The organism is Embleya sp. NPDC008237 (genome assembly GCF_042956465.1).
Lineage (GTDB): Bacteria > Actinomycetota > Actinomycetes > Streptomycetales > Streptomycetaceae > Embleya.
This window is the reverse complement of the sequence record NZ_JBIBGL010000001.1, coordinates 221,742-279,412: the sequence shown is the minus strand read 5'-3', so window position 1 is coordinate 279,412 and position 57,671 is coordinate 221,742. Positions and strand designations below refer to the sequence as shown.

At 70.8% G+C, this 57,671-nt stretch carries 45 protein-coding genes, 1 pseudogene and 1 riboswitch (1 of these 47 only partly in view); of the genes and pseudogenes, 14 read left to right on the top strand and 32 right to left on the bottom strand.

Going from position 1 to position 57,671, the window contains the following annotated elements:
* From ilvN to ACFZBU_RS01075, 5 genes and pseudogenes are all read right to left on the bottom strand, one after another.
* On the bottom strand, nucleotides 1-373 hold the 5' portion of the coding sequence (ilvN, locus tag ACFZBU_RS01095) for an acetolactate synthase small subunit (protein WP_391581341.1). Its footprint begins 155 nt before the window's first position; the window shows 373 of its 528 coding nt (coding positions 1-373); the start codon lies at nucleotides 371-373; the stop codon falls past the left edge of the window.
* Nucleotides 374-415: 42 nt separating this feature from the next.
* A pseudogene (locus ACFZBU_RS01090) lies at nucleotides 416-2,188 on the bottom strand (acetolactate synthase large subunit); the annotation flags it as partial.
* A gap of 275 nt (nucleotides 2,189-2,463) precedes the next feature.
* Nucleotides 2,464-5,217 carry a putative bifunctional diguanylate cyclase/phosphodiesterase gene (locus ACFZBU_RS01085; protein ID WP_391581340.1) on the bottom strand — a complete coding sequence of 918 codons (2,754 nt, stop codon included), beginning with the start codon at nucleotides 5,215-5,217 and terminating at the stop codon, nucleotides 2,464-2,466.
* Between the two features lie 580 nt (nucleotides 5,218-5,797).
* A complete protein-coding gene (locus ACFZBU_RS01080; protein ID WP_391581339.1) occupies nucleotides 5,798-7,369 on the bottom strand; it encodes a DUF2079 domain-containing protein in 1,572 nt (523 codons plus the stop codon).
* Nucleotides 7,370-7,425: 56 nt separating this feature from the next.
* Nucleotides 7,426-8,397, bottom strand: a complete 972-nt coding sequence (locus tag ACFZBU_RS01075) for a 2-hydroxyacid dehydrogenase (protein WP_391581338.1) — start codon at nucleotides 8,395-8,397, stop codon at nucleotides 7,426-7,428.
* Between the two features lie 91 nt (nucleotides 8,398-8,488).
* Between ACFZBU_RS01075 and ACFZBU_RS01070 the strand changes: the two genes are divergently transcribed.
* Nucleotides 8,489-9,649, top strand: coding sequence for a PQQ-dependent sugar dehydrogenase (locus ACFZBU_RS01070; protein ID WP_391581337.1), 1,161 nt, complete (start codon nucleotides 8,489-8,491; stop codon nucleotides 9,647-9,649).
* A gap of 82 nt (nucleotides 9,650-9,731) precedes the next feature.
* A complete protein-coding gene (locus tag ACFZBU_RS01065) occupies nucleotides 9,732-11,564 on the top strand; it encodes a hypothetical protein (RefSeq protein WP_391581336.1) in 1,833 nt (610 codons plus the stop codon).
* Between the two features lie 206 nt (nucleotides 11,565-11,770).
* Here ACFZBU_RS01065 and ACFZBU_RS01060 read toward each other — a convergent pair whose 3' ends face one another.
* From ACFZBU_RS01060 to gatC, 6 genes are all read right to left on the bottom strand, one after another.
* Nucleotides 11,771-14,716, bottom strand: coding sequence for a helix-turn-helix transcriptional regulator (locus ACFZBU_RS01060; RefSeq protein WP_391581335.1), 2,946 nt, complete (start codon nucleotides 14,714-14,716; stop codon nucleotides 11,771-11,773).
* Nucleotides 14,717-14,817: 101 nt separating this feature from the next.
* Complete coding sequence (locus ACFZBU_RS01055; protein WP_391581334.1) at nucleotides 14,818-15,042, bottom strand: hypothetical protein; 225 nt, start codon at nucleotides 15,040-15,042, stop codon at nucleotides 14,818-14,820.
* Between the two features lie 377 nt (nucleotides 15,043-15,419).
* Complete coding sequence (gatB, locus tag ACFZBU_RS01050) at nucleotides 15,420-16,904, bottom strand: Asp-tRNA(Asn)/Glu-tRNA(Gln) amidotransferase subunit GatB (protein WP_391581778.1); 1,485 nt, start codon at nucleotides 16,902-16,904, stop codon at nucleotides 15,420-15,422.
* Between the two features lie 14 nt (nucleotides 16,905-16,918).
* Nucleotides 16,919-17,155: a hypothetical protein gene (locus tag ACFZBU_RS01045; protein WP_020556325.1), complete on the bottom strand. Its 237-nt coding sequence runs from the start codon at nucleotides 17,153-17,155 to the stop codon at nucleotides 16,919-16,921.
* A gap of 17 nt (nucleotides 17,156-17,172) precedes the next feature.
* Nucleotides 17,173-18,666 carry an Asp-tRNA(Asn)/Glu-tRNA(Gln) amidotransferase subunit GatA gene (gene gatA / locus ACFZBU_RS01040; RefSeq protein WP_391581333.1) on the bottom strand — a complete coding sequence of 498 codons (1,494 nt, stop codon included), beginning with the start codon at nucleotides 18,664-18,666 and terminating at the stop codon, nucleotides 17,173-17,175.
* Nucleotides 18,667-18,671: 5 nt separating this feature from the next.
* On the bottom strand, nucleotides 18,672-18,968 hold the full coding sequence (gatC, locus tag ACFZBU_RS01035) for an Asp-tRNA(Asn)/Glu-tRNA(Gln) amidotransferase subunit GatC (RefSeq protein WP_355535084.1): 297 nt from the start codon (nucleotides 18,966-18,968) through the stop codon (nucleotides 18,672-18,674).
* Between the two features lie 360 nt (nucleotides 18,969-19,328).
* Here gatC and ACFZBU_RS01030 point away from each other — a divergent pair, with 360 nt between their 5' ends.
* A complete protein-coding gene (locus tag ACFZBU_RS01030; protein ID WP_391581332.1) occupies nucleotides 19,329-20,249 on the top strand; it encodes an alpha/beta fold hydrolase in 921 nt (306 codons plus the stop codon).
* Between the two features lie 208 nt (nucleotides 20,250-20,457).
* Here the strand turns inward: ACFZBU_RS01030 and ACFZBU_RS01025 are convergent, their stop codons facing one another.
* The gene (locus ACFZBU_RS01025) at nucleotides 20,458-22,029 is read right to left on the bottom strand and encodes a penicillin-binding transpeptidase domain-containing protein (RefSeq protein ID WP_391581331.1); all 1,572 of its coding nucleotides are present in this window, start codon (nucleotides 22,027-22,029) and stop codon (nucleotides 20,458-20,460) included.
* Between the two features lie 293 nt (nucleotides 22,030-22,322).
* Here ACFZBU_RS01025 and ACFZBU_RS01020 point away from each other — a divergent pair, with 293 nt between their 5' ends.
* Complete coding sequence (locus ACFZBU_RS01020) at nucleotides 22,323-23,270, top strand: LysR family transcriptional regulator (protein WP_391581330.1); 948 nt, start codon at nucleotides 22,323-22,325, stop codon at nucleotides 23,268-23,270.
* Complete coding sequence (locus ACFZBU_RS01015; protein ID WP_391581329.1) at nucleotides 23,267-24,199, top strand: serine hydrolase; 933 nt, start codon at nucleotides 23,267-23,269, stop codon at nucleotides 24,197-24,199. Before ACFZBU_RS01020 ends, ACFZBU_RS01015 begins: the two co-directional genes overlap by 4 nt.
* A 48-nt stretch (nucleotides 24,200-24,247) precedes the next feature.
* Here ACFZBU_RS01015 and ACFZBU_RS01010 read toward each other — a convergent pair whose 3' ends face one another.
* Genes ACFZBU_RS01010 through ACFZBU_RS01000 form a run of 3 tightly spaced genes read right to left on the bottom strand, consistent with a single transcriptional unit; the run spans nucleotide 24,248 to nucleotide 25,646 of the window.
* A complete protein-coding gene (locus ACFZBU_RS01010; protein WP_391581328.1) occupies nucleotides 24,248-24,526 on the bottom strand; it encodes a type II toxin-antitoxin system RelE/ParE family toxin in 279 nt (92 codons plus the stop codon).
* A gap of 6 nt (nucleotides 24,527-24,532) precedes the next feature.
* Nucleotides 24,533-24,814 (bottom strand): type II toxin-antitoxin system Phd/YefM family antitoxin, encoded by a 282-nt coding sequence (locus tag ACFZBU_RS01005; protein WP_391581327.1) that lies wholly within the window; start codon nucleotides 24,812-24,814, stop codon nucleotides 24,533-24,535.
* 55 nt (nucleotides 24,815-24,869) lie between these two features.
* Nucleotides 24,870-25,646 (bottom strand): TetR/AcrR family transcriptional regulator, encoded by a 777-nt coding sequence (locus ACFZBU_RS01000; RefSeq protein WP_391581326.1) that lies wholly within the window; start codon nucleotides 25,644-25,646, stop codon nucleotides 24,870-24,872.
* A gap of 159 nt (nucleotides 25,647-25,805) precedes the next feature.
* Here ACFZBU_RS01000 and ACFZBU_RS00995 point away from each other — a divergent pair, with 159 nt between their 5' ends.
* The 5 genes from ACFZBU_RS00995 (at nucleotide 25,806) to ACFZBU_RS00975 (ending at nucleotide 33,625) form a co-directional block, all read left to right on the top strand.
* Complete coding sequence (locus tag ACFZBU_RS00995; RefSeq protein ID WP_391581325.1) at nucleotides 25,806-26,399, top strand: NADPH-dependent FMN reductase; 594 nt, start codon at nucleotides 25,806-25,808, stop codon at nucleotides 26,397-26,399.
* A gap of 48 nt (nucleotides 26,400-26,447) precedes the next feature.
* Nucleotides 26,448-28,028 carry an MDR family MFS transporter gene (locus tag ACFZBU_RS00990; protein ID WP_391581324.1) on the top strand — a complete coding sequence of 527 codons (1,581 nt, stop codon included), beginning with the start codon at nucleotides 26,448-26,450 and terminating at the stop codon, nucleotides 28,026-28,028.
* Nucleotides 28,029-28,098: 70 nt separating this feature from the next.
* Nucleotides 28,099-29,103 carry a methionine synthase gene (locus tag ACFZBU_RS00985; RefSeq protein WP_391581777.1) on the top strand — a complete coding sequence of 335 codons (1,005 nt, stop codon included), beginning with the start codon at nucleotides 28,099-28,101 and terminating at the stop codon, nucleotides 29,101-29,103.
* An 83-nt stretch (nucleotides 29,104-29,186) separates the two neighbouring features.
* Nucleotides 29,187-31,385 (top strand): NAD-dependent DNA ligase LigA, encoded by a 2,199-nt coding sequence (ligA, locus tag ACFZBU_RS00980; RefSeq protein ID WP_391581323.1) that lies wholly within the window; start codon nucleotides 29,187-29,189, stop codon nucleotides 31,383-31,385.
* Between the two features lie 131 nt (nucleotides 31,386-31,516).
* The gene (locus ACFZBU_RS00975) at nucleotides 31,517-33,625 is read left to right on the top strand and encodes a putative bifunctional diguanylate cyclase/phosphodiesterase (RefSeq protein ID WP_391581322.1); all 2,109 of its coding nucleotides are present in this window, start codon (nucleotides 31,517-31,519) and stop codon (nucleotides 33,623-33,625) included.
* A gap of 150 nt (nucleotides 33,626-33,775) precedes the next feature.
* On the opposite strand, the gene ACFZBU_RS00970 is transcribed toward ACFZBU_RS00975, so the two are convergent.
* Complete coding sequence (locus ACFZBU_RS00970) at nucleotides 33,776-35,632, bottom strand: endo-1,3-alpha-glucanase family glycosylhydrolase (RefSeq protein WP_391581321.1); 1,857 nt, start codon at nucleotides 35,630-35,632, stop codon at nucleotides 33,776-33,778.
* A 415-nt stretch (nucleotides 35,633-36,047) separates the two neighbouring features.
* On the opposite strand from ACFZBU_RS00970, the gene ACFZBU_RS00965 reads away from it, so the two are divergent.
* The gene (locus ACFZBU_RS00965) at nucleotides 36,048-37,238 is read left to right on the top strand and encodes an amidohydrolase family protein (RefSeq protein WP_391581320.1); all 1,191 of its coding nucleotides are present in this window, start codon (nucleotides 36,048-36,050) and stop codon (nucleotides 37,236-37,238) included.
* A 24-nt stretch (nucleotides 37,239-37,262) separates the two neighbouring features.
* On the opposite strand, the gene ACFZBU_RS00960 is transcribed toward ACFZBU_RS00965, so the two are convergent.
* From ACFZBU_RS00960 to ACFZBU_RS00885, 16 genes are all read right to left on the bottom strand, one after another.
* Nucleotides 37,263-38,453, bottom strand: coding sequence for a DUF2330 domain-containing protein (locus tag ACFZBU_RS00960; protein WP_391581319.1), 1,191 nt, complete (start codon nucleotides 38,451-38,453; stop codon nucleotides 37,263-37,265).
* A 388-nt stretch (nucleotides 38,454-38,841) separates the two neighbouring features.
* Complete coding sequence (locus tag ACFZBU_RS00955) at nucleotides 38,842-39,498, bottom strand: hypothetical protein (RefSeq protein WP_391581318.1); 657 nt, start codon at nucleotides 39,496-39,498, stop codon at nucleotides 38,842-38,844.
* Entirely contained in the window at nucleotides 39,491-40,474 is a 984-nt protein-coding gene (locus tag ACFZBU_RS00950) for a DUF6973 domain-containing protein (RefSeq protein WP_391581317.1), read from the bottom strand. The genes ACFZBU_RS00955 and ACFZBU_RS00950 overlap by 8 nt, the downstream gene beginning before the upstream one ends.
* A 113-nt stretch (nucleotides 40,475-40,587) precedes the next feature.
* Nucleotides 40,588-40,923 carry a hypothetical protein gene (locus tag ACFZBU_RS00945; protein ID WP_391581316.1) on the bottom strand — a complete coding sequence of 112 codons (336 nt, stop codon included), beginning with the start codon at nucleotides 40,921-40,923 and terminating at the stop codon, nucleotides 40,588-40,590.
* Nucleotides 40,924-41,154: 231 nt separating this feature from the next.
* The gene (gene mnmA, locus ACFZBU_RS00940; RefSeq protein ID WP_391581315.1) at nucleotides 41,155-42,267 is read right to left on the bottom strand and encodes a tRNA 2-thiouridine(34) synthase MnmA; all 1,113 of its coding nucleotides are present in this window, start codon (nucleotides 42,265-42,267) and stop codon (nucleotides 41,155-41,157) included.
* 185 nt (nucleotides 42,268-42,452) lie between these two features.
* Complete coding sequence (locus ACFZBU_RS00935; RefSeq protein WP_391581314.1) at nucleotides 42,453-43,640, bottom strand: cysteine desulfurase family protein; 1,188 nt, start codon at nucleotides 43,638-43,640, stop codon at nucleotides 42,453-42,455.
* 13 nt (nucleotides 43,641-43,653) lie between these two features.
* Nucleotides 43,654-43,896 carry a hypothetical protein gene (locus tag ACFZBU_RS00930; RefSeq protein WP_391581313.1) on the bottom strand — a complete coding sequence of 81 codons (243 nt, stop codon included), beginning with the start codon at nucleotides 43,894-43,896 and terminating at the stop codon, nucleotides 43,654-43,656.
* A 118-nt stretch (nucleotides 43,897-44,014) separates the two neighbouring features.
* Nucleotides 44,015-44,689 carry a trimeric intracellular cation channel family protein gene (locus ACFZBU_RS00925; protein ID WP_391581312.1) on the bottom strand — a complete coding sequence of 225 codons (675 nt, stop codon included), beginning with the start codon at nucleotides 44,687-44,689 and terminating at the stop codon, nucleotides 44,015-44,017.
* Between the two features lie 36 nt (nucleotides 44,690-44,725).
* The gene (locus ACFZBU_RS00920) at nucleotides 44,726-46,084 is read right to left on the bottom strand and encodes an ABC transporter ATP-binding protein (protein WP_391581311.1); all 1,359 of its coding nucleotides are present in this window, start codon (nucleotides 46,082-46,084) and stop codon (nucleotides 44,726-44,728) included.
* Nucleotides 46,085-46,227: 143 nt separating this feature from the next.
* Nucleotides 46,228-47,328, bottom strand: a complete 1,101-nt coding sequence (locus ACFZBU_RS00915) for an ABC transporter ATP-binding protein (RefSeq protein WP_391581310.1) — start codon at nucleotides 47,326-47,328, stop codon at nucleotides 46,228-46,230.
* Nucleotides 47,328-48,335, bottom strand: a complete 1,008-nt coding sequence (locus tag ACFZBU_RS00910) for an ABC transporter permease (protein WP_391581309.1) — start codon at nucleotides 48,333-48,335, stop codon at nucleotides 47,328-47,330. Before ACFZBU_RS00910 ends, ACFZBU_RS00915 begins: the two co-directional genes overlap by 1 nt.
* Before the next feature lie 102 nt (nucleotides 48,336-48,437).
* Nucleotides 48,438-50,207 (bottom strand): ABC transporter substrate-binding protein, encoded by a 1,770-nt coding sequence (locus ACFZBU_RS00905; protein WP_391581308.1) that lies wholly within the window; start codon nucleotides 50,205-50,207, stop codon nucleotides 48,438-48,440.
* 37 nt (nucleotides 50,208-50,244) lie between these two features.
* A complete protein-coding gene (locus ACFZBU_RS00900) occupies nucleotides 50,245-51,240 on the bottom strand; it encodes an ABC transporter permease (protein WP_391581307.1) in 996 nt (331 codons plus the stop codon).
* 309 nt (nucleotides 51,241-51,549) lie between these two features.
* Nucleotides 51,550-52,278: an enhanced serine sensitivity protein SseB C-terminal domain-containing protein gene (locus ACFZBU_RS00895; protein WP_391581306.1), complete on the bottom strand. Its 729-nt coding sequence runs from the start codon at nucleotides 52,276-52,278 to the stop codon at nucleotides 51,550-51,552.
* Between the two features lie 187 nt (nucleotides 52,279-52,465).
* On the bottom strand, nucleotides 52,466-53,182 hold the full coding sequence (locus ACFZBU_RS00890) for an enhanced serine sensitivity protein SseB (protein WP_391581305.1): 717 nt from the start codon (nucleotides 53,180-53,182) through the stop codon (nucleotides 52,466-52,468).
* Between the two features lie 29 nt (nucleotides 53,183-53,211).
* Nucleotides 53,212-53,943: an AAA family ATPase gene (locus ACFZBU_RS00885; protein WP_391581304.1), complete on the bottom strand. Its 732-nt coding sequence runs from the start codon at nucleotides 53,941-53,943 to the stop codon at nucleotides 53,212-53,214.
* A gap of 214 nt (nucleotides 53,944-54,157) precedes the next feature.
* Nucleotides 54,158-54,251, top strand: a riboswitch (glycine riboswitch).
* A gap of 375 nt (nucleotides 54,252-54,626) precedes the next feature.
* Between ACFZBU_RS00885 and gcvT the strand changes: the two genes are divergently transcribed.
* The 3 genes from gcvT (at nucleotide 54,627) to glyA (ending at nucleotide 57,532) form a co-directional block, all read left to right on the top strand.
* Nucleotides 54,627-55,727, top strand: a complete 1,101-nt coding sequence (gene gcvT, locus ACFZBU_RS00880; protein ID WP_391581303.1) for a glycine cleavage system aminomethyltransferase GcvT — start codon at nucleotides 54,627-54,629, stop codon at nucleotides 55,725-55,727.
* A 129-nt stretch (nucleotides 55,728-55,856) separates the two neighbouring features.
* Nucleotides 55,857-56,231, top strand: coding sequence for a glycine cleavage system protein GcvH (gene gcvH / locus ACFZBU_RS00875; protein WP_391581302.1), 375 nt, complete (start codon nucleotides 55,857-55,859; stop codon nucleotides 56,229-56,231).
* A complete protein-coding gene (gene glyA / locus ACFZBU_RS00870; protein WP_391581301.1) occupies nucleotides 56,228-57,532 on the top strand; it encodes a serine hydroxymethyltransferase in 1,305 nt (434 codons plus the stop codon). The genes gcvH and glyA overlap by 4 nt, the downstream gene beginning before the upstream one ends.
* Nucleotides 57,533-57,671: the final 139 nt, after the last annotated feature.

Below are 57,671 nucleotides of genomic sequence, written 5' to 3'. Positions count from 1 at the left end.
CGATGGTGACCGCCTCCGGCGAGACGTCGACCGTCTTGGCGCGGAAGAGCTGGACGATCTCGACCACCTGGGACCGCGTCTCGTGATCGGCGCGCACCTTGACCAGCAGCAGTTGGCGCTGCACCGACGCGGGCGGGTCGAGCTCGACGATCTTGAGCACGTTGACCAGCTTGTTCAGCTGCTTGGTCACCTGCTCCAGCGGCAGTTCCTCGACCACGCTGACCACGATGGTGATCCGCGAGATGTCCGGATGCTCGGTGGTGCCGACGGCGAGCGAGTCGATGTTGAAGCCCCGACGCGAGAACAGCGCGGTGATCCGGGCGAGGACACCGGGCTTGTTCTCGACGAGGACCGAGAGGGTGTGCTTGGACATGATCGCTGGACTCCTATGCCTTCCTGATGCCCTGTCGGCCTGTCAGTCGTCCGAGTCGCCGAAGTCGGGACGCACGTCGCGCGCGGCCATCACCTCGTCGTTGGACGAGCCCGCCGCGACCATCGGCCACACCATCGCGTCCTGGTGCACGACGAAGTCGATGACCACGGGCGCGTCGTTGATCGACATCGCCTTGTGGATGATCTCGTCCAGCTGGTCCGGGCTCTCGCAGCGCAGCCCGACGCAGCCCATCGCCTCGGCGAGCTTGACGAAGTCCGGCAGCCGGCGGCTCTGCAGATCGGTGTTGGAGTAGCGCTCGTTGTAGAAGAGCGTCTGCCACTGGCGGACCATGCCCAGGGTGCCGTTGTTGATGATGGCGACCTTGATCGGGATGTCGTTGACCGCGCAGGTGACCAGTTCCTGATTGGTCATCTGGAAACAGCCGTCGCCGTCGATCGCCCACACCGTGGTGTCCGGCATGCCGGCCTTGGCGCCCATCGCGGCCGGCACCGAGTAGCCCATCGTCCCGGCGCCGCCGGAGTTGAGCCAGGTGTAGGGCTTCTCGTAGCGGATGAACTGCGAGGCCCACATCTGGTGCTGACCGACGCCGGAGGCGAAGATCGTGTCCGGGCCCGAGATCGCGCCGAGCCGCTCGATCACCAGCTGCGGAGACAGCGAGCCGTCCGCCGGCACGTCGTAGCCCAGCGGGTAGGTGTCGCGCCAGCGGTTGAGCGCGGTCCACCACTCCTGGTAGTCGCCGAACCGGCCGGCCTCGTGCTCGGCCTGGACCGCGACCACCAGGTCGGCGATCACCTCGCGGGCGTCGCCGACGATCGGCACGTCCGCGATGCGGTTCTTGGAGATCTCGGCGGGGTCGATGTCCGCGTGCACGATCTTGGCGTGCGGCGCGAAGGTGTCCAGCTTGCCGGTGACCCGGTCGTCGAAGCGGGCGCCCAGCGCGAAGATCAGGTCCGACTTCTGCAGCGCGGTGACCGCGGCCACCGTGCCGTGCATGCCCGGCATGCCCAGGTGTTGCGGGTGGCTGTCCGGGAACGCGCCGAGCGCCATCAGCGTGGTGACCACGGGAGCGCCGGTCAGCTCGGCGAGGATCTTCAGCTCGGCCGACGCGTGCGCCTTGAGCACCCCGCCGCCGACGTACAGGACCGGACGCTTGGCCTCGCTGAGCAGCCGGGCGGCCTCGCGGATCTGCTTCGCGTGCGGCCGGGTGACGGGGCGGTAGCCGGGCAGTTCGGGGGTGCCGTTCCAGATGAACTCGGTGGTCGCCTGGAGCGCGTCCTTGGAGATGTCCACCAGGACCGGGCCGGGCCGGCCGGTGGCGGCGATGTGGAACGCCGCGGCGATCGTGGGCGCGATCTCGGCCGGGTCGGTGACCAGGAAGTTGTGCTTGGTGATCGGCATCGTGATGCCGCAGATGTCCGCCTCCTGGAAGGCGTCCGTGCCGATCGCGGCACTGGCCACCTGACCGGTGATCGCGACGATCGGCACCGAGTCCATGTGCGCGTCGGCGATCGGCGTCACCAGGTTGGTCGCCCCCGGGCCGGACGTGGCCATGCACACCCCGACCTTGCCGGTGGCCTGCGCGTATCCCTCCGCGGCGTGACCCGCGCCCTGCTCGTGCCGGACGAGGATGTGGCGCACCTTCGTCGAGTCCATCATCGGATCGTAGGCGGGAAGAATCGCGCCCCCGGGAATGCCGAAGACCGTGTCCACCCCTGCGGCTTCCAGGGAGCGGATCAGCGCTTGGGCTCCTGTCACCTGATCGGTCATGCTTTCGTCTCTTCTCGATCTGAAGTCGGCATATCGAGTGGGGCGCGAGGCCCGGACCCGTCGGACTGCAACAAAAAACCCCCCGTGCCGTTAGGCAAGCGGAGGGGGCGCGCGAACCGACTCGGTGGTCAGTGCACGCGCTTCTCAAGTACGAGGATGCGGGTCTGCATGCCCGCGACTCTCCCTCCGCGCCCGTGTACGTGTCAAGCCGACTCTTCACGCGTCTCAGTATTCGGGATCCTTTGTCCAGGACTGACGGGCCGTCATGGTTTCGGCCGGCCCTCGGATCGGCGTGCGACCCGTCACATCTGCGGTCTGGGCACCTGGACCGGCACGGCCGGGCGGGCCTCCGGGAGCGGCTCGGGCCGCGGGCCGCGGACCGCGCTGTTGCCCAGCGGCATCTGACCGAGCACGTCGAAGATCGCGTCCCCGGACACCGCCGGATGGAACCAACTGCCCTGCCCGCGCTGACATCCCATCTCCCGGAGTATGTCCACCTGCGCGTGGCTGTCGATGCCGGCCGCCACCAGGGTCAGCCCGGAATCCAACCCGAGCCGGACGATGGTCGAAGTGAGCACGGTCAGATGTGGACACGTGCCGACCTCGGCCACGAACGAACGGTCGATCTTGAGCGCGTCCACCGGCAGCCGGCGCAGGTACGTGAGCGAGGAGTGCCCGGTGCCGAAGTCGTCCAGCGACAACCGCACGCCCAGTCGGCGCAGCACCGCGATCCGGCCGAGCAGCAGTTCGTCGCCGTCCGGCAGCACGTTGTCGGTGATCTCCAGGGTGAGCGCCGCGGCGGGCAGGTCGGCCCTGTGCAGCGTCTCCTCCAGCACGTCCAGGAAGCCCGGCCCGGTGAGCTGGCGTGCGGCCAGGCCGACCGTGACCCCGATGTCGTGGCCGGCCGCGCGCCAGGTCGCGGCGGCCAGCGCGCTCTCCTCCAGCAGCCTGCGGCCCACCGGCGAGAGGCGGCCCTCGGCGCCCGCGGTCAGCCGCACGTGGTCCACCCGGCCGGGTACCACGCCGTCCTCGGCCCGGCACAGCGCGGCCTCCACGTCGCGCACCCGGCCCGTGTCCAGGTCCACCACCGGCTGGTACGAGACGGCCAGGCGCCCGTCCCGGTCCATCCGGCGCAGGCCCGCGGCCCGGGCCGCGCGGCGCTCCACGTCCGCGTCCATGTCCGGGGTGTAGACCTCGACCCGGCCCTTGCCGCCGTCCTTGGCCCGATACATCGCGGCGTCCGCGTGCCGCATCAGCTCGGCCGGGGCGATCCCGGGCGCGGAGAAGGCGATGCCGATGCTGGCCGCGACCCGCACCTCGCCGTCCGCGATCCGGTACGGCGCGGACAGCGTGGTCAACAACCGCTCGGCGATCTCCCGGATCGCGCGCGGGCTGGGGTCGCCGACCAGGAGTGCGGCGAACTCGTCGCCGCCGAACCGGGCCACCGTGTCGCCGATCCGGACCGCGTGTTCGAGCCGGCGCGCCGCCTGCACGAGCAGTTCGTCGCCCGCGGTGTGCCCGTAGTTGTCGTTGACCGCCTTGAACCCGTCCAGGTCCACGAACAACACCGCGATCGTGGGGGTGATCCCGCGCCGCTGGGCCAGCGCGTGCTGGATCCGGTCCTCGAACAGGGCCCGATTGGGCAGGTCGGTGAGCCGATCGTGGAAGGCGTCGTGCTCCAGCTGGGTCTGCAGCTTGATCCGGTCGGTGACGTCACGGCTGTTGAAGATCAGCCCGTCGCCGTAGCGGTTGACCGCGGATTCGGTGTGCAGCCACGTGCCGCCCGCCGAGCGGATCCGGCACTCCACCCGCACCATCGCGGTGTCCGCCCCGCCCGCCGGCACCGCACCGTCCAAGAACGCGCGTAGCTCGCGTTGTACACGTGCGCTCTCCTCGGGATGGATGAGCAGTTCCAGCCGGGTGCCGACCAACTCCTCCGGCTCGAAGCCGTACACCCGGCGCACCGCGTGGCTGACGTACTGGAGCACGCCGTCGCCGGCCGCGATCATGATCACATCGCTGGAGCCCTGCACCAGGGACCGGAAGTGGCTTTCCTTGGCGGACAGTTCCTGGGCCATGAAGACGTTGTCGACGAGCGTGATGCCCTGCCGCAGCACCAGCGTGACCAGTACGGTCGCGCCGACCCCGAGCACCACCTTGTCCGGGGCGTGCCCGGCCACCGCGCCGCCGAGCACGCCCGCGGTACACACGGCGGCGGCGATGTAGGGGGTGAGCGCGGACAACATCGAGATGGTGCGGTGCCGCGGTCGCTCGTGCGCCTCGACCCGCTCGCCGGTCCACGGCGCGATGGCCAGCAGCAGACTGCCCGCGAACCAGCCCGCGTCCAGCAGGCCGCCGGAGCGATATCCGCTGTTCAACCCGGGTGTGGTCCACAACGCGTCGCTCATCACGGTGACCGCGAGGCCGACCAGCGCCAGATTCAGTGCCGCGCGATCTCCCGAACCGGCCCGAAAACGCAAGCCGAGGACCATGCTGATCATCAGGATGTCGAGCACCGGGTAGGCGAGGGTGAGCACGATCTTGATGATGTCCGAGCGGTCCCCGTTGGTATTGCGGGCCAGCGCGAGACTCCACCCGAGCGTGAACAGCGAGCCCGCGATCAGCCAGCCGTCCAGCGCCATGCAGGTCCACGCCGCGATGCCCCGCGGACGCTGGGCCACCAGGACCAGGCCGACGATGGTGGGCGGCGCGAACAGCAGGAAGATCACGTCGGTGGGACCGGGCGTGGGCACCGGGACGTCGAGGACGACCTCGTACCAGCCCCAGATCCCGTTGCCGAGCGAGACCATCGTGGCCGAGAAGGCGAACAGCGCCCAGGACAACCGGGCCCGTCCGGATTCGTGCACGGATTTGAGCGCGCACGAGACAGCCGCCACGGCGGCCGCGGCCGCCAGGCCGAAGTCGCCCATCGCAAGCGACAGCGTCGGATTGCCCCAGCCCTGGAGCGCACCGAACGCATACACGAGACACAGCGGCACGATCAGGTACTTCAGCTGCCGCTGGGTAGGGGTGTCGGCCAAGATCAGCAGCCGCACCGGGTCGTCATGGCTCGGCCACTCCGGCAGTGGTCCCCCGGCATTTCGCACTCCCCTCTGCCCGAAGTCGCCTTCACGACGCTTCATGGCACTGCACCGGCCCTCACACCCCAGCCGTGAGGCGGGGCGGTCGGCGCCGGCGCGACGGGGGTGCAACACCCGACCGTGCACGTCTCTCAACGCCCCACGACTCGGACGATACACCAACCCGTCACTGTGAGCTTGTCTTACTCAACACAGAGTAACTAATGATGCCCGGCATGGGAGTCCCTTCCCGCGCATTTGTGACAAACTCCCGACACGGGGCGGAAAAAGGGGCCCTGATCAGGGCAAATCTGGGAGTTTCAGCGGTCGTCGGGCAGCCTCACGGCAGGCTCGGAGGCATTCGGGAGCCCCGCCGGGGCCTCGGCGGGGGCACTCGGGAGACTCGGCGAGGCCGGCCGGGCGGCACCCGGCGACGCATGCCCGACCCGGCCGCGGCGAGCGGAAGGGACCCGAAGAACTCGGACGGCCGAGCGCGCAAGCGGCGCGGAGGGGAGCGGGCGGGTCGCTCGGGAGGAGCTGCGGACGGGCGTCCGGATCAGTCGCGCTTGAGCAGGACCGCGCCCGGTTCGCGGGCGACCTCGGTGAAGCCCTGCCCGATCAGATGCGCGATCCAGTAGCGGGCCCAGTCCTTGTTGTCGCCCCACACCTCGATCGCCGCGTAACCGGGACCGGGCAGGATGGTCGGGAAGTCGGTCACCCGTCCCGCCCGCGCGACCAGTTGCGGCGAGAAGCTCATCGTGGCCGACACCGTCGCGTCGTCCGGGACCCGGTCGAGCACCTTGTGCGCCGAGTGCACCCGGTCCTGGACCATCCAGGTGCGCTTGTGCAGCAGGTCCATCAGCGGGAAGTCGCGCGCGAACGCCAGCGACACCGCGAGCGGGACGATGGCGGCCTTGGCCGCGTACCGCCGCAACCAGTCCACCCGCGACGCGCGCAACCTGACCACGCCGTCCACGAAGGCCGCGAACACGATCGGCATCAGCACCGCGCTGTAGTGGAAGTAGGTGCCCCAGTAGAACTCGTTGCTGGAGGTGAACCGCCACAACATCGTCGGCACGATCATCGCCAGGATCGGCGAGCGCAGCGCGATGAACCCGGTGGGCAGCAGCAGGGTGAACAGCGTCATCCACTTCGCACTGGGCAACACCATCGACTTGGGCAGTTCGACGACCAGCTCGGCGATCGGCACCTGGCTCAGCGACGTCTTGGGATCCGCGTTGCCGGAGCGCTGGGACGAGTCGAGGTTGCCCCAGAACGCGTACGTGTCGTTCGGGTTCATCGCCGGCAGCAGCACGAAGATCGCCAGCGCGAACGCGGAGACCCCGATCAGCACGTGCACGGCGGCCGGTTTCCAGCGGCGCACCAGCACCAGCGGCACGGCCGCGGCGGCCAGCGTGAGTCCGAGGTCCTCCTTGACCAGGATCAGCGGCAACCACCAGGCCAGCGCCTGCGGATACCGGCCGAGCAGGAATCGGTCGAGGCCGAAGGCCAGCAGCGGTACCGCGAACGCGATCTCGTGGAAGTCGAACGAGACGGCCGACTGGATGCCCCAGGACAGCCCGTACGCGATGCCGAGCCCGGCGGCGCCGAGCGTGCCGAACGCGCGTGCGGCGATCCGGGTGATCGGCACCACCGAGGCGGCGATCAGGAATGCCTGGGCGACCAGCAGGGTGCTCGGGCCGGGAAAGATCCGGTAGATCGGGCCGAGCAGCGCCAGGATCGGGTGGAAGTGCTCGCCGAGCACGTTGAAGTCGGGTCCCCGGATGTCCGACACCGGCGCCTCGAAGTTCGAGTACGCCTTGACCACCTGTTCGAACAGGCCCAGGTCGTAGGCGTGCGTCTCCATCCGGCGATGCCGCAGTAGGGAGTGCGCGGCGTAGATCAGGAAGAAGCATGCGGCGAGCAGGTACGGCAGCGCGCCGGGGCCGATCCGTCGTCGGGCCCGTTCGACCACTGTGCGCAGTTTGCGGTCGTGTTCACCCGTTCGGGGGGCGACCACCGCCGGTTCGGCGACCCTCGAGGCGGCCGGGGCGCCGACCGTGTCGGCGCTGCCCGACGCCTCGAACCGCTCGTGAACAGCGCCGTGCGCCGTCCCCCTGTCTTCCATGTCTCTCCGTCCGGGTCGGCGTGCGCGGGCACACCGTACCGGTGTCGGCCCTGTCCTCAAGCAGAGCGCGACCGGGCGGTTTTGGTTGCTCGATCACGCACGATGTTTGCCGGAGTCACTCCTTCGGACCAGCGTGCGAGCTGCTCGCGAATCAGTCGCAGGGCGCGCGGCAGGAAGGCGGACGAGCTGCCGCCGACGTGCGGGCTGATCAACACACCGGGCGCGAAGCGCAGCGGGTGGTCGGCCGGCAGCGGCTCGGGATCGGTGACGTCCAGCGCCGCGCGCAGCCGGCCCGCGCGCAGTTCGGCGAGCAGTGCGTCGGTGTCCACGACCGGTCCGCGTGCGACGTTGACCACGAGCGCGCCGTCCGGCAGCCGGGCCAGGAAGTCGGCGTCGACGAGGCCGCGGGTGTCCTCGGTGAGCGGGACGGTGAGGATCACCACATCCGTGTGCGGGAGCAACCCGGGCAGGTCGGCCATCGCCCGAATCGGTCCGTGCGGCCCGGAACGGGCGCTGCGGGCGACCCGGACCACGTCCACCTCGAAGCCTTGGAGCCGGCGGTCCACCGCCTCGCCGATCGCCCCGTATCCGACGATCAGCACCCGCTTGTCGGCCAGCGCGGGATAGAACCCGGACCGCCACTCCCCCGCGTCCTGGCCGCGTACGAACGTCGGGATGTCGCGCAGCGCGGCGAGGGTGAGGGCGAGCGCGAGTTCGGCGGTGCTCGTCTCGTGGATGCCGCGGCCGTTGCACAGCACCACGCCGGGCGGCAGGTAGGGCAGTACGTGTTCGTAGCCGGCGGTCAGGGTCTGGATCACCCGGAGTCGGGGCATCTCCGCGATCCGGGTCAACGGCACGCGGTCGAACGTGTAGGGCAGGACGTAGAACTCCACGTCGGCGGCGGTGTCGGGAACCGGGCCGCCGAAGCCGTCGTAGACGTCGACGATCGAGCCGTCGCCGAGTCCGCCGGGGAGCGGAGCGAGTTGCTCCAGGGCGTACGGGACCCAGATCCTGCCTTCGGTGACCATGACAGGAACTCTAAATGTCGTGCCGGGCTCCGCTCTCGCGGGCTCGGACACGGCCTAAGGTCGAGAGATCTCCGAAAGGTGGTGTTCCCCGGTGCGCGCACGCCGTCCGAAGCCCCGTTGGCCCTCCCTGGTGCTTGCCGTCGCGGTGGTCGCCGGACTCGCCGCGTGCAGTTCCGACGACGACTCGTCATCCGGCAAGGCCACGCCTCGGCCCACCGCGCCGGTGGCCGCGACGCAGCCGCCGAACGTGCCGGCGGGGCCGACCGCGACCGGGGTCGTCGAGCCGGTCGTCGCCGGCGAGATCGCCCGGGACCTGAACACCCCCTGGGGCGTGGCGCTGCTGCCGGATCGGGACGCGCTGGTGTCCTCGCGCGATACGGGCACGATCACCCGCCTCGGCCCGGGCACCGTGCCGCCGGTGGTGGTCGGCACGGTGCCGGGTTCGGTGCATCGCGGGGAGGGGGGCCTGCTCGGGATCGCGGTGTCGCCGACGTTCGCGACCGACCACTTCCTGTACGCGTACCTCACCACGGCGCAGGACAACCGGATCGTGCGGATGACCTATGTGCCGGGGCAACCGCTGGGACAACCCGAGGTGCTGCTCGCCGGGATCCCGGCGGGCTCGAACCACAACGGCGGCCGGATCGCGTTCGGCCCGGACGGCATGTTGTACGCGGGCACCGGCGAGGCCGGGCAGAAGCCGTCGGCCCAGGACAGGTCCTCGCTCGGCGGCAAGATCCTGCGGCTCACCCCCGATGGCCGCCCGGCGCCCGGCAACCCGTTCCCGAACTCCCCGGTGTGGAGCCTGGGCCACCGCAACGTCCAGGGCCTGGCGTGGGATTCGACGGGGCGGTTGTGGGCGAGCGAGTTCGGCCAGGACACCTGGGACGAGCTGAACCTGATCCGCTCCGGCGCCAACTACGGCTGGCCGGCGGTCGAAGGCAGCAGCGACAACCCCGAGTACATGAACCCGGTCGCCCAGTGGGCCACCGACGACGCCTCGCCGAGCGGCATCGCGATCCTGGGCGACGTGGTGTACCTGGCCGGCCTCAAGGGCGAACGCCTGTGGCAGGCCCCGATCGTCGGCTCCACCGTGAGCGAACCCAGGGCCCTGTTCCAGGGCCGGTACGGCCGGCTGCGCGCGGTCGTGACCGTCGGCTCGGGCGAACTGTGGCTGGTCACCAACAACACCGACGGCCGGGGAACGCCGCGCAAGGGGGACGACCGGATCCTGCGCCTGGTATCTGGCTGAGTTCCGGCGCGGGCGCCGGTTCCCGTCCGGTTCGGACGACGTCCGAGGCGGACGTTAGCGTGGGGCCCGAGGGAGGGGATTCATGAACAAGGGCCTGCTGTTGGTGCTCAGCGAGCTTTCCGATGCCGACGTGGAGCGCGTGTTCGTACGGTTGGCGGGATTGCGCGGGATCCACGCGACGGTCGCGGACGAGATGCGCATGTCGGACGCCTTGGTCGAGGCGCTCGCCGTCCACGGCGGTGCCGGGGCCCTCGTTCGGGCCGCCGCCAATCCGCGACTGACGCCGAGTCAGCTGTGCTTGTTGATCGAGGCCGGCGGCGACCCGGTGGTGGCCGGGGCCTTTCCCCCGGACGCGGACGCCCCGGACGCGGACACGGGGGATGCGGGAGCCGGGGATGCGGAAGCCGGGGCCACTCCTCCCGAGGGTGCCGCCGGCGAGGCGGACCACGACCTCGATCGAGGGCGACGGGAGCTGCGCCGGCCGGGAGTCGCCGCCGAACGGGCGCTCGCGCTGCTGCGCGCGCACCCCGTGCTGGCGCACACCGCCCGCCGGGGCGGACCCGCAGGCGTGCTGCACACCCCGGATGCGCCGGTGACCCGGACCGAGGCGCTCGACCAGGTGGGTCCCGCGCTGCGGGCCGGGGTGCTCGCGCCGCGCGAGATCCTGGTCCGGATGCGGCCTGCGCGCGTCGCCGCCCAGGTGCTCGCGGTGGTCTCTCGGGAACACTCCTACGTCACCGGCGAGGTGACGATCCACGAGTTGCTCAGACCCGGCATCGTGACCACCCTCGGCGCGAATCCGGCCGCATGGGCGCACCTGGCCCGCACACTCGGCCGCTTCACCGGCACGCTGCCGGAGTTGTTCGCCGCCGCCTCGGCGCACCGGGGCGAGACCGCGATCGAGGTGCCCGCCGCCGTCCGGCCGTCCGTGGTCTTCCTGCTCCGCCGGCTGAACACCGACGAACTGACCGCCCTCATCCCGCATCTCGACCACGCGGCGGCCGCCGCGCTGCTCCCGGGCAACGTGCCGCCGCTGCCCAACGTCGCGGAGGCGGCGCTGCGTTGCGGACACCCCGCGCTGCTCGAAGCGCTCGCCCAACACCAGAGCATCGGGCGGCACTACGCCGGCCGACTCAAGGATCTCGGCGACGACCACCTGGACGGCCTCCTGGTGGACAACCGCTCCGGCGTCACCGCCGAGTTGCGGCGCGAGATCTACGCCGGCCGGCGGGCCGACCGGCCCCGCGTCCCGATGCACCCGGACCTGCGGGCCAAGTTGATCGCGGAACCCCCCTTCGGGAGCGAGCCCGAGGCGTACGCGCTGTCCGGCGACCCGGCGCTGGTGGACCACGCGCTGCCGCAGTGCGAGGCGCGCAAGCTGCGCCGGATCGACTGGATCGACATCCTGCTGAGCCTGTGGGAGCGGGCCGATCCGAGCGTGACCGGCGACATCCTCGACCGGCACGGCGCGCTGTTCCCGGACCGGATCCGCAGCACGGCCCGGGCCGCGTTGGCCGCCGACGACCCCACGCCGCTGCGCGAGTTGCGGGCCCGCTGGGATCGGGGACCGCGCGCCGAACCGCCCATACCCGAACATCGCCGGCCGCCCATCGACCGCATCCGCGACACGCCCCTGGAACAGTGGCACTCCTGGCTCACCGCCGCGGTCACCGCGGGCGAGTTGGACACCGAGGAGGTCGTCCGGCACGCGCGGCCGGCCCGGCACGCGTTCGAGGCGCTGGTCTCGATCGACGCCTATCGGTGGGCCCCGGGCAACCCGCGTCCGGCGCTCGCCCGACTCGCGAAGCGCATCGGCGCGAATCCGGAGGCGTGGGTCGTCCTCGCCGGGCTGGCCGCCGACTTCGAGGGCACCCTCGGCGAACTCGCCGACCTGTCCTGCGCCGCGGCGGGGTAGCGCGCTCCGGCCTAGGCCGTGTCCGGCGGATCCTGGTGGGGCCGCGCCGCCTGGCATCCGCCCTTCGGGCTCCTCGCTGCGCTCGTCTCGCCGCACCGGAGAAACAGCCGAAGGGAACCACCATGCGGCCGCTTCTCCGGCACGCCGAGCCACGGCACCCGACGACGCGACCTCATCCACCAGGATCCACCGGACACGGCCTGGGGTCAGCCGTCGACCAGGTGCAACCGGTGGGCCACCGCTGCGGCTTCGCCGCGACCGGTCACCTCCAGTTTGGCCAGGATGTTGGACACGTGGACGCTGGCGGTCTTGACGCTGATGTACAGCTCCTCGGCGATCTGTCGGTTGCTGCGGCCGTCGGCGACCAGCCGCAGCACGTCGATCTCGCGCGGCGTCAGGGTCGGCAGTGGCGTGCCGGTGTCGCCCTGGGCGGTGGGGGCCATCCGGGCGCGGCGGGTGAGCAGGTCGATGAGTTCGCGCAGGGTCTTGGCGTCCAGGAGGACGGCCACCTCCGCGGCGGCGGCCAGCGGAGCCGCGGCGGCGTCGCGGTCGCCGGCGGCCAGGAGCGTCTCCGCGTGCCGGAATCGGGCCCAGGCCGTGCGGTACGGCTGCTCGGTCAGCTCCCAGGCGCAGACGACCCGCCCCCACAGCTCGGCGTCGTCGGTGCCGGCCGCCCGGGCCAGCTCGGCCTTGACCAGCGATTCGTACGCCGCGTCCAGCGCGCAGTCCACCGAGAGCGAGTCGGCCATGGCCGCGATCCGGTCGGCGATGTCCTGGCGGGTCTTCAGCTCGGACTCGCGCGGACGCACGGTCGAGGTGCGCGCGTCCGCCTCGTTCGCCGCCGCGTCCGCCAGCAGTTGCCACATGTAGCGCTGGTGGCCCGGCGGGCAGCCGACCCCCTCCAGGGCCGCGATCAGTGCCTCGCGGGACTCGTCCAGCCGGCCCTGCGCCTCGGCCACCCGGATCTCGGCACGCGCCAGCGGGATCCCGTACTGCGCCTCGACGTAGCGCGAGCCGGCGGCCAGTCGGGAGCGCTTGAGATGCGCGGTCGCGCCGCGCACGTCGCCGCGGGCCAGGCACAGGTCGACCAGTTGCAGTTCCAGGTGGCGGGTGGTCTGCGGCCCGGGGTCCAGGTCGAGGGTCTTCTCCACCAGCGTCTCCAGGTCGGCCCAGTCGCCGGCCGAGAGCAGCGACTCGGCGAGGTTGCCCAGCGCGAACGAGCCCGAGGTGCGGGTGAGTCCGCGCTCGGCGGCGATGTCCATCGCGCGCCGCGCGGCCACCGCGCTCTCCCGGTGTCGGCCCAGGCCCTCCAGCAAGGACGCCTTGTTGCTCAGGATGTGCACCAGGCTGTCCGGCTCGCTGCTGCTGATCGCGTTCTCCTCGGCCAGCGCGAGTTGCGCCATCCCCTCCTCGATCCGGCCGATCTGCACCAGGCCGCACGCCAGCGTCTTGCGCGCCTCCGCCTCGATGTCGGGGCTGTCCACGGTGCGCGCGCGCTCCAGCGCGAGCAGGGCCTCGGCGATCGCCTCGTCGCCCTCGCCGTCGAGCATGCGGTCCCGGGCGATGTGCGCGAGTACCCGGGCCTGTTCCATCGACGGCGGCAGGCCCTCCAGGATCTGCTGTGCCCGGCGCAGCTCCGGCATGCCCGACGAGCGGCACAGGTTGCGCAGGCTGCGGGCCTTCTCCCGCCACAGGAAGGCGGCCAACTCGGGTTCGGCGACCGGGTCCACCAGTTCGATCGCGCGCTTGCAGAAGTGGATGGCCAACTCGCGCTCGCTGCCCAGTCGGGCCGCGGTGACCGCCTCCATGTAGATGTCGAGCAGCCGGCGACCGCTCAGCTGCTCCGGATCGGGCACCTGCTCCCACAGCAGCAGCGCTCGCTCCAGCAGCCTGGTGCGCTCGTCGAAGGCATACCGCTCGCGTGCCGCCTCGGCTGCGGCGAGCACCGCCGGCAGCGCCTTGACCGCCTTGCCGGCGTGGAACCAGTAGGTCGCGATCCGACCGCGCAGCTCGTCGGCCGCGACCAGGTCCGGGCAACGTTCGAGCGCCTCGGCGAAGGTGGCGTAGAGCCGGACCCGCTCACCCGGCATCAGGTCCTCGCGGATCGCCGTGCGCACCAGCGCGTGGCGGAACTGGAACTCCTCGCCGACCGGCACCAGCACGTGCGCGGACACCGCCGTGCGCAGCGCCTCCTCCAGGCGATCCGGGTCCAGCCAGGAGACCTCGGTGAGCAGCCGGTGGCCGACGGTGACCCCGCCTATCGCCGCCAGTCGGATCACCTTCTGGGTGTCCTCGGACAACTCCTCGATCCGGATCAGCAGCAGATCGCGCAACGTGTCCGAGATACCGGTGAGTTGGCCGTCCCGGATGCTGCACGCGAGTTCCTCGACGAAGAACGCGTTCCCCTCGGACTTCTGAAAGATCTGACGGATCAGCCGGCGCGGCGGGTCCTCGCGCAGGATGCCGCGCAACTGGTCGCCCACCTGGGACCGGGTGAGTCGGGCCAGGTCGATCCGGGAGACGTTGTGCACCCGATCCAGCTCGGCCAGGAAGGATCGCAGCGGATGCCGCCGGCCGACCGCGTCCGCCCGATACGTTCCGACGATCAGGATCCGGCCGGTGCGCAGCAGCCGGAACAGGAAGCCGAGCAGCTCGCGGGTGGACGAGTCGGCCCAGTGCAGGTCCTCGATCGCGATCACGAGTGTGCGGTCGCCGCCGAGCCGCTCCAGCAGGCCGAGCATCAGCTCGAACAGTCGGACCCGGTCGAACTCGCCGTCGCGCGCGATCGTGCCCGGCGCCAGGTCGGGCAGCAGCCACGCGAGGTCGCGCTCGCGCCCGGCGACCGCCTCGGCCAGCTCGGGGCCCACGCGGCGGGACAGGGTGCGCAGCGCCGCCGAGATCGGCGCGAACGGCAGACTCTCCGCGCCCAGCTCCAGACAGCCGCCGACGGCGGTCACCGCGCCCTGTGCCTCGGCCCGCTCCAGGAACTCCTGGAGCAGGCGTGTCTTGCCGACGCCGGCCTCGCCCCCGACGAGCACGACGCCCGGCGTGCCCTCGTCGGCGTCGCGCAAAGCCGTGAGGAACCGCGCCATTTCCAATGACCGGCCTACGAACACGGGAGAAACAGAAGTACTCGCCACAGTGCCGAGCATGTCATGTTCCTTCGCTTCGCAGCCGGGGTTTTCACCCCCGGCGAAACCCGTTTGTGCAGGTCAACCAAGGGGTTTCGGCGAGCGTGGCGGGCATCACGTGCTCACCGCGCGTGCTGGTGCAGGCCGGATACCCGCCACCCGATCAGGCCGCGATCGGAACTGAGCCCCCCGGCGCCTTGGCCGGTTCGCCGCTCCTCGCGCCGGGCCGCCCGGGCCGCCTTGGCCGCGGCCCGGCCCGCCCGCAGCGCCTCGCGGACCACCCGGTCCTGGTCGGCGGTCGCCCGCAGCTCGCGCTCACGGGCCCGAAACAGTTCGTACTCCAACATGGTGTCGACCTCCTGGTCACCCGAGCCGGTCGCTCCGGCTCGTGGTACGAGCCTCGCGTCCCAGGGGGCCTGCGGGCATCGGTCGGATGCCGCATCCGTGGTGCTCGACTCGTCCCGGATCGATCTAAGGCGCCTCGGGAGAACCCGATAAGGGGGTCGAACAGACCTGAGGAGAACCCCGGTCGAACATCGCGTCGTGCCGGTTCGTGGGCGTATACCGGGCCTATGCCGGGCCTACGTAAGGGTCCGCAGGACTGTGTAAGGCTGCGAAGGGCTTACCCGTGGCCCGCGTCCGACCCGTGCGCGGCCGAGACGACGAAGGGCCCTCGGTCGCATCGCGACCGAGGGCCCCACTCGGTTCCACCGAGCGGTCCTCGTCAGGACACGCCCAGGCGCTCCAGGATCAGCTCGCGCACCCGGGCCGCGTCGGCCTGCCCGCGCGTGGTCTTCATGACCGCGCCGACCAGGGCCCCGACCGCCTGCACCTTGCCGCCGCGGATCTTGTCGGCGATGCCCGCGTTGGCCGCGATCGCCTCGTCCACGGCCGCGCCGAGCGCGGAGTCGTCGGAGACGACCTTGAGCCCGCGCGCCTCGACCACCGCGTCCGGCTCGCCCTCGCCGGCGAGCACGCCGTCGATCACCTGGCGGGCCAGCTTGTCGTTCAGCTCGCCGCTCTTGACCAGCGCCGACACCCGGGCGACCTGGGCCGCCGTGATCGGCAGCGTGGCCACCTCGACGCCGCGCTCGTTGGCCCGCCGGGACAGCTCGCCCAGCCACCACTTGCGCGCCGCGTCCGCGTCGGCCCCGGCATCGATCGTGGCCAGGATCACGTCGAGCACGCCGGCGTTGACCATCGACTGCATCTCGAAGTCGTTGACGCCCCACTCGGCCCGGAGCCGGGCACGCCGCAGCGACGGCAGCTCGGGCAGCGTGGCGCGCAGTTCCTCGACCCACTCGCGCGCGGGCGCGACGGGCACCAGGTCGGGCTCCGGGAAGTAGCGGTAGTCCTCGGCCTCTTCCTTGATCCGGCCGGCGGTGGTGCTGCCGTCCTCCTCGTGGAAGTGCCGGGTCTCCTGCACGATGGTGCCGCCGTCGGTCAGGACGGTGGCGTGCCGCTGGATCTCGAACCGGATGGCCCGCTCGACCGAACGCAGCGAGTTGACGTTCTTGGTCTCGCTGCGGGTGCCGAACTTCTCCCGGCCCTTGGGACGCAGCGACAGGTTCGCGTCGCAGCGCATCTGGCCGAGTTCCATCCGGGCCTCGGACACCCCGAGTGCGCGGATCAGCTCGCGCAGCTCGGCCACGTACGCCTTCGCCACCAGCGGGGCCAGTTCGCCCGCGCCCTCGATCGGCTTGGTGACGATCTCGATCAGCGGGATGCCGCACCGGTTGTAGTCGAGCAGCGAGTAGTCCGCGCCGTGGATGCGACCGGTCGCGCCGCCCATGTGCAGCGACTTGCCGGTGTCCTCCTCCATGTGCGCGCGCTCGATCTCCACCCGCCAGGTCTTGCCCTCGACCTGGACGTCGAGGTACCCGTCGAACGCGATCGGCTCGTCGTACTGCGAGGTCTGGAAGTTCTTCGGCATGTCCGGATAGAAGTAGTTCTTCCGGGCGAAGCGGCACCACTCGGCGATGTTGCAGTTGAGCGCGAGGCCGATCCGGATCGCCGACTCGACCGCGATCGCGTTGACCACGGGCAGTGCGCCGGGCATGCCCAGACAGGTCGGGCAGACCTGGCTGTTGGGCTCCGCGCCGAACTCGGTCGAGCAGCCGCAGAACATCTTGGTCGCGGTGCCCAGCTCGACGTGGACCTCCAGGCCCATCACCGGGTCGTAGGTCTCCAGCGCGTCCTCGTAGGACATCAGGCTGGTGGTACTCACAGGACGTCGGCCTCCGTCAGCTCTTCCTCGACCTCGCGCATCGCCCGGATCAGCAGCGCGAAGCCGGTGACCACGGCGGCGGCGCTGATCACCGCGTCGGCCAGCTCCAGCTTGTCGTTCTTGCCGCGGGCCTCCTTGATCTGCTTGAGCACACCGATCGCGCCGAACAACTGCATGCCGACGCTGAAGACCTTGGCGACGTTGCTCTTGGGGGCTTTCTTCTTCTTGGCCATATCGACTCCTCGAAAAGTCAGAGCGCGGGTGCGCGGTCGAGCAGCGGGGCACCCCAGCGGGACAGGTAGGCGGCCTCGACGGCGGCACCCACCCGGTACAGCCGGTCGTCGGCCATGGCCGGCGCGATGATTTGCAGGCCGACCGGCAGGCCGTCCTCGTCCGCGAGGCCGCACGGCAGCGACATCGCGGCGTTGCCCGCGAGGTTGGACGGGATGGTGCACAGGTCCGCGAGGTACATCGCCATCGGGTCGTCCGCGCGCTCCCCGATCGGGAAGGAGGTGGTCGGCGTGGTCGGCGAGACCAGCACGTCCACCTGCCCGAAGGCGGCCTCGAAGTCGCGGGTGATGAGCGTGCGGACCTTCTGGGCCTGGCCGTAGTACGCGTCGTAGTAGCCCGAGGACAGCGCGTAGGTGCCGAGCATGATCCGGCGCTTGACCTCGGCGCCGAAGCCTGCCTCGCGGGTCAGCGACATGACCTCCTCGGCCGAGTGCTCGCCGTCGTCGCCGACCCGCAGCCCGTAGCGCATCGCGTCGAAGCGGGCGAGGTTGGACGACGCCTCCGAGGGCGCGATCAGGTAGTACGCCGGCATCGCGTAGGTGAAGTTCGGGCAGGAGATCTCGACGATCTCGGCGCCCAGCTCGCGCAGCAACTCGACCGCCTCGGCGAACCGTGCCAGCACGCCCGCCTGGTAGCCCTCGCCGCCGAACTCCTTGACCACACCGATCCGCAGGCCCTTGACGCTGCCGCTGCGCGCGGCCTCGACCACGTTCGGCACCGGGGCGTCGATCGAGGTCGAGTCGAGCGGGTCGTGCCCGGCGATCGCCTCGTGCAGGAGTGCGGCGTCGAGCACCGTACGGGCGCACGGGCCGCCCTGGTCGAGCGAGGACGAGAAGGCGACCAGGCCGTAGCGGGAGACGCCGCCGTAGGTGGGCTTGACGCCGACCGTGCCGGTGAGCGCGGCGGGCTGGCGGATCGAGCCGCCGGTGTCGGTGCCGATCGCCAGCGGTGCCTGGAAGGACGCGATGGCGGCGGCCGAGCCGCCGCCGGAGCCGCCCGGGACCCGGCTCGGGTCCCACGGGTTGCCGGTCGGGCCGTAGGCGGAGTTCTCGGTCGAGGACCCCATGGCGAACTCGTCCATGTTGGTCTTGCCGAGGATGACCACGCCCGCGTCCTTGAGCCGGCGGGTCAGCGTCGCGTCGTACGGCGGCTTCCAGCCTTCGAGCATCCTCGACCCGCAGGTGGTCGGCACGCCCTTGGTGGTGAACACGTCCTTGAGCGCGAGCGGTACGCCGGCCAGCGGGCCGAGCCGGTCGCCGCGCGCACGGGCGTCGTCGACGGCCTTGGCCGCGGCCAACGCGCCGTCCGCGTCCACGTGCAGGAAGGCGTGCACCTTGGCGTCGACGGCCTCGATGCGGTCCAGGTGGGCCCGGGCGACCTCGACGGCGGTGACCTTGCCGTCGGCGATGGCGGAGGCGGTCTCGGCCGCGGTCCAGCGGATGGTCTCGGTCATGGCCGTCACTCCTCTCCCAGGATGCGGGGCACCCGGAAACGCTGCTCTTCGGCGGCCGGCGCACCGGACAGCGCCTCCTCGGGGGTGAGCCCGGGGCGGATGACGTCCGGCCGCATGACGTTCGTCAGCGGCAGCGGGTGCGAGGTCGGCGGGATGTCGTCGGCTGCGACCTCGGCGACGCGGGCGACCGCGCCGATGATGTCGTCGAGCTGCGCGGCGAGGTGATCAAGCTCCTCGGCCCCGAGCTCCAGCCGCGACAGCCGGGCGAGGTGGGCGACCTCCTCGCGCGTGATGCCAGGCATGCAGGCGGGTTCCTTCGGTTTCGTCGGGTGTGGGCGCCAAGTCTATTGCGAAGCCGGAACGGATTCCGTGACGGACCGACCCGTCCGCACCGCGCCCGGCCGCGGACGGTTCGTCGGCCCTCGCGACGGCACCGCGCCGCCGCCCAGGTGCGAATATTTCCGGCCGGATGGCACATCTCGTCGAACAACCCGGAAGTAACTTCACTCAAATGCCAACTTCCGTTACCGACTGGGTAAGAGAACCTTGCGAAGCCACTCTCCGGTCTGCGTCCCCCCGCGTCGATCGGCCCTTCGCACAACTCTTGGGCCCGGCGTCCGAGAGCGCGCTCGTCAAGGACTCGGGGCTTGGGAGGGGACACGATGGCCGCCATCGTGCTGGTACACGGGATCGCGCAGGAATACAGGTCGGCCCACACGCTCGAGGAGGAGTGGGTCCCACGGCTGGCCCGGGGAGTGAAGGCCGCGGGGTTTCCCGAGGTCGCGGATCGTCTGTGGAAGTACCGCCACACCCGTCGCGGGATCGACGCGCGGATGGCGTTCTACGGTGACCTGCTCCGCCGACACCCGTCGCAGGGCGAGATGATCGACGAGACCATCGAGCACGAGGTGACCGCGCGCATCGGTCGCGAATGGCTGGATCGTGCCGCGGTCCGCGGTTCGGTTCCGCCGGAACGGCAGCGCGCGGCAAGGGAGATCGCCCGCCTGGAGGGCGGTCCGGGGGAGACGGGTCGCACCGTCGTGCTCTCCCCCACGTGCGGGCTCGCCGGGCTGCGCTGGTTCGCCGCCGACGGGCCGGGCTCGGCCGGCGGCTTCGTGAACAAGGCGCTGACCCAGCTGACCCGATACCTGACGGATGATCAGACCAGAAATCGGGTGCTCGATCGGGTCGGTGCCGAGATCGGCTTCGACACCAAGGTGGTGATCGGGCATTCGCTCGGTGCGGTGGTCGCGTACGAACTCGCCCACCGGCTGCGCAGACCACTGCCGTTGTTGATCACGCTCGGGTCGCCGCTCGGGCCGGACACCGTCGTCGACTCGTGGGTGCGACCGCAGCCCGCGCAGCCGCCGGCATTCGTCGAGAACTGGGTGAACCTGGCCGATCGCGACGACCTCGTGGCCGCGGATCCCACCCTGTCGCGGATGTTCCCGGTCCCCGCGGACGGCGGGCCGGTGCTGCGGGGTGGTTACACCGGCGAGCATGGGGCGGAACCGCACAAGGCCTGTTTCTACCTTCAGCGACGCGAGATAGGTCGGAGCGTGGGGTTGGCCTTCGGGACATAGCGCCGTACGCACGAGCCGTGCGCACGAGCCATGCGGCCGACCGGGGCAACGGCCTCGGGCGGGCGGCCTGCGGCCCGCTGTCCTCAAGCGCCGGACGGGCTGTTTGGCCTCAACCGCCGGCCGGGCCGGATTTTCGGCCCGGTCGGCGGTTGAGGTTGCCGTACGAACTCGGCGCTCGAGATCGGCGCGGTGCGGGTGGGCTTTCCGGTCAGGGGAGGGTGGACAGGATGTCGTGGACTATCGGGCCTGCCGAGCCGCTGCCGGTGATGCCCGCCTCGACCAGGCACGCGATCGCGACGTTGCCTCGGTAGGCGACCAGCCAGCCGTTGTTCGGGCCGTCCTCGGTCACCTCCGCGGTGCCGGTCTTGGCGCCGACATCGCCGGGCAGGTCGGCCAGCACCTTGGCCGAGCCGTCGGTCACCGTGGCCCGCATCAGCTTGCGCAGGTCGGCCACCACCGGCGCGCTCAGGCCGCGGGCCTCGGCGGTGGGTCGTTGTCCCTTGATCACCACCGGCTGGCGGAACTTGCCCGAAACCGCGGTGGCCGTCGCCGAAGCCATCACCAGCGGGTTCGCCTGCACCGTGCCCTGGCCGAACATCGCGGCCGACTTGTCGGTCTCGTCCACCGGCAACGGGACCTTGCCGTCGAAGGACGCGATACCCGTCTTCCACTCCCGGCCGATGCCGAAGTGCTCGCTCGCGAACCGGCCCAGTTCGTCGTTGCCGAGCTTGCCCCGCAGGTTGACGAACGCCGTGTTGCACGAGTGCATGAAGTCCTCGCGGAACGTGGCGCCGCGGATCTCCGAGGTCTCCACGTTGTGGAACTGCTTGCCGACGGTGAGGTATTTGGGGCAGTCGACGAGGTCGCTCGGCGTGACCGCGCCCTTGTCGAGCAGGGCGGCCGTGGTGATCACCTTCATCGTCGAGCCCGGCGCGTACCGCCCCATGAAGGCCCGATTCATGCCGGTGGTCGGCGCGTTCGCGAGGGCGAGCACCTCGCCCTTGTCGATGCTCAGCGCCACCAGGCCGACCAGCCGACCCTTCGCATGCCTGGCCACCGCCGTGTCCGCCGCGCGTTGGAGCCGCGGATCGATCGTGGTGGCCACCGGGCCACCGCCGGCGGCCGGCTTCGGCGCGCCGAACTCGGCCTCGGTGGACTCGACCGCGCCGGTCTGACGGTTGATCAGTTGTACCGCCCCGCCGGCCGATCCGCCCGCGCCGCCGGTCGCGCCGAAGATGGGGGTCAGCGACGGGTGGTCGGCCGGCGACAACACGCCTCCGTCGCGGTCGAGCACCTTCACCGTCGAGCCGCCCGCCGTGCCCTTGGTCAGCCGGAACTTGGCCGCCGCGCCGAGTTTGGGATGCACCAGCGACGGCTGCCACTTCACCAGCCACCCGCCCGGTCCGCCGCCCTTGGTCAGCGCGAGCGTCGAGGCGTAGTTCCAGGTGCCCAGCCCGCCGACCGGCATCGCCGCGCCGAACGGCACCGCCACCTCGCCGTCGGTCGCCGCCTTGGCCGGCCCCGGAGTGAAGGTGGGCGCGGTTATCTCCAAGCCGACGGTGAAGCTGCGCAGCGTGGTCTCGGCGGTCTGCGGGTCGTCGGTCAGCGCGGCCGCGTCCGCCCAGCGCCCGGCCGCCCAGTGGTCGAGGAAGACCCGCGCCGCCCGATCCGCCTCGGCGCCGCCTGCTCGCGCCGGCCCGGCCCGATTCTCGTCCGAGTCGCCGAACCAGCGATCGGCCGCGGCCCAACCGCCGCCGCCCAGCACCAGCGTTCCGGCCACCAGGAGCGCCGGCCAGGCCCGTCGCCGCCTGCCGGCCCGCCGGGACGGTCCGGGTCGCCGCCCCTCCCGGAGCGTGCTCGGCCCGAGCGGCGCCGGCCGGTCCGAGCCCGTCCCCGCCCGTGCCCGTTCGGCCCGATCCGCTCCCGCCGACCCGCCCACCCCATACGACCTGTCCGCCGTCATGTCCGGCCCTCCCGATCTCCGCGTGCTGCCAGGAGAACAGGGATTCGATCGGATGGTCCAAGACCGTTATCGCACCGGATCCGATAGTCGAATGACTATCATTGCCGGTCATGGACCTGCTCCGACACCTCCGGTACTTCCGGACCGTTGCGGAGGAGGGACATGTCGGTCGGGCCGCCGAGCGGCTGCGGATCGCCCAGCCGTCGTTGTCCCAGCGCATCCAGCGCCTGGAACGCGAACTCGGCGTGCGGCTGTTCGACCGGAACAGCCGCGGGGTCGCCCTCACCCCGGCCGGCCGGGTCGTCCTGGCCGAGGCGGCCGAGCTGCTCGCCGCCGCCGACCGGCTCGGCGGCGCTGTGGCGGGGCTGCGCGGCGGCAGTACCGGCGCGATCCGCGCGGCGGTGCCGCCCGATCTGGGCGGTGCGGCGGTCGCGGCGATCCTGACCGGCTTTCGGGAGCGCTCGCCGGGCGGCGCCCTGGAACTGCGCGAGCTGACCACCGCTCGGCAACTGCGCGAGTTGGCGGCCGGCACGCTGGACGTCGGCCTGCTCCGGCATCCGTGCGCGGTGGCCGATCTGGAGGTGGGTCCGATGCTGCATCAGCCGCTGGGAGTGCTGCTGGCGGCCGGGGATCCGCTCGCGGCCTCGGCCGAGGTCGCGCTCGCCGATCTGACGGGGTGTGAGCTGGTGCTGTTTCCGCGGGAGTTCGCCCCGGCGCTGTACGACGAGACGCTGACCGCGTGCGCCCGGCACGGCTGTACGCCGGCGCTCGTGCACGATGTGGCCGGCGGCGACTTCGCCCGGGCGCTGGTGTTGTCGGGCGCGGCGGTGGCACTGGCGCCGCCGACCACGCCCGACCCGGGCACGGTGTGGCGCCCGCTGGCGGGCACGCCGCTGGCCTGGCGAACCTCGACCGCCTGGCCGCGCGGCGCCGACGGGCCTGCCGTACGCGCGTTCACCGAGACCGCGCATGCGGCCCTTCGGCGGCATGCCGGGGTGCTCGGCGAGCGTCCGGGGCGTCCGGTCTTCCCGCGTCCGGCCTCGGAGTTCCCGCTGTGACCGGGTCCGGTGCCCCGCGTGCGGGCGTCCGACGTGCCGTTCGGAGTCGGATCGCCGACGCGTTCGCCGACGCGGGGGTGAGCGGTGTGCTGCACGCGGTCGACATCGACGCGGGCACCGAACTCGACCTGGGCGCCGATACCCTGCACAGCACGGCGAGCCTGCACAAACTGTGCCTGGTGGCCACGCTGTTCCGGGAGGCGGCGGCCGGCCGGGTCGAGCTGACCCGGCGCATCGAGCTGCCGGCGGGCGCGGAACGCAGCCCCGGGGGCACGGGCGTGGCCGCGATGCTCGATCCGGTCGCCATGTCGCTGCGTGACCTCGCGTCGCTCGCGATCGCGGTGAGCGACAACGCGGCGGCCGACGCGCTGTGGGACGAACTGGGCCTGGACACGGTCAACGCGACCATGGCCGAGTTGGGGCTGACCCGCACGGTGGCGATCGAGCCGCTGCGCGAGATGTACGCGGGCATGCGGGAGGACGCCGGTCCGGCGGGGCCGGCCGGGCTGGTCGACCCGGCGGTCGTGGCCCGGCTGCGGGCGCTGGATCCGCTCCGCTCCAACCGGGGCACCCCGCGCGACCTGACCCGGCTCCTGGGCGCGATCTGGCGGGACGAGGCGTGTGGCGGCGAGTACGGGGTCGGGCTGCGGCGGGTGCTCGGCCTCCAGGCGTGGTCGCATCGGCTGGCGTCCGGATTCCCGTTCGACGACGTGCGGGTGTCCGGGAAGACCGGGACGCTGCCGACGATGCGGCACGAGGCGGGAGTGGTCGAGTATCCGGACGGCGGCCGCTACGCGATCGCGATCTGCACCCGGGCGGCCGACACCGCAGCGGCCCTGCCGGCCGCGGACGCGGTGATCGGCACGGCGGCCAGAATGGCGGTCGACGCACTCCGCCTCGTGGAACGCGAAACCGCCACCGGCCGCTGAGCACCGGCCCGCCGGCGCGGTGCGCACCGCACCGCCGCCGTTCGGGCCCTACCGGTTGCGGTGGATATCGCGGCGATTGCCGACAGCCATGACCCATATGATCAGTTGGCCGTGTTCGATGGTGTACACGACCCGATAGTCCCCGACTCGCCGACGCCATCGCGAGCCGTGCCCTTGGAGGGCTTTGATATCGAAAGCCCCAGTGCCTCCCGCGTCCATCGCGCGCTGGAGTTCGATCAGACGATGGAGGATCCGCACGGCATCGGGGCGGGGAATCTCGAGCAGATCCCGCTGGGCATGCGGCGTGAACCGGGTGACGCAACCCATGCGGAATCAGGCGTGGTGGGATCGGAGCAGGGCGGCCATCCCTTCGAGAGAGACCGACCCTTCGACGCCCTCGGATTCCGACTCGTCCGCCAGTGTGTCGAGCCAGGAGTCCTCGACGCCGTCCGCAAGCAGACGCAAGCGCCGGTACTCGTCGATGTCGATCACGATGGCTTCCTCCTTTCCCCGCCGCGTGATGATCGTCGGCGTCTCGTCCCGCCGAGCGCGATCGAGGACGTCCGCAAGGTGGCTACGGACCTCAGCCATGGAGGCAGTCACAGGCTCACTCATGTCACGAATGTGTCAGATGTACATGTAGTACATGGAATCCGTGGGTCTTGCGAGGTCAGATGCCCAGGCGGGCGGCGAGGCCGTCGAGGATGCAGTCGAGGGCGGTCTCGAATTGCCAGCGCGGATCGTCCTTGCGCCGAGCGGCCCCCAGGTACGCGTGGAAGGTCGGGTATCGGCCCGTGCTCATCAGGTAGGTCATCTCCGGGGCCAGGTGCGTTCGCAGTGCGTGGCCGTCGGCCGCACCCCGCACCTCCATCAGCCGCAGGGTGGCCACCTCGGAGGCGGTACGGCCCTGCACGTACGCGCCGACCGTGTCCACGGCGACCATCAACTCGTCGGGCGGAAGGTCGAGTTCGGCCAGCGCGGCCATCCCCCACTCCACCGACGCCAGGCGATTCGGCGTGAGCGAGATCGCCGCCCGCGCCGACGGCAGTTGCACCAGCCACGGATGCCGCAGGACGATCTCGCGCGTGCTGGTCGCGAGCGTGCGCAGCGTGGCCCGCCAGCCCGCGCCGTTCTCGGGCGCGGTCAGCTCGCCGTAGACCCGGTCGACCATCAGCTCCAACAGGTCGTCCTTGCCCGACACGTACCGATAGGCCGCCATCGGCGCGACGCCCAGCTCGGTCGCCAGCCGCCGCATCGTCACCGCGTCGATGCCCTCGGCGTCGGCAATCGCGACCGCGGCCTCGGCGATCCGGCCCGAGGTGAGCACGGTACGCGGAGCGGGAGTCGGGTTGTCCAGCCGCTCCCACAGCGAGACCCGACGTTCGCCGCCCGCATCCGGCTCCGCCTCTGCCTCTGCCGGTGACGACTTCCTCTTCTGGCCGGCCATGAGTGCGGTCCTTCCGAAGTGCGATGGATGCGGCGATGCGACGGAGGCCGCGGATACGTCGAAGTTCTGCGTACAACGTATCAAGAGTGGACGCCGTACACACTGCTGTGTACGTTGTATCTCGACGGATACGTCGTACACGGACACCGAGGAGTCACCATGCCCGCCACCACTCCCCTGCGCCTCGCGATCATCGTCGGCAGCACCCGGGACGGCCGCTTCGCACCCACCGTCGGCGGATGGATCCGCGCCCGTGCCGCCGAACGCAACGACCTCACCGTTGACGTGGTCGACCTGGTCGAGACCCCGCTGCCCACGGTGTTCCCGGCCTTCGGGCAGCCGCCGGCGCCCGGCACCGCCGAACTGCTCGCCGAGGTCTCGCCCCGACTGGCCGCCGCCGACGCGTTCGTGATCGTCACGCCGGAGTACAACCACAGCTTCCCGGCCGCGCTGAAGAACGCGATCGACTGGCACAACCCGGAATGGCACGCCAAGCCGGTCGGCTTCGTGTCCTACGGCGGGGTATCCGGCGGTCTGCGCGCGGTCGAGCAGCTGCGAGTCGTGCTGGCCGAACTGCACGCGGTCACCGTCCGGGACACGGTCAGCTTCCACGGGCACTGGGACAAGTTCGACGCCGAGGGCGACGCGGTAGACCCGGCCTCGGACGCCGCCGCGAAGACCATGCTCGATCAGCTCGTGTGGTGGGCGCACGCCCTGCGCAACGCCAAGGCCGTGCGCCCGTACGCGGCCTGACGCCTCCTTGCCCGTCCGTACCCCACCACCCACCACGGGGGCAGCGCCATGTCACACGCGACCGACACCCCACCCACCAAAATCCCCTTCGGCATCGTCGGCCTGGTCCTCGGCATGTTCCTGGGCATGCTCGACGGCACCATCGTGGGCACCGCACTGCCCACCATCGTCGGCGACCTCGGCGGCCTGGACCGGCTGTCCTGGGTGGTCACCGCCTACCTGCTCGCCGCCGCCGCGGCCACCCCGATCTGGGGCAAGCTCGGCGACCTCTACGGTCGCAAGGGCGCGTTCATGGCCTCGATCGGCGTGTTCCTGGTCGGCTCGATGCTCTCCGGGATGTCCCGGGACATGAACGAGCTGATCCTTTTCCGCGCCGTCCAGGGACTGGGCGCGGGCGGCCTGATGGTCGGCGCCTTCGCGCTGATCGGCGCGCTCGTACCGCCCCGCGACAGCGGCCGGGTGCAGGCGCTGTTCGGCGCGATCATGCCGATCGCGCTGGTCGGCGGACCGCTGCTCGGCGGCTTCCTCACCGATCACCTGAACTGGCGCTGGGCGTTCTACGTCAACGTGCCGGTCGGCCTGCCGGCGCTCGTCATCGTCGGCTTCGGCATCCGGCTCGACACCGTGCGGATCAAGGCCCGGATCGACTATGCCGGCGCCGCCCTGCTCACCACCGGGATCGTCGCACTGACCCTGTTCGCCGGCTGGGCGGGCACCACCTACGCGTGGACCTCGCCGCAGATCCTCGGCCTGGCCGGGCTCACGGTCGTGGCGCTGGCCGCGTTCGTCCCGGTCGAGCGGCGCGCGGTCGAACCGATCATCCCGCCCCGGCTGTTCGCCGACCGCAACTTCGCCGTGGCGCAGGTGCTGAGCTTTCTGGTCGGCGCGGTGATGATGGCCGCCACCAACTACCTCCCGCAGTACATGCAGTTCGTCCGGGGCGCCTCGCCCACCGCGGGTGGCCTGCTGCTCCTGCCGCTGATGTTCGGCATGCTCGGCGTACAGATCACCAGTGGCCGACTGATCAGCCGGACCGGTCGCTACCGCGTCCACCCCATCCTGGGCGGTGCGCTGATGATCGTCGGGGCGCTCGTGCTGCTCGGCCTCGGTGTGGACACTCCCACGGCCGCGGCCTCGGCACTGACCCTGTTGATCGGCGTCGGTGTGGGCTTCGTGATGCAGAGCACCATGCTGATCACGATGAACAGCGCCGACCCCCGCGACCTCGGTGCGGCGAGCGGCACCGCCACGCTCACCCGCACGATCGGCGGCTCGCTCGGCGTCGCGCTGCTCGGCGCGGTGTACGCACACCGCTTCGAAGGCAGCCTGGGGTCGCAGGACGGCCGGCCGGGCTCCGGCGGGGCCGACCTGACCCCGGCCGCGCTGCGCGAATTGCCCGCCGCCACGCGGGACGCCTTCCACACGGCGGTCACCAGCGGCCTGCACGGCGTGGTGATCGGGCTGGCGATCCTGTCCGCGCTCGCGTTCGGGTTGTCCTGGTTCGTCCGCGAGGTCCCGTTGCGCTCGGCCCCCGGCGCACCGGGTGGACCCGCCGCGTACGACACCGCGTCCGAAGTCGCGGCCGACACCGCTCCGGCACCCGCCGGGGTGCGCGCCGGGTCGAACTAAGCTTCCGGGCGTGGACACCCCAGAACGTACTTCTCCCTGGTCACCCGGCAGCGCCACCGGGGTCGGTTCCATGCCCGGTGAGGACATCCGCGAGACCGTCAAGATGGTGCTCGGCCTGCTGACCGACCTGCCGCACCTGCCCGAGTTGCCCGCCCGCGGGCCCGGTGCCGACCTGACCGGCCGCTCGGCCGGGATGCTGGTCGACCTCTACACCGACGTGCAGCCCTCCGGGTGGCGCTTCGTGGACCGCCCCGGGCGCGACCACCGCCGGGCCCGCTCGTACCTGGGCCAGGACCTGGACGCCCTGGAGGAGTTCACCCAGGGCTACACCGGTCCGCTCAAGATCCAGGTCGCCGGTCCGTGGACGCTCGCCGCCACGATCGAACTGACCTACGGCGACAAGGCGTTGGCCGACCCGGGCGCATGCCGGGACCTGGCCGTGTCGCTCGCCGAGGGCATCCGGCTGCATGTGGCCGAGGTGGCTCGGCGGATCCCGGGCGCCGACCTGGTGCTCCAGTTGGACGAGCCCGCGCTGCCCGGCGTGATCGCCGGCGACGTGCCCACCGCCAGCGGCTTCGGCCGGTTGCGGGCGGTGGACAAGGCGGTGGTCCGGGACACGCTGCGGGACGTGATCGCGGTGGCGGGCGTACCGACCGTCGTGCACTGCTGCGCACCGGGCACGCCGGTCACGCTGCTGCGTCAGGCAGGTGCGGCGGGCGTCTCGCTCGACTTCTCGCTGCTGCGGCAGTCCCAGGACGAATCGATCGGCGAGGCGGTCGAGGCCGGCTTCCGCTTCTTCGCCGGGGTGGTGCCCGCTCTGCCCCCGGAGAGCGAGGCGTCCGAGGTCGGGCCCGGTGTGGGAGCGCGGCCACTGTCCGACCCGCCCGGTACCGTCAGGTCTGTCGGAACGTTGTGGAACAGGCTCGGTTTTCCGCCGGAGTCCCTGGCCGAAGCCGTCGTGGTGACCCCCACGTGTGGCCTCGCCGGTGCCTCTCCGGCGCATGCCCGGGCCGCCCTGTCCCACAGTGTGGCTGCCGGCCGGGTGCTTCGGGACGACCCCGAAGGTGCCATGTAGCGAAACGCGGCGGCGCGCCTGGGCGGCCCGTCCGCGGGACGCCGCGAACCCCATTCGAACTGGTGGCGCTGGAGGGCGACGACGTGGCTGGTGCGACGACCGGAGTGGACGAGATCCCGGCCGAGGTGCGCGAACGCGCCGCGACCCTCGCCCGTGAGCTGGAGGAGCACCGCTTCCGCTACTACGTGAAGGACGCGCCGGTCGTCAGCGACGGCGAGTTCGACGCGCTGATGCGGGAGCTGGAGGCGATCGAGGAGGAGTACCCGGCGTTGCGCACGCCGGATTCGCCGACCCAGAAGGTCGGCGGCACGTACTCGACCGACTTCGCCTCGGTGGACCACCTGGAGCGCCTGCTCAGCCTCGACAACGCGATGAACGAGGACGAGCTCGACGAGTGGGACGACCGACTCACCCGCGAGCTGGGCACGGGGTCGTTCCACTATCTGTGCGAGCTCAAGATCGACGGACTGGCGATCAACCTGCTGTACGAGAACGGCCGGCTGGTGCGCGCGTTGACGCGCGGGGACGGCCGGACCGGCGAGGACGTCACGCCGAACATCCGCACGATCGCCGAGATCCCGACCCGGCTGCGCGACGACGGCGGGCACGACGTACCCGAGCTGGTCGAGATCCGCGGCGAGGTGTTCTTCCCGATCGAGAAGTTCGACGAACTGAACGCGCGACTGGTCGAGGCCGGCGAGAAGCCGTTCGCCAACCCGCGCAACGCCGCTGCCGGATCGTTGCGGCAGAAGGATCCGCGGGTGACCGCGTCCCGCCCGCTGCACATGATCGTGCACGGCATCGGCGCTCGCCGGGGCTTCGACATCGACTGCCAGTCGCACGCGTACGAGCGCCTGCACGCGTGGGGGCTGCCGACCGCGCAGCACAACAAGGTGGTCGACACGATCGACGAGGTGAAGGAGTTCGTCCGCTATTACGGCGAGCACCGCAACTCCGTCGAGCACGAGATCGACGGCATCGTGATCAAGGTCGACGAGATCCCGATCCAGGGCCGGCTCGGCGCGACCTCGAAGGCGCCTCGGTGGGCGATCGCGTTCAAGTATCCGCCGCAGGAGGTCAACACCAAGCTGCTCGACATCGAGGTGGGCGTCGGGCGTACGGGTCGGGTGACGCCGTATGCGGTGATGGAGCCGGTGACGGTGGCGGGGTCGGTGGTGGCCTATGCGACGCTGCACAACCAGAACGTGGTCAAGGCCAAGGGTGTCTGGATCGGCGACACCGTGGTGCTGCGCAAAGCCGGTGACGTGATCCCGGAGATCCTCGGCCCGGTCGCCGACCTGCGTCCCGCGGACGCACGCGAGTTCGTGATGCCGACCGAGTGTCCGGAGTGCGGCACCGAGTTGCGGGCGATGAAGGAGGGCGACGTCGACGTACGTTGCCCCAACGCCCGGTCGTGCCCCGCGCAGCTGCGCGAGCGGTTGTTCTATCTCGCCGGCCGCAAGGCACTCGACATCGACGGCATGGGTTACGTCGCGGCGACCGCGCTGACCCAGCCGTTGGAGCCGGCCGAACCGCCCGTGGTCAACGAAGGCGACCTGTTCTCGCTGACGGTGGAGCAGTTGCTGCCGATCAAGGTGGTCGTACGCGAACAACGGACCGGCATGCCCAAGATCGACGAGAAGACCGGCGAGCCGAAGGTCGTGTCGTTCTTCGCCAACCAGAAGGGTGAAGCCAAGCAGACCGTCGCCACGCTGCTGGAGGGCCTGGAGAAGGCCAAGACCCAGCCGCTGTGGCGGATTTTGACCGCGCTGTCCATCCGGCACGTCAGCGACACCACCGCCCGGGCCATCACGAGCGGCTTCCACGACCTCGACCGGCTCGCCGCGGCCTCCGAGGAGGAGATCGCCGCGGTCGACGGCGTCGGCCCGATCATCGCCAAGGCGGTCACCGAGTGGTTCGCCGAGGACTGGCACCGCGAGATCATCGAGAAGTGGCGCGCGGCCGGCGTGCGGCTCGCCGAGGAGGGCGCCGACGAGGAGAAGCCGCCCGGCCCGCTCGACGGAATCGTGACGGTCGTCACCGGAACTCTCACCGGGTACACCCGGGACAGTTCCAAGGAGGCCCTGGAACAGCGCGGCGCCAAGGTGACGGGTTCGGTCTCGAAGAAGACCGACTTCGTGGTCGTGGGCGACAATCCCGGCTCCAAATACGACAAGGCCGTGCAACTGGGCCTGCCGATCCTCGACGACGAGGGCTTCGCCGTACTCCTGGACGAGGGGCCCGAGGCGGCCCGCGCGTGGGTGGCCGAGCGCGCCGGCTGAAAGCGCTCCCTCGCACCGCCGGAACGACCTACCCTGGGCGGGAGCCTGCCCACCCGGCGGCTCGGTGCCCCACAGGCGTACCCGTCCCGGCGCCCGGGATGCCGCCCGACGAGGCCGCAGGGAGCAGGCGCATGGGTCGGATCGGCAGGACGGACCTGTCGCGACTGGCGCGACCACGCGCGTTCTTCATCCACACCGGGATAGTGGCGCTGGCCGGCGTTTTCGCGCTCGTCGTGCCACCGGCGATCGCCGTGGCCGACGGTCGTTGTCCGGTCCCGCTGACCCCCGGCGTGTGGATCATGCTCGCGCTGGTGTCGATCGACGGCGTGTACACGGCGCTCACGCGCCGGGGGTTGTACATCCCCGGCGCGATGCCGTCGATCGCCATCACGTTCGGCCTGCTGCTCGTGCACGGATGGCAGGTCGCCGCGCTGTGGCAGACCGTCCCGGTCCTGGTGTCCGGCCTGCTCAGAGGCGATTCGTGGTGGCGGATCGGCTACACGATGGGCCACTACGTACTCGCCTTCGTCGCCGCCGACGTGGTGCTCGGGTTGTTCGACATCGAGCCGGGCCCGGACGAGGCCCGCGGGCTGCGCGTGGTGGACTTCCCGGTGGTCGCGCTGGCCGGGCTCGCGATGGCGGCCGTGTCCCAGACGTCCGGGTGGCTGGCGCGGGCGAGTTGGCGCGGGACGAGTGTGTTCACGCTGATGCGGGCCGAGGTGCGGGCGCGGCTGGTCTCGCACGGCGCGCTGATCGGCCTGTCCCCGCTGATCGCCGTGGTGGCCGCCGAACAACCTTGGCTGCTCCCGCTGTTCGTACTCCCGCTGCACACCCTGTACCGCAGCACGATGGTTCGCTTCGACCGCGAGCAGGAGTCGCGGCACGACGCGCTCACCGGTCTGCCGAACCGGCGGTTGTTGCTGGAGCGCGGCGAGGAGGCACTGGGTCGGGCCGGCGGTCGTGGCGGTCGGGTCGCGCTGTTGCTGCTCGACCTGCACCGCTTCCACGAGGTCAACGACACCCTCGGACACGTCGCGGGCGATCGGCTGCTGCAGCAGGTCGGCGCGCGACTGGAGACACTGGTCCGCCCGGGGGACACGGTGGCCCGACTCGGCGGCGACGAATTCGCGCTGCTGTTACCGGGGTTGGACATGGGCTCGGACCGACAGACCGCGCAGGAACTGGTCCTGGGCCTCGCGCATCGCATCGTGGACCGGCTCGGCGAGCCGTTCGACCTGGACGAGTTGACCCTGGACGTGGAGGCCAGCGTCGGCGTGGCGATCTTCCCGGACCACGCGAGCGATGTCCTGGGCCTCCTGCAATTCGCCGATGTGGCCATGTACTTGGCCAAACGCTCGCGCAGCGGCGTGGAGCTCTACGACGACTCGCGCGACGTGAACACCCGGGACAAGCTGCTGCTGCTGGGCGATCTGCGCCGGGCGTTGGACAACCACGAGGTCGAACTGCACTATCAGCCGAAGGTTCGGCTCGTGGACGGCCGGGTGGACGGCTGCGAGGCACTGGTGCGCTGGCGGCATCCGACCCGGGGCCAGGTCTCGCCCGAGGAGTTCGTCCTCTTGGCCGAACAGACCGGGCTGATGCCCCGACTCACCCGCTACGTGGTGGACGTCGCGCTGGACCAGGTGGCCCGCTGGCACGCGGAGGGCATCGACGTCCCGGTCGCGGTGAACATCTCCGCACGCGACATCCATGTGCCCTCGTTCGCCGACTCGGTGGCTGCGGGGCTGCGCGAACACAACGTGGCGGCGGGCGCGTTGCAACTGGAGATCACCGAGCGGGTGCTGCTGGAGGAACCACAGCGGGCCGCCGAATCGCTGGACGCACTGCGTCGGTTGGGTGTGCGGCTGTCCCTGGACGACTTCGGTACCGGCTACTCCTCGCTCGTGCACCTGCGGCACATCCCGGTGAGCGAGATCAAGATCGACCGCTCGTTCGTGGCCCGCCTGACCATGAACGAGGAGGACGCCGCGATCGTCTGCTCGATCGTGCAACTGGCCCACTCGCTGGGCCTGCGCGTGGTCGCCGAGGGCGTCGAGGACGAGGCCACCTACCAGCGGCTGCGCGAACTGGGCTGCGACGCGGCCCAGGGCTGGTTGATGTCCAAGGCGCTCCCGAGCGACGAGGCCACCGCCTGGCTCCTCCGCCACGGCGCAGGCGCCCACGCAACCCCCGCGGCCCCGATGGAACTCCACCACCACCGCCGAGCGGACGTCGGCTGACCACGACGGGTGTCCTTCCGGCGGCACCCCGGCCCGGGTGCCATTCGCGCGAGCGCCGACGACCCGACGGCCGCCGAGTGCGGGGCGGAACAAGGGTGTTCCGCCCCGCACTCGGTCGGCGGTCGGGCCGGATCGGCTCCGGGTGCCGGGTCAGCCCGTCGGGCCGCGTCCGCTACTCGAGCCTCGGTAGCCGAGGTCCTGCCGGACGAAGTCCTTCAACACGGCGTGTGGTGACGTGATCGTCGCGGTCGTCCGGCCGGCTCGCACCACTGCGGCGGAGTTGCCGCCGTAGGCCAGCGGGAACAGCTTCGCCTGGAGGCCGGCGGTGGCCTGATAGGGCTGCGCCTTTCCGCCGATGGACGCGTTCACCGTCGCGGGCGCGGTCAGGAACGAGAGCACCTCCACCGTGTCGCGCGGGCTGTTCGTCCCGCTCCTGGGGTTCATCAACCTGGTCTGCCCGCCCGAGGTGGGCCGAGCCGCGGCGAATTGCACCCGATGGGTCAGATAGACCGTGTCCCGGGTGATCACCGGCCAGGCACCGGTCTTGAGCCGGGCCAGGTAGTACGCCGAGATGTCCACCCACGTGTGCCCCGAGTTGGCGGACGGCGCGAACTGGGTGCCCTCCGAGTAGTCGTTCCAGGTGGTCAACTGCACCCAGTCCGTACCGCCGTCGATCGCATTGCTCCACGTGGTGCGCAGGTTCTCGGTGTTGTTCGCCTCGTCGTAGATGCCCTGGTTGGGCCGCTCGTCCTGGACCGCCACCGGCTGCATCCAGATCTTGCCGAGGCTGTGTGCCTTGGCGATGTCCTGCTTGATGTTGCCCTGCCGATCGGGGCTGCGGTTGCCCCAGTTGGAGAAGCCGTAGCTGACGGCCGCGTACTTGTCGGCGTTCGCACCGAAGTTGAGGAACACCGGTACGAGCGCGACCTTGGTCTTGTACGTGTTCGCCATGGTCGCGTTGAAGTCCGCCCACCACTGGGGCGAAACCTGCTCGGCCTTGAACGGCGACACCACGACCCGCCCGTCCGCCAACCGCTGTACCACCTTGGACGCGGCCAATTCGTTCATCGACGCGGCCAGCGCGGCGGGTGTGATGTCCTTGAGCGCGGTCATGTCCGGCATCACCACGATGTCGAACTCCGGATCGACCGTCTCCGCCGCCTTGATCAACGTCTTCAACCGGGTCCAGTGCGCGCTCGTGGTGGACAGCACGTCCACCGTGAAGCCGTCGATGCCGGCTGCGGTCGCCTCGCGCACCTCCTGCTGCATGTCCTGCAGCGCCCAGTCGCCGGTGCGCACGTCGCGCGGCTTGGGCCGGTCGCGCAGGAGTCCGCCGTAGGCGGCGTGCTTTCCGCTCTCTCCGTTCGGGTCGAGATAGTTGCGGGCGTAGTAGTCCCGATCCGCCGGTGCGTTCTCGAACGAGGCGGGATAGGGGGTGAAGTAGTGCGCGTACACCTTCTTGGTGCTCGCGCGCAGTGCCGCCGTGGACGGCATCGCGAACGGAAGCGGCCCGGCGGAGGGGGCGGGCGCCGGGTCGGATCCCTCGGTCCAGGTCACGGTCGCGCGGGGCGCTTCCTCGGGTTTGCCGCGGGACGACTGGAAGACGGCATGCGCACCGCCGGCCGAGGTCACCGCGAAGGAGTAGCTGCCGTTGCCGGTGAACGCTCCGGAGACGTCGATCGGTGCGCGCTGCCAGGCGGTGAAGCCCTGTCGCGTCCCGACCTGTGCGCCGAGCGCCGGTTGGTTGTTCCAGGTGAGCTTGTCGGCCTGCCAGGGTGCGGTGACCTTGTGCACCCGTACGGTCGTGTCCACCGTGCGGGCCGGGGTGAACTCCAGGGCGAGCTTCACATCACGTGCGCCCGCCGGCACACCCGACACGTCGACGCGGACGAACGCGCGCTTCTCGGCGTTGACTTGGCCGTCACAGGTGGCCGTGCACACCGACAACCACGTGACGTCGGCGTGCGGTTTGGCCGGTCCGGCCTGACTGACGTAGCTGTCCTCCATTCGGATCGTCGCGGATGGGCCGTCGTCCTGCCGGCCCACCGCCACCCCGACCGTCGCGGCGATGCCGACGGCAAGAAAGACGGGCAGAATTCGCTTTCTCAGACGAACCCGCAATGAACCCTCCGAGGGTTGCGACGTGTTGTTCCGACCTCATCGGTCGTACCGGTGCGGGACGCCTTCACGGCTGCCGAGCACCGCTCGCCGGGAGCCGTCTCGGCTCCGCACGCGGTCGCGTGAAGATTAGGGGACCGGCGAAGTTCGGACAACGAATGGCTCGAAATCGTCCGTTCCGGAAAGTCCACCTGCGCAATATGGACTCTTTCCCGATTCGGTCCTCGATCCGTAATCGCCGGATTCCGGGATTCTCCGGATTATGGTGCTGTCCGAGGGACGAACCCGAGGAATGGGGAACGACATGTTGGTGATCCGAGCGGCACGCGCCTTCGACGGCGAACGGGCGCTCCCCGGGCCGGTGTCCGTCTTCGTGGCGGACGGGCGAATCGTCGGGCTGGAGTCGGGCGAGGCGCCCGTTCCGGACGGCTGGAACCTGGTCGAACATCCCACGGCGACCGTCCTGCCGGGCCTGTTCGACCTGCACAGCCACCTCGGCGGCGACAGTCGCGACGGCGCGCTCGACCGGCTGCCCGAGTACTCCCCCGAGCAACTCGACGCGGTGATCACCGACTCGTTACGTCGCGAACTGGCCGTCGGGGTAACCGTGGTACGCGATCTCGGCGACCGTGACTGGTCGGTGCTGCACCGGCGCGATCGGGCGGCCGACGGCCTGCCCGCGCCGACGATCCTGGCCGCCGGGCCGCCGATCACCAGCGCCAGGGGGCACTGTTGGCGATTCGGCAGCGAGGTCGTCGGGCCCGATCGACTGCGTGCGGCCGTTCGGGAGCGGGCCGAGCGCGGCGTGAACGTGGTCAAGGTGATGGGCACCGGCGGCACGATGACCCCGGGCACCGACCTGATGCGCTGTCAGTTCACCCTGACGGAACTGCGCCTGATCGTGGACGAGGCGCACGCCGCCGGACTGCCGGTCACCGTGCACGCACACAACCTGCCCGCCGTCGAACAGGCCCTCGCCGCAGGCGCGGACGGCATCGAACACTGCACCTGCCTGACCGACCGGGGCGTGTGGATCTCCGACGACCTGCTGCACCGGCTCGCGGCGCGGCAGGTCGCCGTGTGTCCCACGCTCGGTACCGACCCGGACGCACTCCCGCCGCCGTCGGTACGGGAGTTGCTGGAGCGCCTCGGACTGACCCGGGAGGTCCGGCTCGCCCTGGTGGCCCGCGCACACCGGGCCGGGGTCCGCATCGTCTCCGGAGCCGACTCGGGGATCAGCGCCGCCAAGCCGCACGGGAGCCTGCCGGCCGCCGTCGCCGACCTGGTCGCGGGCGGCATCCCGGCAGCCGAGGCGCTCGCGTCGGCCACCTCCCTCGCCGCCGACACCGTCGGCCTCGGCGGGCGCAAGGGCCGCCTCCGTGCCGGCCACGACGCCGACCTCCTGCTGTGCGCCGGCGATCCCCTCGACCGCATCGAGGCACTCACCGCCGTCACGGCGGTCATGGTCGCCGGCACGTGGGCGGACCTCGCTTGAGCCCTCGGCGCCGTGGACGGTGGATCAGCTCGGCGCGTACGTCGGGCGCGGCGGGACCGGGCCGGGTGCGGTCGGCGGCCTGCGGGTGATGCGGCGGCGGCGCCACAGCAGGCCGGCCGCGAGCAGCACGACGAGCGCGCCGAGTACCGACAGCAGCCAGGCCGGGATCCCGGCGACGGTCAGCAACTCGTCGCGGTAGGTGGCCCGTTGATAGCCGTTGTCGCGTGCGGCCGGGCGCAGTTCGTGGTCGTCGACGATGTCGGCCGGAATCGGGAAGTTCTGGTCGAACGCGGTCAGGAAGGCCGGCTTGCCGTCGATCGGTGCCAACCGGTCCGCGATACCGGTCGACTGCCCGGCGCCCGCCGATCGTGCGGCGTCCGGCTTGCCCGCGTACAGCACGTTCGGGGTCGCGCCACCGATGTCCGAGCGCGGCTGCATGCGGTGTGCGGCGACCACGTACAGCCGCAAGTGCTGCGGCACCTTGGCCAGTCGGGACAGCCGCATGGGATAGACCAGGCGATCCGAGGCGAAGCTCAGGTGCAACGGATCCAGGCTGCCGCGCAGCGTGGCCGGCCGGACGCCGCCGCCGGCGGGCGCCTCGGGCGCGAGCCGGATCGCCACGTACTCCCAGTGCTGCCGCACGTACGGCTCCAGCGCGGTCGCGAGCGCGGGAGGCAGGTGGAAGCCGTTCTGCGTGAGCCAACTCCCCAACGCCTGCGGGTCGTCGGCCGCGAGGCGTGCGACGTCGAACGGGCCCAACCGCTCGCGCCCGACCACCTCGACCCCACCGGCACCCGGCGCCGCACCGGCGCGAGGAGACCTGTCCCCGCCGCCCGAATCGTCGGAGAGGGGCCAGTCACCCGACCTCGGCCAGAAGTAGTGCCGAACCCGCTCGACGGGTGCCACCACCCGCTCCAACTCACCGAACAGCGCGCTGTTCCCGAGCGTCACGCTCGCCCGCGACGGCACCGGCATGATCCACGCCGCCGATTCCGCGTCCCCGGACACGGTCAGCTGCATGTCGATCTCCTCGACGCGCCCGTCCCAGCGCACCACCGAGGTCTCCCGGCCCACAGTCAGCGTCCGCCCGCCGGCCGGCACCGCCGCCCCACACCCGCAAGCCCATGCGGGCTGCGCCACCATCAGCACCTGGATCGACACCACCGCCAACACCAACCGCAGCACCCGATCCCACCAGGCCCCCCGTACACCCATCACGCACCATCCCCATAGCCGCACAGCGAACACCCCTGCGACGCACCCCACCCCGACCCGGTTCCCCCACGCAACGGGCCACACCCGGGCGCGGAGACGAAGCGACTCGCACGAGGCGGGGACGGGGGCGTGGATTCGCGGGAGCGCGGACGCGGGCTCGCGGACCGGAACCGGGCGTGTATTCGACAACCTTCGGACGATCACGATCAACTTTCGTTGCTGCCGCACCCGTGTCGGGGGCCGGCATCGTCAGGGCTACCCAGACAGCCCGCACGGCGTCGAAGGCGGTGCGGGCACGTCGTGCGGGCACCCATCGGCCCCCGGGTACACCCCCGGCCCGGGGGCCGATTCCCGGGATCGGCAAGGCCAATGGCCCCGCCGCCCGTCCTCACCCGCCGCCGCAGACCCGCTCCCGCGTCGGCGCATCGACGGCTGCGGGCAGGGCACCCTCGCCTACCTTCGGACTCGCCAACGTGCCCGGCGCGGGCGGCTTCTCGTCCAGGCGGAGATACACTTCCCGGCCCCACGGCCGATCCCCGGCGCGGACGTCGAAGGCCCCCCACACCTCGTACGTACGCACCGCCTCTCGTCCCTTCACGAACACGAAGGTGACCGGTTCGTCGTCGCTGCTACGAGGCAGCCGTACGGACTCGCCGTACCGTCGCGCCATGGTGTCCTCCGCGGCGCCCAGATAAACGGTGTCCCAGGCGAAGTCCGTCACATCGCGCAGCCTCAGCACCCCGTCCCGACAGATGTCCCGCTGCGCCCGCTGCTGAAAGGAACGCTCGTCGTCCTGCCGAAACACCTCCGATACAACGGACCGAAAGCTCCCCGACGCCGCGTACAACCCGCCCACCAGCACAAACGGCGTGATCAACATCCCGATCAGGCAACCAAGAAGAGGAGACTTCCAATCGACCGATTCCCCAACCTGCGCTACCTCTTCGACGCCGTAGGCCCCGTCGGCTCCATCGACCTCGCCAGTCCCGTTGTTCCCGTCGACCTCACCGACTTCGGACCCCGTGTCGTCCACTTCCTCAGACATCGAACGACTCCGTCTTGCCTTTTCGATCCGCTTCCCAGGTACGACCGGGCGGTACGTAGTCGCTGTAGGTGAGTTGCCCGTCGATCCCGACCACCACGGTCCGGCCGTTGCGTACGGCGTGTTCGACCATGTCCGCCAGTTCCTCGGTCGACTTGCCGTTCGCTTCGACGGCTATCCGCCGACCGACCTCGTTGTTGAAGAGGTCCATCGATTCGGAAGTGCGCTTGAGTGGATCCGGGTCCGCACCCATCTCGTGCGCCGTCGTGTACCGAGCCGCCCATTCGGGCCCGAAATTCCGCGCCAACAACGCGTTCCAATATGTGTGTCGAAACGCGTCGGCATGGCCCTCCAGTTCACCCTGGCCGGGGAAACGTTTGCGGCACTCCTCCCACGCCTGATTGCCGATCAGCATGTACCGGGCCCGTTCCTCGGTGGAGAGTTCGAGCAGCATGGCCTGCTCGGACGCGGGCCGTCGGTCATTGAGATGGGGAATCCGGCTTTCGATCGGGTTGGGCGCGAAATCGACCAACTCCTGGTCACCGACCTGATATTGCGTGGCGATCTCGCTCAAGGGCACTCGCATGGTGCGTTCGAGCGTGTAGTCGGCCTCGGCGGCCTTTCCTCGCGCATTCGCCAACAGACGGTTGAACTCCTGCGCCAAACCCGCCCGTTGCGCCATCTCGGTGTCGGTCAGCCGGCTCGTCGGACCGCAATCGTAGGACTGCGGGATGAGCAGTTCCGGTCGCATGGCCGACTGCTCGACCAGGACGGGTTCCATTCCCAACTGCGCGGCGATCTCCAGACAGCGGCCGGCGGTCGCCTGGGCTGCGGCGAGGCTGTCGGCATAGCCGTACAGGGCCTGCACGATGACCCCGACGCGATCGGAAATCTCGGTCAACCGGGCGCGTCGAAGGGTCAGTTCGGCCCGCAATCCCTCGGCGGCCGCACCCTGCCATGTGGCCGAAGTCTGTTCCACGACTCGACCAAGGGTCTCATTGGCGCGACCGGCGCCCATGCAGTTGAGAAGGAGGTTGCCGGCTCCGGTGCGCACGGACATCGGGTCACCGGGGATGAGGGCCCGGACGTCGTTCACTGGCCCTCGAACATCGCCGCGATCCGAGACCGCGCCGGCGCGGGCGGGGTCACGAATGAATCCTTGTTTCGAATCTCCGTCGAGGTGTACTGCTCCGCGTTCGCCCCCAGCCCGCGGCGAGCGCTCTCGATCTGCTCCGCAACTGTGGCATACACCTTCGCCACATACTCGAAAGCTCGCTCGGTGGTGGCGGCGGATGTGGCCGAGTACGTGTCGGGATGCGGCATCCGACCCACGAGATCGCCGCTCGACCGTAACGCGCCCGCCGCTTCGCCCAGTTGCAACCCTGCCTGCGCCAACTGCTCGGCATCGACCTCGAAAGCTTGGCCCACTCTTTCCTCCCCCATGGTTGGTCCACCAATCAGGAGAAAAGCTAGCGGCCCAACCCCACGGCCGGGAAGCACGCACGGCACCGTCACCCCGCGACACGCGCCCCGCCGGGCGAACCGGCTCCGGACGCGAGGCAGGTCCTTCCCATGCCCTCGGCCCCACCCCGGCGCGCGCCCCGAAGTAGTGGGGCCTACAACCTGTCGCCCTCGCCCCGCCCCGGCCGCGACCTCGTGCTACGCCGTGCCGTCGATCGTCGCCGAGCCGATGACGCGCGTCCCGTCGTACAGGACCACGGCCTGGCCTCGGGCGATGCCTCGGATCGGCTCGGCCAGTCGCACGCGGACCTCGGTGCCGACCGCCTCCGCGATCGCCGGGGTTTCCTCGCCGTGGGCTCGGACCTGGGCCGTGCAGGCCACCTCGCCGACCGGGGCCGGGCCGCACCACCTCGGCCGGATGCCGACCAGGCGGTCCACGTCCAGCGCCTCGACCGGGCCGACCGTGACGGTGTTGCTCACCGGCGAGATGTCCAGCACGTACCGCGGCTTGCCGTCCGCCGCCGGGCGGCCGATCCGCAGGCCCTTGCGCTGGCCGATCGTGTACGCGTACGCGCCGTCGTGCTCGCCGAGCTTGGCGCCCGTCGCATCCACGATGTCGCCGCGCTCGGTGCCCAGGTGCTTGGCCAGGAAGCCCTGGGTGTCGCCGTCGGCGATGAAGCAGATGTCGTGGCTGTCCGGCTTCTGCGCGACCGCGAGGTCCCGCCGCTCGGCCTCCAGTCGCACGTCGCCCTTGGTGTCGCCGCCGAGCGGGAACATCGCGTGCGCGAGCTGGTCGGTGTCGAGTACGCCCAGCACGTACGACTGGTCCTTGCTCATGTCGACCGAGCGGTGCAGCTCGCGCGAGCCGTCCGGATGCTCGACGATCTGCGCGTAGTGCCCGGTGCACACCGCGTCGAAGCCGAGCCCGAGCGCCTTGTCGAGCAGCGCCGCGAACTTGATCTTCTCGTTGCAGCGCAGGCACGGGTTCGGCGTGCGCCCGGCCTTGTACTCGGCCACGAAGTCGTCCATGACGTCCTCGCGGAAGCGCTCGGCCATGTCCCATACGTAGAACGGGATGCCGATCACGTCCGCGGCCCGCCGCGCGTCCCGGGAATCCTCGATCGTGCAACAGCCCCGGGCGCCCTCGCGCAGCGTCGCGGGTTTCGCCGAGAGCGCGAGGTGGACACCGACCACGTCGTGTCCGGCCTCGACCGCTCGCGCGGCGGCAACGGCGGAGTCGACCCCGCCGGACATGGCGGCGAGCACCCGGAGGCGGCGGCCGTTGGCAGGAGGAAGCGTGTGATCAGACATAGCGCCTCAAGAGTACGTGGTCACCCCGCCGACCCCCGAGGGGATTACCCGACCGAAGCCGACCCCCGAGCGAATCACCCGAACCCGAGCCCGAGCCGCCCCCCGACCGACGCCCGGCCCCGACCGATGTCCAGCCCCGACCGACACCCGGCCCCGACCGACACCGGCCCCACCCGAAGCCGGTCCTACCGACGCGCCGCCACCGACCCCGCGGATCGGGCGCGGGTGACCACCGGCAGGATCGCCTCGGCCAGTTCGGTGACCTCGGCCTCGGTGGTGGTGTGTCCCAGGCTGAACCGCAGCGAACCGCGGGCCCGGGCGCTGTCCGCGCCCATCGCGAGCAGTACATGGCTCGGCTGGGCGACGCCCGCCGAGCAGGCCGAACCGGTCGAACACTCGATGCCGCGCGCGTCGAGCAGCAGCAACAACGAGTCGCCCTCACAGCCCGGGAAGGAGAAGTGCGCGTTGCCCGGCAACCGGTATGCCGGGTCCAGCCGCCGATCGCCGTTGAGCTGCGCGTCCGGCACCGCCGCCACGATCCGCCGCACCAGCTCGTCTCGCAGGGCGCCCACCCGTCGCGCGTACTGGGCCTGTTCGCGGACCGACTCCTCGGCCGCCACGGCAAGCGCCGCGATCGACGCGGTGTCCAGCGTGCCCGAGCGCACGTCGCGCTCCTGGCCGCCACCGTGCAGCACCGGCACCGGCGTGATGCCGCGGCCGAGCACGAGCGCGCCGCAGTTGCCCGGGCCGCCCAGCTTGTGTCCGGTGACGGTCATCGCGTCCAGACCGGTCGCCGCGAAGTCCACCGGGACCTGGCCGACCGCCTGGACCGCGTCGGAGTGGAACGGAATGCCGAACTCGTGCGCGATCTCGACCAGCTCGGCGATCGGCTCGACCGTGCCGACCTCGTTGTTGGCCCACATCACCGACACCAGGGCCACCGACGCCGGATCGCGTTCGATCGCCGCCCGCAGGGTGTCCGGTTGCACCCGCCCGTCGGCGTCCACGTCCAGCCACTCGACCTCCGCGCCCTCGGCCGACTCCAGCCACAGCACGGGGTCGAGCACGGCGTGGTGCTCCACCGGACTGACGAGTATCCGTCGCCGCGCCGGGTCCGCCGCGACGCGCGACCAGTAGATCCCCTTGACCGCGAGGTTGTCGGCTTCGGTGCCGCCCGCGGTGAAGACGATCTCGCTCGGTCGCGCGCCCAGCGCATGGGCCAGCGACTCGCGGGACTCCTCCACCGTGCGGCGCGCGCGTCGCCCGGACGCGTGCAGCGAGGACGGATTCCCGAGTCGGGCAAGCTGTACGGTCATCGCCCGGATTGCCGAAAGGCGCATCGGGGTGGTCGCCGCATGATCGAAGTAGGCCATCGCACTGCGCAGCTTAGTCGGGTACCCGCCGGCGCCGACGCGGGCGGCCGTACACCCGTCCGTATCGCGGCCCTCCGGGCAGGAATCGGCCGAGCCACAGGCGCCAGGACGGCAGCATCGCGGTCGTGTACGCGACGAGTCGCCGGCGCAGGCGCGCGTCCTTCGGATCTGGTTGTCTCGGCCGGTGGTCGTAGGTCAACGGCTGCTGGATCTCCCACACATCCTGGTGCAACGTCCGCCGGGGCAAATTGGGCACGGTCCACCCTTATGAGTGGAGGCGTTGCGCCTGCCGGTCGAGCAACGCACCCCGGGGCCGCAGGCCCGGCGAGAACGCCCGAACCGGGGCGGCACAAGCGGTTGCGGGCCGCCGCCGGCTACTGCTCCTCGGCGCTGGTGCCCGAATTACGGCGCCACGCGCGCGGCGCCCGCCACCCACGCCGGAGCGCGAGCACGCGAAGCAGGAACGCGAAGGTCACCGCCGCCGTCGCGGTGACCGGCCCGAACAGGTCGAACTCGATCAGCGCGGCGGTGATGCCGGCGCCGAGCAGAGCCGGGAAGGTGTAGATCTCCCGGTCCCAGCGCAGCAGCGTGGGCACTTCGCGGGCCAGCACGTCGCGCATCGCGCCGCCGCCGACGGCGGTGGTCACCCCGAGCGCGGCGGCCGGGATCGGATTCAGGCCGTACGCGTACGCCTTCGCGGTGCCGGTCACGCAGAACAGGCCGAGCCCGGCGGCGTCCAGTACGTCGATCGCGGACATGATGCGTTCGACCTGGGGGTGCAGGAAGAAGACCAGGCCGGCGGCGAGCAGCGGAGTGGTGAAGTAACCGAGGTCGGTGAAGGCCGCCGGTGGCACCGACCCGATGATCACATCGCGCATCACCCCGCCGCCGAGGGCGGTGACCTCGGCGAGCAGGGTGATGCCGATGACGTCGAAGTTCTTCCGCACGGCCATCAGCGCGCCGGCCGCCGCGAACACGAAGATGCCGATCAGGTCCAGGACCTGCTGGAGCGTGTGGTGGAAGATCTCGGGCGGCACCTCGGGCGACATAACGGATGTTCTACACCGCCGGGTACGGTCCGTTACTCATGGGGCCGGTGTGGGCGGTGTGTCCTCCCCGTCGGGCTTTGCGTCGGGCTTTGCGTCGGGCTTCCCGTCGGCCTTGGCCTCGGCTTTTCCGACGGCCTCCGGTGCCGGCTCCGACGCGGCCGCCGCAGCCTCGGGGTCCGCGTCCGGCGAAGCCGCGTCCGGCGCCGGTGCGTGCGCCACGGGGGCATCCGTCGTGGGCGTGGCCACGTCCGGCGCATCCCCGGCGGCCCCATCCGTCACAGTGGCATCCTTCGCGACCATCTCGCCCGGCGGCGCCGCCCTCGGCTTCACCAACTCCACCACCTCACCCGCGCCATCCGCCGCCGGCACGTTCTCCGGGAAGTGGCAGGCCACCTGATGCCGTCCGGCGATCTCGGCCAGCGGCGGCTCCCGGGTCTTGCAGATGTCCTGCACCTTCCAGCACCGGGTGTGGAACCGGCAGGCCGGCGGCGGGTCCATCGGGCTGGGCACGTCGCCCTTGAGCAGGATGCGCTCGCGGGTCTCGCGCCGGGCCGGGTCCGGGACCGGGACGGCGGACATCAGGGCGACCGTGTACGGGTGCTTGGGCGAGGTGTAGAGGTCCTCGCGGTCCGCGATCTCGACGATCTTGCCGAGGTACATCACCGCGACCCGGTCGCTGGTGTGCCGAACCACGGACAGGTCGTGCGCGATGATCAGGTAGGTCAGCCCGAACTCGCTCTGCAGGTCGTCCAGCAGGTTGACCACCTGCGCCTGGATCGACACGTCCAGCGCGGACACCGGTTCGTCGGCGACCACCAGCTTGGGCCGCAGTGCCAGCGCGCGGGCGATGCCGATGCGCTGCCGCTGGCCGCCGGAGAATTCGTGCGGGTAGCGGTTGTAGTGCTCGGGGCTGAGCCCGACCAGTTCCAACAGCTCCTGGACGGCCTTCTTGATGCCGCCCTCGGGGGTGACCTTCTGCAGCCGAAACGGCAGCCCGACGATGGTGCCGACGGTGTGCCGCGGGTTCAGCGAGGACTGCGGGTCCTGGAAGATCATCTGGAAGTCGCGCCGCAGCGGCCGCAGTTGCCCGCGAGAGAGTCCGGTGATGTCACGCCCGCCGAACTCGATGGTGCCCTCGGTGGGCTCCAGCAGCCGCATCACCATCCGCCCGGTGGTCGACTTGCCGCAACCCGACTCGCCCACCAGACCGAGCGTCTCGCCCTCGCGAATGTCGAAGTCCAGCCCGTCCACGGCCTTGACCGTGCCGGCCCGGCGCCGGGTCACCCCGGACCGGATCGGGAAGTGTTTGCGCAGCCCGCGCACGCGCACCAGCACGTCCCGCTCCCGCGCGTTCGGGGAATCGGCGGCCGCCTCGGCGGCCTGCGCAGCTTTCACGTCGTCTCCCGCTCGGGCGCCCTCGGTCACTTCAGCGTTCCCGTTCCCTTTGTTTCCGGCCCTACGACCAGCCGGACCACCGGCCGCGCGGCCGTCCGTGTGCCCGGCCCCGTGCCCGTCCGCTTTCACGTTCGCCGTCTCGCTCACAGGCGCGGCCTGATGTCCTCGGTCCAGATCCGCTCGCGCTCCTGGATGTCCAGGTGGCATGCGGTCCGGTGGCCCGGCTCGATTTCGAGCAGCCGGGGGACCTCGGTCCTCTCGCGCCCGTCATTGCGGTCCGCGTACGGGCAGCGGGTACGGAACGCGCAACCCGAGGGCAGCGAGATCAGGCTCGGCGGGCTGCCCTTGATCGGCATCAGCCGTTCCTGGCGCTCCCGGTCGAGCCGGGTCAGCGAGCCCAACAGGCCCCAGGTGTACGGGTGTCGGGGCTGCTCGAACAGGGTCCGCGAGGGGCCGTGCTCGACCGCGCGGCCGGCGTACATCACCAGTACGTCGTCGGCGAGTTCGGCGACCACGCCCAGGTCGTGCGTGATCATCACCACCGCGGAGTTGAACTCCCGTTGCAGGTCCCGGATCAGGTCCAGGATCTGGGCCTGCACGGTGACGTCCAGCGCGGTCGTCGGCTCGTCCGCGATCAGCAGTTCCGGGTCGCAGCTGAGCGCCATCGCGATCATCGCGCGCTGGCGCATGCCGCCGGAGAACTGGTGCGGGTAGTCGTCCACGCGCCGGTCCGGACGCGGGATGCCGACTCGGCCCAGCAGGTCGATCGCATGCGTGCGGGCCTGCTTGCCGGAGACCTCGTTGTGCACCTGGTAGGCCTCGATGATCTGGTGGCCCACCGTGTAGTACGGGTGCATCGAGGACATCGGGTCCTGGAAGATCATCGCCATCCGGCGGCCGCGCATCAGTCGGACCTGCTCGGGGGTCGAGCGCACCAACTCCCGGCCGTCCAGCCAGATCTCGCCGCCGATCCGGGCACCGGTGTTGCCGTGCAGGCCCATGATCGCCAGCGAGGTGACGCTCTTGCCGGAGCCGGATTCGCCGACGATGCCCAGGGTACGACCGCGTTGGAGTGCGAAGTCCACCCCGTCGACGCTGCGCACCAGACCGTCGTCGGTGGGGAAGTGCACGGTCAGGCCGCGCACTTCGAGGAAGTTGTCGGCGGCCGGAGGCGGGCCGGCCGGGGCGAGCTTGGGTGTCTCGGCCGCGGTGTCCCGCTTGCGGCGCGGTAGCAGTCGGGGCATCAGGTCCTCACCCGGGGATCGACGACCGCGTAGAGCAGGTCCACGACGAGGTTGGCCAGGATCACGAAGATGGCGGCGATCATCGTCACGCCGAGCACTTCGGGCAGATCCTGTTGCGTGATCGCCTCGACGGCGAACTTGCCGATTCCGTCGAGCGAATAGACCTGTTCGGTCAGGATCGCGCCGCCCAGAAGCAGCCCGACGTCCATGCCGAAGATGGTCAGGATCGGCGTGAGCGCCGCGCGCAGCCCGTGTTTGACGATGACGTCCCGCTCCCGCAGACCCTTGGCCCGCGCGGTGCGGATGTAGTCCTCGCCCATCGTTTCGAGCATGCCGGCGCGGGTGAGGCGGGCGTACAACGCCGCGTACAGGAACGCCAGGGTCAGCCAGGGCAGCACCAGGTTCCAGGCCCAGCTGCCGGGATCGTCGAGGAACGGCACGTAGTGCACGCCCTTGAAGATCGGCCATTGATAACTGAACAACGCCAGTGCCACCAGGCCGGTGAAGAACGGTGGCAGGGACACGCCCGCGAGCGCGAAGCCCATCGAGAAGCGGTCCCACAGGCTGCCGCGTTTGAGCGCCGAGATCACCCCGATCGAGACGCCTGCGAGCAGCCAGATCACCGCGGCGCCCGCGGCCAGCGACAACGTGACCGGGATCCGGTCCTGGAGCCGCGGCCACACCTCCAGGTTGTTGCGGAAGGAGAAGCCCAGGCACGGCGGCGCGCAGTGCACCTTGCGTACGCCGGTGTCGTAGTCCTTGCCGGCGATCATGCCCTTGACGAACTTGCCGTACTGCTCGGGCACCGACTTGTCCAGCCCGAGGCTGTGCTTGACCTGCGAAATCGCCTGTGGGCTGGGCGATTTGCCGACGTACCGCGCGGCGAGTTGGTCGCTTGTGGCGCCTCCCAGACGCGGAATGAGGAAGAAGATGGCGAAGACCGCCATGGTGACGATCAACAGGAGCACCACCGCTCCCGCCAGTCGCCTGAGCAGATAGAAAATCATGAGCCGGCGACCCGGTCCGGTGCGGGGAGCGGGATCACCACTCCCCGCACCGGAACTGACGGGCCTTCACCTCTCCTTCGGGCTACTGACCTCGTCGCAGGCTTACTGGATACCGATGTTGAGGTAGTCGTACATCCCGGAGTACGCGGGAGTGACGACCAGGTTGGTCACGTTCGGCGGGCGGTAGAGCAGCGACTTGGTCCACGCGAACGGAACCATCACCGCCGACTCCATGACCTTCTGGTCCAACTGCTGCCAGATGGCCGCGCTCGCGTTCTGGTCGATCGTACGAGTGGCCTGGTCGATCAGACCGTTGACCGCGGGGTCGTTCAGCTCGGACAGGTTCGTGCCACCGGCGGGCTTGATCGCCCGGCCGTCCACGATCTGCTGGAAGAAGCCGAACTGGGTCGGGAAGTCGGGGCCCCACTGCATGAACATGATGCCGACCTTGTTGTCCGCCACCCACTTGGGCACGCCGGCGAACTGGGTGAAGTAGTCACCCGAGGGGTACTGGCGGATCTCGACCTTGATGCCGACCTTGGCGAGCGCGTTCTGCACCGACGTGGCGCCCGCGACCTCCTTGGGCCGGTTGCTGCGCGCGGTGAGCACCGTGCTGAAGCCGTCCGCCTTGCCGCACTGCTTGAGCTCGTCCTTGGCCTTGGCCACGTCACCCGTGTGCTTTTCGCCGTTCGGGTACATGTCGGCGACCTTGGAACCGGCCAGCGTCGGCGGCATCAGGTTCGTCGCGATGTCGGCGCCGACCTCACCGCCGACCGCGCGCTGCATCTGCGCCTTGTTCACCGCGTACTGCACGGCGCGCCGGCAGTGCACGTTGTCGAACGGCGGGGTCTTCGAGCTGATCGCGAGGTACGCCAGCGCACCGGAGACCGCGTCGTCCGAGTTCGCGGCCAGCTTCTCGTCGGTCAGGATCTTGTTCTGGGCGGCGGCCTGGACACCGGTGCCGACCACGTCGAGCTGCGCCGTGCCGGCGAAGAGCCGGTTGTCGACGTCGTTCGCGTCCTGCTTCTCCAGGAGTTCGATCCGGTCCGGCAGCGCCTTGCGCAGCGGGTCGGTGTTCGGGTCCCAGTGCGGGTTGCGGATCAGGTTGACCGCCTTGCCGGGCTCGTACTGGCCGTCGACCATGTACGCGCCGGTGGCGAGGGGGTGCTTGACGTACTCCTTGCCGGTGTCCTTGGCGGGCGGGACCGGCGCGGTCTGCGGGAGCGCGGCGAGGTAGTTGAAGTCCGCGAACGGCTCCTTCATCTTGAAGATGATGGTGTAGTCGTCCGGCGTCTCGATCGCGTTCAGGCCCAGCTTGTCCGGCGCGCTGTCCTTGTACGGGCCCTTGTAGGTGCCGTCCGGGTCCAGGTACTGGCTGAAGTACGCCGGGCCGTTGGGCAGGATCTCCTTGTCGAAGGTCCGCTCGACCGCGTACTTGACGTCCGCGGCCTTGACCTCGGTCCCGTCCTCGTACTTGACGCCCTTGCGCAGGTGGTACGTCCAGGTCTTGCCGCCGTCGTCGGTCTTGCCCACTTCGGTGGCCAGGTCCGGCGCGAACTCGTAGCTCGCGTTGCCCGGGGCGGGCTTGAAGGTCAGCAGCGGACGGGCCATCAGCCGGGAGAAGTTCCAGGCCGAGGCGTAGTACATGTCGCCCGGGTCGAGCGAGTCGAACTTGTCCGAGCTGACCAGCTTGAGCGTCCCGCCCTTCTTGGGCGACTGGTTGACGACCTCGGTGACGGCCTTGTTGCTCGGCGAGTACTTCTTCTTCGAGCCGCCGCCACCACCGCCACACGCGGTTGCGGCCAGCGCGGTGACCGCAACGATGCCGATCAGCGCTTGGGCCCTGCGCCTGCGAGTTACCGGGTGTTTCATCGCTGGTCGTGCCTCCTCGTGGGGACTTGCGGGATATTCAGCGGCTGCGTGGGTCGAGGGCGTCTCGAAGCCCGTCGCCGAGCAGGTTGAACGCGAGCACGGTGATGAAGATCGTGACTCCGGGGACGACCATGAACATCGGTGCGTCCTCGTACCGGGGGACGGCGCGCGCGAGCATGCCGCCCCACGAGGCGGTGGGTTCCTGGACGCCGACGCCGAGGAAGGAAAGGGCGGCCTCGAACAGGATGTTGGTCGGGATCAGCAGCGTGGAATACACCAGGATCGGACCGACCAGGTTCGGCAGCAGTTCCTTGAAGATGATGTGCCGGTCGGTGGCCCCGAGGCTGCGGGCCGCCTCGACGAACTCCCGCTCGCGCAGCGACAACGTCTGGCCGCGCACGATGCGGGCGATGTAGGGCCAGCTGAAGAAGCCGATCACGAAGATCAGCACGGTGACCCGGAGCGTGTCGCCCTTCAGGCCGAACGCCTCGCCCTGGAGGCTGCTGCCGATCGCGATCGCGAACAGGAGCAGCGGGAAGGCCAGGAAGACGTCCATCGCGCGACTGATCAGCGCGTCGACCCAGCCGCCGAAGTAGCCCGCCACGGTGCCCAGTACGACGCCGATGACCACCGACAGGAGGGTGGCGAGAAACGCCACGAGCATCGAGATGCGGGCGCCGTAGACGATGCGCGAGAAGATGTCCCGGCCGTTGACCGGCTCCAGACCCAGCGGATGGTCCCAACTGGCGCCGCCGAAGCTGCCGTTGGGGATGTTCAACACCGGGTCGAGCAGATCGTCGTGGTACTCGGCGGGGTCGCCTCCGACGAAGGAGGTGATCACCGGTGCGAAGATCGCCACGAGCACCATGAGGATGATCACCACGCCACCGGCCATCGCGACCTTGTCGCGACGGAATCGGGCCCACGCGATCTGGCCGAGGGAACGACCCTCGATGCGTACGCCGGCGGACTCGGCGATCGCTTCGGGGTGCGCCTCTCGGGCCACACCGGTGGTCTCGATCGGTGCCGTCATGGATCGACCCTCCCCGCTCACGGATGCGACGGCGGCTCGGGATCGCCGATCCCGTCGCCATACCCGGCATTGCGATCCCGATGATCTTCGGGATCTGTCGTCCGGGTGAGACTCCTCCGTGACGGGGGTCACCAACAGGGGTCGAGGAATACCTTTACTGAACCGTGATTACGGCGACACGATTCACCGGTTGATCCGCGTAGATCGGTCACGAAATCACAACAAGGCAGCGGTTGATGACGTGACGTCAGTTTATTGGGGGCATCAGTGCCTGTTGCCCCGCTCCCGCCACTGTGTGCCGATCTTCGTTCACTGCGAGTTGCGGGCGGCCTCGTCGAGCATGTCGATGCCGATGAACGGCCGGGTGTGCTCGCGCATCCACGCGGCGACCGGGTCGAACGGGTCGTCCAGGGCGACCGAGGACAACGTCAGGCCGGCCGGCGCGGCGGCCGAGGCGCGTGCCATCGCGTCCCGCATCCGTTGCATCGTGGCGGGCTGATTGTCCGTCAGGCGCAGGCCGATGACGAGGCGTTCGGGTCCGACGGTGGGTCGCACCCAGGCCCGGTGCGCGGCTCGCACCACCTGGGTCTGGAACAGTTGGCCGCCGAGCAGGGCGTAGAACGCCGGGTCCCACAACGTCGGTTCGCCCACTTCCAGGGGGCCGGCCATCAACCGGTCCAGGCCGCCGACGATCCGCCGGAGGTCGAGGTAGGGAACACCGACGCCGCCGCCCTGGGCGTGCGGATTCAGCCACAGGCCCCAGTGGTCGGTGTACAGGGAGGAGGCGATCTCGGTGACCGGACAGACCTCGAAGGAGCGATCCCAGCCACTGAGACGCAGCTGTTCCTCGGACGTGAACGCCGGGGCGTAGCGCCATCCGGCCACGTCCATGTTCCCGTACTGCGCGTCCGGGCTGCCCGGTTGCCCCTGCCACAGCAGCATCCACACGTGAGCGCCGGTGAGCGCTTCGAGCAACCGCTCGTAGGCGTCGTAACGCCCGGGTGCCACCTGGCTCAATGCCTGCTCGACCTGGTTCACGACGTCCTCCCCGAACCCGAACCGATGTCCCGATGTTGCGATGTCCCGCCGTCCCGCCGGACCACTGTCCCGCCGTCCCGCCGGACCGATGAAGTCATTGCGACGAATGCCGCAGTGCGAACGCCCCGCACCGGGGCGCGCCGGCGCGAATCGCGCGTGGGCGCACGGGTGTGCCGGGCCCGCGGGCTCAGCGCTGGTCGACCCGCAGGTAGAACGGCTCGGCCCGTTCCAGCATCCAGTCCCCCACAGGATCCTGCGCAACGTCCAACAGCACCACGTTCACCGGCCACGGACATGCGGCCCGGCCGAGCGCGCGCTCCAGGGCGCCGACCGCGGCCAGCCGGTCCTCCTCCTGCCAGCGGTCCAGTTCGACACCGATGAACAGGCACGGCGGGTCGGACTCGATCACACCCAGGCCGCGACGCGCACTCAGCACCACCGGCACGTGGGTGAACTCGGCGGCGGCCGCGATCAGGAACTCCATCGGCTCCTCGTCCGGCTCGTACAGCCGCACCCGCGCGCCGCGCACGCCCGCCCCGGGCAGCCGGGCCAGTTCCAGCACCCCCGGCGGCGGGATCGGGATGCCCACCTCGCCGCCCGGGTTGACCGCGATGCCCACGTGCGCCGGCAGCCCGCGGGCGAACTCGCGCATCGGCGCGACCGTGCACGCCATCGGGCCGGCGACCCGCCGGAACTCCTCCTCCGAGGAGAACACCGGCACGTACGGCCGGCCGTCGATCTCGGTGATCGGCAGCGTCAGTTCACTGTCCGTCGGGTCACCGCCCTCGGGCAGCGGCACCCACACGTCCGACTCGGCCAGGGCCTCGAAGAGAGCCTCGGCCCGGGACGGGTCGCGCATCGCCGCGACGAGCGCGCTCTCCACGGGATTGGCCGGAAACGGCATGGTGGTGCTCCTCTGCTGTCCGCCGCAGTTTACGACTCGGTCGACCGCCGCCGTCGGGACTGTCCGGGTACGGGGTCTGCGAAAACGATCCGGCTGAGCGTCCGGGCGGCCGGCCGGTCGAGCAGTACGCACGAGGTGAAGCCGCCGGGCGCGGACGCCAGGGTGGGGCCCGCATCCAGCCACGGCGTCAGTCGGGCGAGCAGTTCGCGCCACTCGCGGTGGTGCCGGGCGAACACCGGCGTGGACACTCCGCGACCGCGCGCGCGTTGGCCGGCCAGGGCCTGATGGGCGCTCACGTCCAACAGCAGTGCGTGCGCCGAACTGCCGCGCCGGCGGGCGGCGAGCACCAGCACCCGGCGCAGGATCGGGTTGCGGCCGCTGTCGTGCACGACCACCGCGCCGGGGCCGCGCAGTGCCCGGGCCACCTCGCCGTAGTGCGCGAGCCGCACCAGCGGCCGATAGACCCGGTACGGGATGCGCCCGGCGCGCACCGCCCAGCGCGCCCGGACCAGGTCCGCGTCCAGCACGGCCACGGTCGGCCCGGGGGTGATCACGCGCGCGAGCAGCGTGCTCTTGCCGGCCCCGGGCAGGCCGGTCACCACGAGCACGCACGAGGCCGGATAGGCCAGCACGTCCACCACCCGGTCACCGATCCGCTCCCCGGTGCGATCGCGCTCCTCCCGGAGGTCGTGCACGGACCGGGGCATCAACACGCCGCTCGTCGCGGCGCCGGTATGCGCCCCCGCCGAGTCCGTCTCCACGAGCCCTCCCTTGTCCCGAACCGTCCTGCCTTGCGCATGGTGTCGCACCCTCGCACCCTCGCGCGCGAGCGCGTGTCGGCCGCCCCCCGAAGTCGGCAACCCTCGAAGTCGGCGACGCCCGGAGTCGGCAGTCCTCGGACTCGGCGGGGTCCCGGCCCCGGCGGGGGATTGACGACACGCGCTAGCATGCCGGGCACAACCTCATATCGGCCGTCGACCCCACGCGGAAGAGTCCTCGCCCACGAGCGGGGCGCCGAAGGAGCAACTCCTCCCCGGAATCTCTCAGGCACCGATACCGCATGGGTCAGGCACTTCTGGAAAGCAACCGCACCGCTGGTGCGGTTCACCCACGGTGCAAATCGCCGTTCCGCGCGCGGATGCGCCCGGAAGCGATGAAGCTCTCAGGTTCCGATGACAGAAGGGGAGGGCACCCCACTTTTCGATCGACTCCGATCGAAAAGGGCTGAAAGCCATGGCAGGGAGCCCCCTTTGTTGTCGTACTCGCCGTTGTCGCACTGGCCGCACCGCCCGTCGTCTTTCGCCGCACTCCGCACCGGCACCCGCTCCTCGTCCGTGCGTCGTGCAACGTGCGCGCCGACCGAGCGCGCGGCCGAACGCCATGCCCCCGACCGGCCCGCGCCCCTCGGGTGTTCCCGCCGGCGCCCCCTCGAAGGAGCCTTCGCATGACCACCGACCGCCGGACCCCGCTCGACGCCGTGCACGACGCGCTCGGGGCCACGATGACCGACTTCGCCGGTTGGCGGATGCCGCTCCGGTACGGGAGCGAGCGCGACGAGCACGCCGCGGTGCGCACCACCGCCGGCCTGTTCGACCTCACCCACATGGGCGAAATCGAGGTCACCGGCCCGGACGCCGCCCGCGCGCTCGACCACGCCCTGGTCGGCTTCGTCTCGAAGATCGGGATCGACCGCGCCCGGTACACGATGATCTGCACCGAAGAGGGCGGCATCGTCGACGACCTGATCGTCTACCGGCTGGGCGACGAGCACTTCGTGGTGGTGGCCAACGCCTCCAACGCGGACGTGGTCGCGGGCAGCCTGAAGCATCGCTCGGAGAACTTCGACGCCGTGGTGCGCGACGCGTCCGAGGAGTACACGCTGCTCGCCGTGCAGGGCCCCGCGTCGACCGGGATCGTCGGTTCGCTCACCGACGCCGACCTGCCCGCACTCAAGTACTACGCGATCCTGCGCACCGAGGTCGCCGGCATTCCGGTGCTGCTCGCGCGCACCGGCTACACCGGCGAGGACGGCTTCGAGCTCTTCGCCTCGCCCGACGACGCGGTCGCGCTGTGGGAGGCGCTGCTCGCGGCCGGCAAGCCGCACGGCCTGGTGCCCGCCGGGCTCTCCTGCCGCGACACGCTGCGCCTGGAGGCGGGCATGCCGCTGTACGGGCACGAGCTGACCCGGGACACCACGCCGTACGAGGCCAACCTGGGTCGGGTGGTCCGGCTGGACAAGCCCGAGGACTTCGTCGGACGCGAGGCACTGGCCGCGGCGCAGGACGACGTGCGCCGGACCCTGGTCGGGCTCACCTCGCCGGGCAAGCGGGTCCCGCGTGCGGGGTACCCCGTGGTGGACGCGGAGACCGGCGAGCGGGTCGGCGAGGTCACCTCCGGCGCACCCTCGCCGACACTGGGCGTGCCGATCGCGATGGCGTACGTGGCCAAGGAGCGGGCCGAACCGGGCACCCGGCTGGCCGTGGACATCCGCGGCAAGGCGGAGCCGGTCGAGGTCGTCGCGCTGCCGTTCTACAAGCGGGCCTGACCGAGGCGGCCGGCGGCCCGACCCGAGTTCCGCGGGCGCGGCCGGCGCGGGCCCTCCGGGCCTGCGGTACAAACCATTACAAACCCACCTGAGGGACAGACCCCCCTCGATCGAATGGAGAATGGACCCGTGCACGCACCCCAGCACCTGCGCTACAGCAAGGAACACGAGTGGCTCGACGAGGCGGCCTCCCCCGCCCTCGTCGGCATCACCCAACACGCGGCCGACGCGCTCGGCGACGTGGTGTTCGTCCAGCTCCCCGAGGTCGGCCAGACGGTCGTCGCCGGCGAGCCGTGCGGCGAGTTGGAGTCCACCAAGTCGGTCAGCGACATGTACGCGCCCGTCTCCGGCGAGATCGTCGAGATCAACGACGCGGTCGCCGAGGACCCCGCCCTGGTGAACTCCGACCCCTTCGGGACGGGCTGGCTGTTCAAGGTGCGCATCGACGGCGAGGCCGAGGGCCTGCTGTCGGCCGACGAGTACGCCGCGTTCTGCGGCGAATGATCGAGATCGACCCGATCGAGGAGCTGACAACCGTGACGATCCTGGACCGTCCGCTGAGCGAGGTGGACCCGCAGGTCGCCGCCGCCGTCACCGACGAGCTGCACCGCCAGCAGAACACCCTGGAGATGATCGCCTCCGAGAACTTCGCCCCCGTGGCGGTGTTGGAGGCACAGGGTTCCGTCCTGACCAACAAGTACGCCGAGGGCTACCCCGGCCGGCGCTACTACGGCGGCTGCGAGCACGTCGACGTCGTCGAACAGCTCGCCATCGACCGGGTCAAGGAGCTCTTCGGCGCCGAGGCCGCCAACGTGCAGCCGCACTCGGGCGCGTCCGCGAACGCCGCCGCGATGGTCGCGCTGCTCACGCCCGGCGACACGATCCTCGGCCTGGACCTGGCCCATGGCGGCCACCTCACCCACGGCATGAAGATCAACTTCTCCGGCAAGCTCTACAACGTGGTCGCCTACCACGTCGACGAGAAGACCCACCGGGTCGACATGGAGGAGGTCGAGCGCCTGGCCAAGGAGCACCGACCGAAGCTGATCATCGCCGGCTGGTCGGCCTACCCGAGGCAGCTCGACTTCGCCGGGTTCCGCCGGATCGCCGACGAGATCGGCGCGTACCTGATGGTGGACATGGCGCACTTCGCGGGCCTGGTCGCCGCGGGTCTGCACCCCAGCCCCGTGCCGTACGCGGACGTGGTCACCACCACGACGCACAAGACCCTGGGCGGCCCGCGCGGCGGCGTCATCCTGTCCAAGGCGGAGTACGCCAAGAAGATCAACTCGGCGGTCTTCCCGGGCCAGCAGGGTGGTCCCCTGGAGCACGTGATCGCGGGCAAGGCGGTGGCCTTCAAGATCGCCGCCTCCGACGACTTCAAGGATCGCCAGCGGCGCACCCTGGAGGGCTCGGTCATCCTCGCCGAGCGGCTCACCCGCAAGGACGTCACCGACGCGGGCATCACCGTGCTCACCGGCGGCACCGACGTGCACCTGGTCCTGGTCGACCTGCGCGACTCGGAACTCAACGGTCAGCAGGGCGAGGACCGCCTGCACGAGATCGGCATCACGGTCAACCGCAACGCGGTCCCGTTCGACCCGCGCCCGGCCATGGTCACCTCGGGCCTGCGGATCGGCACGCCGGCCCTGGCCACCCGCGGCTTCGACGCGGCCGACTTCGAGGAGGTCGCCGACATCATCGCCGAGGCCCTCCTCCCCGGCTTCGACGACACCCGCAAGGCAGCCTTGGCCGGCCGCGTCACGGCCCTGGCGAAGAAGCACCCGCTGTACCCGAACCTCTGATCCCACCTCGCGGATCCACGTTCACCAGGACGGCCGCGGGGGCGGGGGGGGGGAAAACCCCCCCCCCCCCCCCGCCCGGGCCCGCCCCGGCCCCCCCCCCCCCCCCGGGGGGCCCCGGGGGGGGGGGGGGTGGGGCCCC

Bases quoted from the DNA above. Each gene is read 5' to 3' on its own strand.
- ACFZBU_RS00975 (WP_391581322.1), top strand. From the start codon at position 31,517: ATGGGTCGGATCGGCAGGACGGACCTGTCGCGACTGGCGCGACCACGC.
- ACFZBU_RS00990 (WP_391581324.1), top strand. From the start codon at position 26,448: ATGTCACACGCGACCGACACCCCACCCACCAAAATCCCCTTCGGCATC.
- glyA (WP_391581301.1), top strand. From the start codon at position 56,228: ATGATCGAGATCGACCCGATCGAGGAGCTGACAACCGTGACGATCCTG.
- gatB (WP_391581778.1), bottom strand. From the start codon at position 16,904: ATGTCCTACGAGGACGCGCTGGAGACCTACGACCCGGTGATGGGCCTG.
- ACFZBU_RS01000 (WP_391581326.1), bottom strand. From the start codon at position 25,646: ATGGCCGGCCAGAAGAGGAAGTCGTCACCGGCAGAGGCAGAGGCGGAG.
- ACFZBU_RS01010 (WP_391581328.1), bottom strand. From the start codon at position 24,526: ATGGGTTGCGTCACCCGGTTCACGCCGCATGCCCAGCGGGATCTGCTC.
- ACFZBU_RS00960 (WP_391581319.1), bottom strand. From the start codon at position 38,453: ATGGGTGTACGGGGGGCCTGGTGGGATCGGGTGCTGCGGTTGGTGTTG.
- ACFZBU_RS01065 (WP_391581336.1), top strand. From the start codon at position 9,732: ATGAACAAGGGCCTGCTGTTGGTGCTCAGCGAGCTTTCCGATGCCGAC.
- ACFZBU_RS00890 (WP_391581305.1), bottom strand. From the start codon at position 53,182: ATGCCGTTTCCGGCCAATCCCGTGGAGAGCGCGCTCGTCGCGGCGATG.
- ACFZBU_RS00910 (WP_391581309.1), bottom strand. From the start codon at position 48,335: ATGATTTTCTATCTGCTCAGGCGACTGGCGGGAGCGGTGGTGCTCCTG.
- gatA (WP_391581333.1), bottom strand. From the start codon at position 18,666: ATGACCGAGACCATCCGCTGGACCGCGGCCGAGACCGCCTCCGCCATC.
- ACFZBU_RS01075 (WP_391581338.1), bottom strand. From the start codon at position 8,397: ATGGTCACCGAAGGCAGGATCTGGGTCCCGTACGCCCTGGAGCAACTC.
- ACFZBU_RS01030 (WP_391581332.1), top strand. From the start codon at position 19,329: ATGGCCGCCATCGTGCTGGTACACGGGATCGCGCAGGAATACAGGTCG.
- ACFZBU_RS00970 (WP_391581321.1), bottom strand. From the start codon at position 35,632: ATGGAGGACAGCTACGTCAGTCAGGCCGGACCGGCCAAACCGCACGCC.
- ACFZBU_RS00955 (WP_391581318.1), bottom strand. From the start codon at position 39,498: ATGTCTGAGGAAGTGGACGACACGGGGTCCGAAGTCGGTGAGGTCGAC.
- gatC (WP_355535084.1), bottom strand. From the start codon at position 18,968: ATGCCTGGCATCACGCGCGAGGAGGTCGCCCACCTCGCCCGGCTGTCG.
- ACFZBU_RS01080 (WP_391581339.1), bottom strand. From the start codon at position 7,369: ATGGAAGACAGGGGGACGGCGCACGGCGCTGTTCACGAGCGGTTCGAG.
- ACFZBU_RS00935 (WP_391581314.1), bottom strand. From the start codon at position 43,640: ATGGCCTACTTCGATCATGCGGCGACCACCCCGATGCGCCTTTCGGCA.
- ACFZBU_RS01055 (WP_391581334.1), bottom strand. From the start codon at position 15,042: ATGTTGGAGTACGAACTGTTTCGGGCCCGTGAGCGCGAGCTGCGGGCG.
- ACFZBU_RS00900 (WP_391581307.1), bottom strand. From the start codon at position 51,240: ATGACGGCACCGATCGAGACCACCGGTGTGGCCCGAGAGGCGCACCCC.
- gcvT (WP_391581303.1), top strand. From the start codon at position 54,627: ATGACCACCGACCGCCGGACCCCGCTCGACGCCGTGCACGACGCGCTC.
- ACFZBU_RS01020 (WP_391581330.1), top strand. From the start codon at position 22,323: ATGGACCTGCTCCGACACCTCCGGTACTTCCGGACCGTTGCGGAGGAG.
- ACFZBU_RS01005 (WP_391581327.1), bottom strand. From the start codon at position 24,814: ATGAGTGAGCCTGTGACTGCCTCCATGGCTGAGGTCCGTAGCCACCTT.
- mnmA (WP_391581315.1), bottom strand. From the start codon at position 42,267: ATGTCTGATCACACGCTTCCTCCTGCCAACGGCCGCCGCCTCCGGGTG.
- ACFZBU_RS00915 (WP_391581310.1), bottom strand. From the start codon at position 47,328: ATGCCCCGACTGCTACCGCGCCGCAAGCGGGACACCGCGGCCGAGACA.
- ACFZBU_RS00905 (WP_391581308.1), bottom strand. From the start codon at position 50,207: ATGAAACACCCGGTAACTCGCAGGCGCAGGGCCCAAGCGCTGATCGGC.
- ACFZBU_RS00985 (WP_391581777.1), top strand. From the start codon at position 28,099: ATGCCCGGTGAGGACATCCGCGAGACCGTCAAGATGGTGCTCGGCCTG.
- ACFZBU_RS00965 (WP_391581320.1), top strand. From the start codon at position 36,048: ATGTTGGTGATCCGAGCGGCACGCGCCTTCGACGGCGAACGGGCGCTC.
- ACFZBU_RS00995 (WP_391581325.1), top strand. From the start codon at position 25,806: ATGCCCGCCACCACTCCCCTGCGCCTCGCGATCATCGTCGGCAGCACC.
- ACFZBU_RS00925 (WP_391581312.1), bottom strand. From the start codon at position 44,689: ATGTCGCCCGAGGTGCCGCCCGAGATCTTCCACCACACGCTCCAGCAG.
- ACFZBU_RS01045 (WP_020556325.1), bottom strand. From the start codon at position 17,155: ATGGCCAAGAAGAAGAAAGCCCCCAAGAGCAACGTCGCCAAGGTCTTC.
- ACFZBU_RS01060 (WP_391581335.1), bottom strand. From the start codon at position 14,716: ATGCTCGGCACTGTGGCGAGTACTTCTGTTTCTCCCGTGTTCGTAGGC.